Consider the following 48042-nt stretch of genomic DNA (forward strand, 5'->3'; position numbering starts at 1 on the left):
CAGTAGCGATTCCATTAACATATTATCATAACAACATTACAAGCACGTTAGTGCTATGTGAAGTAATGCAGAAACATAATGTTAAGAAAATGATCTTTAGTTCATCTGCAACTGTATATGGTATCCCGGAAACGTCACCGATTACGGAGGAATTTCCATTAAGTGCAACAAATCCATATGGTCAAACGAAATTAATGATTGAGCAAATTATGCGTGATGTAGCATTTGCAGATGCAGAATGGAGTATCGCATTACTTCGTTATTTCAATCCATTTGGTGCACACGAGAGTGGGCGTATCGGAGAAGATCCAAATGGAACCCCAAATAACTTAATGCCATACGTAACGCAAGTAGCAGTAGGTAAGTTAAAAGAATTAAGTGTATTCGGAAATGACTATCCAACGAAGGATGGAACGGGAGTCCGTGATTACATTCATGTTGTAGACTTAGCAAGTGGTCACGTAAAAGCGCTTGAGAAAGTATTGAGTACAACAGGAGTAGATGCTTATAACTTGGGCACAGGCATGGGCTATAGTGTGCTAGAGATGGTTGAAGCGTTTGAAAAAGTTTCGGGCAAGAAAGTTCCTTATAAAATTACAGAACGTCGCCCAGGTGATGTGGCAGTATGTTTTGCTGATGCATCGAAAGCAAAGCGTGAATTAGGCTGGGAGGCAACACGCGGATTAGAAGAGATGTGTGCAGATTCTTGGAAATGGCAATCAAATAATAAAAATGGATACATAGATAGTGAATTGTAAAAAACGTTGAGCCAAATGATTATGATTTAATCTATTAGAGTTAACGACTCTTAATTTACAAGGTTAGATGTATAGAAAGTAGGAAGAAAATGAACTCAATCCTAATCTGTGGCGGAGCTGGCTACATCGGTTCTCACGCTGTGAAAAAATTAGTAGACGAAGGTTTATCTGTAGTAGTAGTAGATAACTTGCAAACTGGTCATGAAGATGCAATTACGGAAGGCGCAAAGTTTTATAATGGCGACCTTCGTGATAAAGCCTTTTTAAGGGATGTTTTTAAACAAGAAAATATTGAGGCGGTTATGCACTTTGCAGCTGATTCTTTAGTTGGGGTTAGTATGGAGAAGCCCCTTCAATATTATAATAACAATGTGTATGGTGCACTTTGTTTATTAGAGGTAATGGATGAGTTTAAGGTAGATAAGTTCATTTTCTCTTCTACTGCGGCAACGTATGGTGAGGTAGATGTTGATCTTATTACTGAAGAAACGATGACAAATCCTACGAATACGTATGGAGAGACGAAGTTAGCAATCGAGAAGATGCTTCATTGGTATAGCCAAGCTTCTAATTTACGTTATAAGATCTTCAGATACTTTAACGTGGCTGGTGCGACTCCAAATGGTATTATTGGGGAAGATCATCGCCCAGAGACACATTTAATTCCTCTTGTGTTGCAAGTGGCTTTAGGTCAACGTGAGAAGATTATGATGTTTGGTGATGATTATAATACACCAGACGGTACTTGTATCCGTGATTATATTCATGTTGAAGATTTAGTGGCAGCTCATTTCTTAGGGCTTAAGGATTTACAAAACGGCGGAGAGAGTGATTTCTATAACTTAGGAAATGGTAATGGTTTCAGTGTAAAAGAAATTGTTGATGCAGTTCGCGAAGTTACAAATCATGAAATTCCTGCCGAGGTAGCACCGCGCCGTGCGGGCGATCCAGCACGTTTAGTTGCTTCTTCTCAGAAAGCGAAAGAGAAGTTAGGATGGGATCCTAAGTATGTAAATGTGAAAACAATTATTGAGCATGCTTGGAATTGGCATCAAAAGCAACCGAATGGATATGCTAAATAAATATAATAAGTGAAAGAGAGGGTATCGTCGACAAAATATGTTCGACAATACCCTCTCTTTTTTTATAGGATTTTTGCTATACTAAACTGTACTATAATACATGATGGAAGGAGGAGAGTAATGAAAATACTTGTGGTTGATGATGAATCGAGTATTCGTAATTTGATTCGGATGCAGTTGGAGATGGAAGGTTATGAAGTATTGGCAGCGGCTGATGGGAGAGAAGCTTTAGAGCGATGGAATGAAGGGCCGGATGTATTGATTTTGGATGTTATGCTTCCGGATACGGATGGGTATGAGTTGCTTCGTTTGTTCCGTGAGAGGGATAGGGATATTCCGGTGCTTATGTTAACAGCAAAGAGTCAGATGAATGATAAGTTGCTTGGCTTGCAGCTTGGTGCTGATGATTATGTGACGAAGCCGTTTAATTATGCGGAGCTTATTCTTCGGGTTAAGAATATGGCGCGGCGTGTAAAGAAGACGGAGACCGCTGTAAGTCATGAAGTAATTGAGGCTGGAGAGATAGTGATTTGTCCTAAGGAAAGAAAGGTACATGTGAGTGGACAAGAGATTCAGTTAACGTACCGAGAGTTTAATTTATGTCAGTTATTTGTTTCAAATCCGCAGCGTGTGTTTATGAGGGATGAGTTACTTGAGAAAGTATGGGGGTTTGAGTATATCGGAAATACGAGAGCAGTTGATATTATGGTGCAGAGACTTCGAAAGAAGCTTGGTACGAGCGGAGAATATATTAAGACAATTTATGGCGTTGGCTATAAACTGGATTGTTGAGTGGTGATGGTATGTCTTTAAAGCGAAATATGGTGTTTGGAATAGTTGGGCTGTTAATTCCGATTTTTGTTCTTTTATATGCAGTTGTTTATATTACGTTAGAAAAGAATATGTATCATAACGCAGCAGATTCTTTAGAAAAGTTAAGTGTAGAAGCACAAATTTATACGATGAATTATTTAGAGAAGGAAGCAGAAGTGGATACGCTTGGTCCTAATTCACTTTTAATTGCGTCGTATTTAGCGAAGCGTATGGATGTCCGTGTGCAGATGATCGGGAAGAATGGCGATGTTGTTGCAGATACACAAAAAGGAGCATTGCTTCACCGTAACATCGACATTGAGAGTTCCTTGAAGGGAAAGAAGTCTTACGTTTTTGAGGAGGCGGATCCAGCTCCTATTCTTTTGTTTTCAAGCCCGGTTTATTATGGAAACGATGTCATTGGAAGTATTCGTTTTATAAATGAGTTAACGGGTGAGAAGGAAGTTTTAACGAATGTGAGCTGGACGTTCTTAATGACATCTCTTTGCCTAGTAGCAACCGGTATTTTCTTTGCGATTCGTTTGGCGAAGTCTCTTCATAAACCAATTGATCAGTTGAGACAAATGGCACAGCGGCTTGCGAATGGTGATTATAAGAGTAAGATTGAGTTAAATGAGTACGTGGAAATCGCTCAGCTTTCAGCATCTTTTAACGCGATGGCTGATGGAATTGAGCTGCATATTAAGCAATTGCAGGAGGAGAAAGAGAAGCAGAAGGATTTCCTAGACCGCATTACGCATGAGCTAAAAACACCGCTAACGGCAATTATCGGTTATGTTGATTTAATTCCAAAGTTACAATCGAAAGAAGATGTACAGGAAAGTCTTCGTTATGTGGCGGTGGAAAGTGAGCGTTTATTATCACTTGTAGAGGAACTGCTTAAGTCTTCGAAATATGGGACGAGTACGTTTGAAGTGTCTCCTACAGTTGTAAACATAAAGGAATTGGCAGAAGAAGCAGTTTCAATTGTGAAACCTCGTCTAAATCAGTTTGAAATTGAAGTGATAAATGAGTTAACGGATGTACATGTTGTTGCGGATTTTGATAAGACGAAGCAAATTTTCTTAAATGTGCTTGATAATGCAATTAAGTATAGTGATGCTTCGCACATTCGTATGAATGTAATTATAAATGAGCATGAGGCGAAGGTTTTTGTTCATGATGATGGGATCGGTATAGATGAAGTGGTGCTTGCAGAGTGGAATGAGTCTCCGAAAGGAAAGGCACTTCCTTCTAGTTACGGGAATGGTTATGGTTTATATATTTGTCAGGAGATTATGAATAAGCAGGGCGGAAGCATGCGTATTGAGAGTAGTGAAGAAATAGGTACTACAATATTCATTACATTTTTGCTTCCGAGAAGGATGGAAGACATAAAAAACTTGAAAGCGGTTAAATGATACATTTATGAAACAATTATGCGGTATTTTCGAAACAACGTTTTTTTATCTTGGAGGTAGGCAGAAATGAAAAGGCTATCATTTCAAATTCTTATGTTTGTCATTTGTATGATTGTCTCTCTTGTTTTGTTTTATGTTATGGAGAAGCAAATCTATAATCGAATCAACATTGTAAATGATAAACAAGCCGTTTTACAAAGGGTGAATGAATCTCTTCCAATTGAAGTGAAAGTAAGACATGAAAAGTGGGGAGAAATTGTTGTAACGGATGAAGTTCGTTTGCATACGATTGTTTCATTCTTTGACCGAATTCGAATAGAACCTGAGGGCGTTAAGAGCCAAGAACAAGTATTTACTGGAGAAGTAACGTACTTGAATGGACATAAGCGTACTTTTGCAGTAGGTGACTTGTTCCAGTATGGGGAAAATGTATACGGAAAGAATGGCATGGATCCGATGATTTCAGCACTTCAAACGTATTTATTAAGCCTGTATTACACGCCAGAGCGTATTAGTGATTTCTTTGCTTCAGCAAAGGATGTCGTAGTACGTCAAGGTGATGTGGTACGTACTATCAATCTTACGCACATACTTGATTCTATTCGGTACGCAAAGCAAATTACAGATTACGGAGAAATTCAGAAGTTATTACAATCGCAGAATGAACCGATTGCTTATATTACAGCTTATAAAACAGGTAAGCGTGTAAAGAATGATCGTGAAGATATTCTTACGATTTCTGTGTATCCATCGTACTTTGTGGTGCAATATCTCGGTGATAATAACGGGAATGTCATGTATATGAAAGGCTCTCTAGCAGAGTTATTCGTAAAGGAGAATGCGTCATGAGAAAGATAGCCTTTTTCTTCTTTTTGCTAGTAATTGGAGGAGCGATGTCTAGTTGCTCTCGAGATACAACCTCTATTAAATATAGTAAAAATGGTCTCCCTATTTTGGATGACCGTCATATTGTTGCGTATGTAGCGGCTCGTGAGGAAGTTGGTGAAGCGTTACTTTCATCATTTTGTAAGCCACGCGGATGTACGTATGAGTTTATTCGTCTTTCAACAGAAGAACTTCTTCGTAGAGTGGAAGAAGAAGCTGGAAATCCGAAGGCGGATATTATTATTGGCGGTACAGTAGATGCGCATCAAATGATGAAGCAAAAAAATCTTTCTATTCCTGTGATAAGCCAACATGCAAATCGTATTTCAAAGACTGTTAAAGATAAAGATGGTTATTGGTACGGTTATGAAGTGGAGAAGCTAGCAATTGCGATTAATAAAGAGCGGTGGAACGAGGAAATAGCGCCGCTCGGTCTCTCGTATCCGTTAAGATGGAAAGATTTATTGAATCCAGTATATAAAGGAAAGATTGTCATGCCCGATCCAAATGTTTCAGGTACAGCATATACGTTTTTTCAATCACTTATTGATACGTTAGGTGAAGAGGAAGCGAAGGAATATGTGAAGAATCTGGCAGAACAAGTTGGAGAAGTAACAGTGAATGGTTATATCCCAGCAGAACTTGTTGCGAGCGGTGAATATATGATAGGCATCAACTTTATGGGAGATCAGAGAATGCTTCAAAAACAAGGCTTTCCTATTTTAAGTAACGAACCTGAGCAAACAGGGTTATCCGTTAATGCGATTTCTAAACTAAAACGTGCACCGAGTGGTATTATTGCGGATTTATTTATTGATTATTGTTTATCAGAAGAAGCGGGTCACATTTTAGAAAAAGTGTCGTTTGGCGTACCAACGATGTTTGCGAAGAATGAGAAAGAAATAGAAGGACAGCCGGTTAGAAGGACGAACCAAAATATATCAAATAGCGGGATAATCGAGATATGGAATAGACAGCGTCTCTCTCTGAAGTGAGAAAAGGAGACGAAAATATATGTTTAAATGGCTCAATCCAGCACCTGCAATTGAAAGATTGCCAGCGGATATGATCGACCGTGTATATCGATTACTACGTATTCGTGTGTTAATCGGGATTTCAGTTGGATATGCTGCTTATTATTTAGTTCGTAGTAACTTTACGTTATCAAGTACGTACTTAGTACAAGAATATGGTTTTAGTACAGCTGAAATTGGTCTACTAGGTTCAGTAATGGCAATCGTTTATGGATTTAGTAAGTTCTTTATGGGGAATTTATCAGATAAAGCTTTCGCCCAGCGCTTTATCGCAGTCGGTTTATTCTTATCAGGGCTTGTAAATATTTGTTTTGGCTTTGCATCATCATTTGGGATGATTGTTACATTACTTGTTGTTAACGGTATTGTACAAGGTATGGGAGCACCACCTTGTAGTATTGTTATGACGAAATGGTTCTCAAAGAAAGAACGTGGTACGAAAACAGGTCTTTGGAATATTTCACATAACGTTGGTGGAATGCTTGTGCCACCACTTGTCGGAATTGGTGTAGGTATTTTTGGTGAAAACCATTGGCAAGGCGGCGTGTTTATTTTCCCTGCAATTATCGCAATGGTAATTTCAGTTCTTGTTTGGATTAATGCGAAGGATACACCAGAATCTGAAGGTCTTCCTCCAATTGATGAGTATCGTAATGACTATGAAAATCTTGAAAAAGCAGATAATGCTAACAAGATGTCACCAAAAGAAATTTTAATGAAGTATGTAGTGAAAAATAAATTTGTATGGTTCTTATGTATTGCGAATGCTTTTGTTTATTTAATTCGTTTCGGTGTTATTAACTGGGTTCCGCTTTATTTAACGACAGTTAAAGGATTTTCAAAAGCAGAAGCGCATGCGGCATATGCAATCTTTGAAGGTATGGCAATTCCAAGTTCATTAATCGTTGGTTTTTTAAGTGATAAATTATTTAAAGGAAAACGTATGCCATTATGTATTATTAGTATGGTTGGCGTTGTTATTGGTACGTTTATATATTGGCAAGCAACTAGCGTACTTGTTGTAAGTATTGCAGTTTCTATTATCGGTTGTTTAATTTATGTACCACAGTTCTTAATCGGTTTAAGTGCGATGGAATTAGTACCGAAATTTGCAGTAGGTACGACAGTTGGTATGTGTGGTTTATTCGGTTATGTAGGCGGAAGTCTTGTAGCTAACGCAGCAATTGGTGTTATTGTTGATCGTTCTGGCTGGGATGGTTGTTTCATCTTACTATTAACAGGAGCGGTTTTATCAACAATCTTCTTATTTATTGTTCAACGTGGACATGAGAGAAAAGATCCTAAAGTAGCGTAATATTTTGTTTGAAAAGCTATCCAATTGTGTGTGATTGGATAGCTTTTATATTAGAAAAAACAAAAAGTATGTAAAATTGCAGTTTAATATATAAATGATTTTTGTTAATTAATATAATTTTTTTAGATTCCATAAACCAAATAGATACATGGTTATACCGAAAAATCCGCCAGCGCAACCCCAAAGCACAACATCAAATAAAGAAATAGAGATTTCTTCTGAACCTACATAGGGAAGGATATAATTCATAAAAACAAACATTTGAAAGCCCCAAAGCACACCTGCTTTTAAGCCAGCTTTTCTTAATTTTTTCTTGTGTTGTAAATATTCTTCTTTTGTTGCACATTCAGTATCACTTAAACCTTTTTTCTTGAATTTAAAGGCTAAGTAATTAGCGTAAATCATATTAGATAGAAAAATGAATATTGTCCCTATAGATATTGTGTGATTCATAGTATCAACAAGTAACATAATAAGCATTACCAACATATTTAACCACCACAAACCAATTCCAGCTACAGATAACTCTTTATTGATTTCTTGTTTTTGGTATTCATCTCTCTCACTTAGTGTTCCAACAAAACTATTATAAACTCTTTCTTTCCATTCAATTTTCATCATTTAATCTCCCTCCCAAAATAGACTATTTAAATCTGTTTTTAGTTCTTTTGCTAATTCGATACATAAGGCTAAAGAGGGATTATATTTGTTGTTTTCAATTAAATTTATTGTCTGTCTCGCCACGTTAACTTTTTTAGCTAACTCTAGTTGCGATAGCCCTTCAGATTTTCGATATTGTTTAACGTTATTCAAATATAACCCTCCCATTGATGGTTGTAGACCTCGTGTACCGAAATGTCATTTATATGTGACATTTTATAATTGAATAGATGAAATGTCAAATATATATGACAAAATAGCGCTGATGCAATTAGGAAAATGATTTTAATGATTCATTTTGGCAAGAAGTTTGTTAATAAAGAATGGCTTCTATTCAATTAAAATTGCTCTTTTTCCTTTCCTTAAATCTATCTTAAAAGATATAATGTCATATTTCTAATCATTGGAATTTTTGTTACAATATAAATGGATGTGTAAAACTTTGTAAAAATAATGTAATAATATGTAATCTGTTTTCAGAAAGTTTTATACAATTTTTATATTAAACTATTAAGTTATAAAAGGGAGCGAGAATATGTTACCAAATACGGTTCGTACTCCAAACAAGAAGAAGAAATGGATTATTATTGGGGTTATTGCACTAATTGTTATTGTAGCAGCAATTAATATTTTTGTTATGCAAGGTAAGAAGAAAGGAGCATCAACAAATGCTGATGCTGTAAGTTTTGAGAAGGTAACGGAGCGAAAGCTTAATAATACGAAGTTAATTTCTGGTCAGGTGAAGCCTGGTAATATTGAAAGCTTCTATGCAGATCCGGCCAAAGGGAAAGTGAAAGATATTGAGGTAAAAGAAGGGCAAGAGGTAGAGAAAGGCACGAAGTTATTCTCTTATGATAATGAAGAGATTAATCTTCAAATGAAGCAAGCTGAGCTTGATCAGAAGATGGCGGATATGCGTTATGATCAAGGGAAAAAGAAGATTGATTCATTGAAGAAAGAAATTAAGAAGGCGAAAGATAGCGGAGCTGGGAAAGAAGTAACAGATCAGATGGACGAGCAAATAAACGAGTTAGAGATAGGGCAAAAAACAATTGACCTTGAGAAAGAAAAAGGGAAGTTGCAGAAAGAAGAGTTAAGTAAAAAGCAGAAAGAGCTTACGATTTATAGTAATTTCGCTGGTGTTGTTCAAAAGTTAGATAAAGATGCGGCACAAAGTTCATCTCAAGCGTTAGGTGGTCAAGGAAAATCGTTTTTACAAGTAGCTTCTAAAGACCCATTCCAAGTTCAAGGTACGTTAACTGAGCTTCAGAAGTCACAAATTCAAAAGGATCAAACATTCACTGTAACAGCGAAAGCAAATAATAAGAAGAAGTGGACAGGTAAGATTACAGAGGTAAGTGAGTTCCCAACGAGTGCAGAGATGGCGCAAGCTGGCGGCATGGGTGAAGCAACTCAAAATATGTCTCAGTATACATATAAAGCAAGTCTTGATAATCAAGATGGTTTATCTCCAGGTTACCACGTTTCTCTGCAAGTAAACTTAGAGAATAAGACGATGATTGCTGTTCCAAGTAAAAGCATTGTAGAAAAAGGCGATGATGCATTTGTTTATGTTGAGGAAAAAGGGAAGCTTCGTAAACAAAATGTGAAAAAAGGTTCTACTGATGGAGACTGGACAGAGGTTGTAGAAGGCGTAACAGTGGGGCAAAAGGTGGTTAAAAATCCTTCCGACGATGTGTATGACGGAATGGAAGTGAAAGAGAAATGATTACGTTAAATAATATTGCTAAAACATATTATCAAGGAAAATTGGCGGTGCCGATTTTGCATGGTATTAGTTTAACGATTCAGAGCGGTGAGTTCGTTTCGATTATGGGACCGTCTGGTTCTGGTAAGTCAACGCTTATGAATATTATTGGTTGCTTAGATCGTCCAACAGAAGGCGAATATAAGCTGAATGACGTGAATATCTTAACAGCAGACGAGTCAAAGCTTGCTTTAATTCGTAATGAATATATTGGGTTTGTATTTCAGCACTTTAATTTACTGCCTCGTCTTTCCGCGGTGGAAAATGTTGAGCTTCCGCTCGTATATGGTGGTGTGAAGAAAGCGGAGCGTCGTAAGCGCGCTTTGGAGGCGTTAGGTAAAGTTGGATTGGCAGATCGCGTGCATCATTTACCGAATGAGTTATCAGGTGGACAGAAGCAGCGTGTAGCGATTGCAAGAGCGATTGCAAATAATCCAACGTTCATTATGGCCGATGAACCGACTGGTGCACTTGATACGAAGTCTGGTGAACAAGTTATGGATATTTTCACGAAGCTTAATGCAGAAGGCACAACAATTGTTATGGTTACGCATGAAGAGGAAGTAGCAGCGTATTCTTCCCGCCGCATTGTACTGCGGGACGGGAAAGTTACAGAAGATAGAAGGTGTGCGGTATGAGTTTACTAGATAGTATAAAAATTGCCCTCTCTTCTATTTTAGCTCATAAATTGCGTTCAGCTCTTACGATGCTCGGTATTATTATCGGGGTAGGTTCAATTATTACTGTCGTTGCGATTGGGCAAGGCGGGGAAGCTGCATTGAAATCGCAGTTTGTTGGGGCAGGTAATCAAACGGTTCCGATTCATTATAGTGCAGATATAAATGATCCTTTCGGTATGGGAATGGTAGAAGCACCGAAGATAACTGAAGAAGACATTTTTGAAATTAAAAAAATTCCAGAAATCGCACATGTGGTAACAACAAATTCCAGCATGGAACCACTTGATATTGAAGATAAAAAAGAAATGGTGAGTATTACTGGATTAGATAGCGAGTACTTTGCAGTAAATAAAGTAAAGTTGTTAAAGGGACGTTCTTTACAAGAATCAGATGTGGATCAAGGTAATAACGTTGTTATGATTAGTAAACAAATGGAAGAAAAGGTGTTTAAGGATGCCAATCCAGTCGGTAAAATTATTGAAATGAAAGGTCAACCGATGCAAATTATCGGTGTCTACAAATCAGATAATGAGTTTATGGGAATGGGACCATCAGAAGCACTAGTTCCAATTTCATTATGGCCGACACTGTATGGAAAAGATGAAATTCAAAACATTTCTGTTCAAGCAAAAAATGTAGATAATCTAGAAAAAGCAGGTAAAAAAGCTGCAGATGTCTTAAACAGTCGTAAACCGACTGATGCAACTGGTAAATATGAAGTTATGAATTTAAAAGAAATTCAAGAAGGTATTTCGAAGATGACCGGTATTATGACAATGATCATCGGTGGTATTGCTGGTATTTCATTAGTCGTTGGTGGAATTGGTGTTATGAACATCATGCTTGTATCTGTAACGGAGCGTACACGTGAAATTGGTGTACGTAAAGCACTCGGGGCAACACGTAGTAAAATTTTATTACAGTTTTTAATTGAAGCTGTTATGTTAACACTTCTAGGTGGTTTAATCGGAATTGGTCTTGGGTACGGCGGAGCATATATCGTTTCCACATTCGCAAAATGGCCACCGCTCGTTTCGTGGGAAGTTGTTGTTGGAGGCGTACTGTTCTCGATGACACTCGGTATTATTTTCGGATTAATTCCAGCAAATAAAGCTGCGAAATTAGATCCAATTGAAGCATTGCGTTATGAGTAATTAATAGTGTAGTAGAACTACACATTACCGTTCTAATGGGCGGTTCGTAGCCTCTTGCGTGAGGAAGTGAACCGCCCGTTAGAACGGGTTATATAAATAGAAGGAGGCGTTATAATGGAAGCAAATATTAATACGCAAGATGTAGGTGCGAAGAAGCCATCATTATTAGGAATGATTACTTCTCCAGGTGAGCAATTTGAGAGAATGAAGACGAAAAGTCCGGTTTGGGGGGCATTTTTCTTATTTGTTATATTAGGAACGATTATAGCAACAGCAGTGTCTTACTTAACATTAATTAGTACTCCAGAATTGGCAAAAGAATTAAATGGTGAAGCAGGGGCAATGGTAAAAGGATTTACCCTTGGTGGAGGCGCACTTGTTGGTCTATTAGGAACACCTATAGGTCTCTTTATTGCGGCAGGTTTTTATAAAATTATTATGATGTTTATGAGCAATGATACACCGTACATGAAAATATTGTCGATTTACTTATATGCTAATCTGGTTTATTATATCGGCGGATTGTTAAATGCAGGATTAGGCTTTATTTTTGATGGAAATGGCACTGATGTTTATACAAGTTTAGCTCCTTTATTTGAACAAGGGACAGTAGCACATGGAATTGCCTCTTCAATTGAAATTTTTAATATTTGGAGCCTCATTCTAACAGGACTAGGCTTACATATTGTAGCTGGTTTAAGTAAGAAACAAGCTACGATTTTAATTGTAATCTTCTTTATCCTAACAATTGCATTAGGCGTTGTAAGAGGTTTAGTAAGCGGCTTTGGTGCATAACATATTATTTAAAAAAGGTGACTCTTCAAAGGAGTCACCTTTTTTATTTTTACCCTTACTTCAAATACCACCAACAAAATTTCAAATACTCTCTAGTGTAATTTCAAATTCCGTCGGTAGTATTTGAAATTACTCACAGTGAAATCTTTTCTTTATTTTTATATTGTGAAGGTACCGCGGAATACTAGAAAGGTATACCTTTTAGAAACGGGTACTGTGTGAAGCCAGCGACTTTTAAAGAGGCAGTTGTTTTGTATGAAGGAATGATTGTAAATCAAATAAAGAAATTAGGTATTCGCCAAGATTATGAAGAGTATTATCAATGTGGTTTAATTGGTCTTTGGCATGCGTATGAAAGATTTGATGCAAAGAAAGGGTATTTCCCTGCATACGCACTTGTAACGGTGCGTGGTTATATATTAGAAAGATTGAAGAAAGAATCTACTGTACAAGAAAGATGTGTATGTGTAGGTGAGTATGAGGATATTTTTCATTTTGAAGATGTTGAAATAAGAGTGAAGGATTTTATGAGTGTGTTAGATGAGAAGGAGAAGTATATTATTTTTGAACGTTTTTTTGTAGGAAAGACGATGGGAGAAATCGCTTTAGAGACGGAAATGACATATTATCAAGTAAGATGGATGTATCGGCAAGCACTCGAGAAAATGCGAGATAGTGTAAGAGGATAAAAATAGCAAATAGAATGGAAGTTAAGGAAATACTACCTTCCATTCTATTTGCTATTAAGGTGATGAATCTTGCATGTTCATTTGGGATAATACATATCCAGCTTTCCATAATTGCTGACTTAGCTTATGGGAACTAATTTGTATCGTTACGGTAGCTCCGTTTGAAAAATGAATTTTAGCTTGTTTAGCTTTTTTGAAAAACTCTATTGTATGAACATGTTTGAAGAAAAGCCAAATACAATTTGGAGAAGCAGGAGATTCTGTTGGGAAAGCGCAAATATATTCTCTATGATTGATCGGAATTGGAACGTTTTGTTTAAATTTAAATTTTGTTTTTACGGCATTACGTCTCCCTTGATAGGTAGAATGAATATTTGTTAGACAAGATTTCTGTATAAGTTGGAGAGCAGTCTGACAGGAGTAAAGATGGTTTCCGCTACTGTCGATGATTTTTGTACGGTAATAAGGGTGTTTACATGGTTCAAGCATCATTGTAGAACTAGAAATAAAAATGTTGTTTTCATTATCCATAATTCTATATCCTCCCTTATAATTTTCATTCTGAATATAATTATATATAAATTAAGTAAATTGGTTGTTAATATTCTATTTCATATTGTAAATTTTGGCTATTCGTTTACAATCAATAGGTGATAGTCTTTCTAATTTGCATCGCTTGTACATATATATGAAAATAGAAAAGAGTAGGCGGTGATATAGTATGAAGAAAAAGTATATTATTATGGCTTTAGTTGTCATCCTCCTAGTATATTTAGCAAACAGTAATCCGAGTAAAGGAGAATATACAGAATGGGCAGCGAAGCAATTTATGAAGCGTAATGATGTGAGTAAGAAGCTAGATGAAGTTCAAAAAGAGAATGAAGAGGGTCTCCTTGGCGACTTGGCATCGGCCGGTAAAAAGTTAGCGAAAAAGTATGTTGAGCCACAAGTTGGGTTATTAATTGATCATTATACGAAGCGAAATGATTATATATTCTTCTCAACATATACGACTGAGTTTGATATAGGTGAAGAACATTATAAGTATGTATGCGTCGGTTTTTCAAAGATTTTTATTCCGATTGAAATGCCGAAGAAAAAAGACGAATCTGCAAAATGATGCAGATTCGTCTTTTTCATTTTATAGAGTAATTGGAATTTCAGATACATTTTTTTCTACAAGGCGAGCTCCCTTTTTTCTTGTATTTTCATCAATGGATGAAAATACAGATGAGGCAAGGATTGTATCCATTACTTGATTTACGACTTGTGCATCAATTGGTGTGATGGGCGTATCGATCGAAAAAACGACTGTTTTTCCATCTTCTTTCGCAAAAATTAACTCTAGTACTTGCATGTGTTATTCCCTCCTTTGTATTTATCCCGCTATTTACGGGATTCGGGTCTGCCGATTAAATTGCGGGCTAATAATCAGTAGGGATGAATAAAATCCCCACTGATCTGAAGTTTTACTTTATAGTTTAGAAAGATCTGATGTGCTTACAAGTTGCACAGAGTGAAGTGGTGATGCTTGTAAGGAAGCGAGAGTATGAGCTACGTTGTGTACTTGATCTAAGCTCGCATTTGTTTTAACACGTTTAAATTGTTTGCTCTTGAAAACTGTTTTGCCGTTCTTATCTAATCCGTTGTTTAAGACAAGACGTAAAGTTAAATCCATTACGATTGTTTCAATTGCCATGTGTATCACCTCCTTTCACTTTATAAATAGGGCGTAAATGTCATGTTTTGGCGTGAAATTTTTTCTTTTTTTTGGTACCCTTAAAAGATTAAGAGAGGAGAATTCTGGATAATGAATCGTAAATGGTTATTTTGGATTCCTGTATTACTATGGATGGGGCTGATTTTCTATTCTTCGGCACAACCATATAAAAAGCAGGATATGCGTTCAGATATTGAACAATATGTAAATGTTGAATTTGTAAAAGAGCATTTTTCATGGGTATCTATTGATTATGGTGGAGGAACCCCTGTTAGTATTGCGAATAAAGGTGTAGGCGGATTTATTGAGTTTTTCCTTCGTAAAGGTGCTCATTTTATGGTGTTCTTTATGCTAGGTTCATTGATTTATTACGCTTTTCATCGATCAGGTCATTCGAGGAAAAGATGTTTTATATATGCCATTCTTTTCGTTGCGGGTTATGCAACATTTGATGAAATTCACCAATGGTATACGGGGGACCGTACACCAATGTGGCAAGATTCATTGCTTGATACGTGCGGCGGATTAACGGGAATTATAATAAGTAATTGGTTTTGGAATAGAAAAAAGCGCTAATCTCATTTCGAGATTAGCGCTTTTTTGCAGGTAGTAAAACTTCCCGAAAAAGCCCGATTGGTGAGGGCTGATTCAAGTTTCACTTTATACACCAAGTAATTCTTTTAGTTCGTCTGTTGATAGTTCAGTCATCCAGCTATCACTTGTGATGACCGCATTGTTTAGAGATTGTTTTCTTTCTAGCATTTCATCGATTTTTTCTTCTAATGTTCCTGTTGTAATGAGTTTGTGAACATGAACAAATCTTTTTTGACCAATGCGATATGCGCGGTCTGTTGCTTGATTTTCCACAGCTGGATTCCACCAACGATCGTAGTGAATGACATGGTTGGCAGCAGTTAAGTTTAATCCTGTTCCGCCAGCTTTTAAGGATAAGATGAAAATGTCATACGTTCCGTTTTGGAACTCCTCAATCATCTTGTCACGATCTTTTTTCGGTACACTACCGTTTAAGAAGAGGACACGCTGGCCAAATTGTTCTTCTAGCACACGTTTTAGCATGTTTCCCATGCCGATGTACTGAGTGAAGATGAGGCAACTTTCATTTTGATCTTTTATATTTTCGATGAGCTCCATTAACGTTTTTGTTTTCATAGAGCGTTCAACGACATTTTGTGGTTCTTCTTCTTTTAAATAAAGAGCAGGATGATTACAAATTTGTTTTAGCTTGTTCAACATAAGTAAGATAAAGCCGCGTCTTTCAATTCCGCTTAATCCTTCTACATTTTGCAGTGTATCTTGAACAAGTTGTTCATATAAGGAAGCTTGTTCACCAGTAAGAGGACAGTAAGCTTTTTGTTCTTGTTTATCTGGTAAATTTAATGCGACTGTTTGATCTTTCTTCGTTCGGCGCAGTAAAAATGGTGAGATAAACCGTTGGACTTGCTGGATTTTTCCTTCATCACGATCTTTTTCAATCGGTGTGACGAAGCGGCGTTGGAATTGTCCTAAGCTTCCGAGATATCCATGATTAATAAAGTCGAAAATGGACCAAAGTTCAGCGAGGCGATTTTCCATTGGTGTACCAGTTAAAGCGATTTTGTGATTTGCCTGCAAGTTTCGTACTGCTTTCGACTGTTTCGTATGTGGGTTCTTAATATTTTGTGCTTCATCCAAAATAACAGCATCCCAGCATAATGAAGTCAGTTCTTCCTCATCGAGTTGAGCCAATGCATAAGATGTTAATACAACATCTGCTGATTGAAGGAAATCTTCAAATGAATTGCCCTTCTCTCTATTACTTCCGTAATGTAATTGGACACATAAATTCGGTGCGAAACGCTCAAATTCTTTTTGCCAATTTCCAAGAACAGATGTCGGCGCTACGATTAATGCAGGGCCTGTTTTGAGATTGTTTTCTTTTATATATAGTAAGTAAGAGATTGTTTGAATACTTTTCCCGAGTCCCATATCGTCAGCTAGCAATGCTCCAAATCCAAGCTTTCGTAAATATAATAACCATTCAATACCATGTTGTTGATACGGACGAAGTGTTGCGTTTAGTGAAGTAGGGACATCTACCTTTGGAATATCTCCAATATGAAGCAGCTTTTGGAATAGTTCCTCATAATATCCATCTAGTTCGATTTCAATATCAGTAAACGGACTATCATCTTCTACAATTTCTGTTTCAGCCGTATTTGATAAATGTTGCTGCAGGACATCTTTCATCTCTAGTCCGTATTTATCGGCACGGTTCATGAGTTTCCTTACTTCTTCGATAAAGGCTGGATCTAGTCGCATCCATTGACCATTTATATTAAATAGACGTTTGTTTTGTTCAACGAGCTCGAAAAATTCGCTTTCTGATAAATCAATGCCGTTCGTCGAAATGCGCCAGTCAAAATTAACGAGCGTATTCATACCGAAGAACGATTGTGTTTGTGCTGTATTTTGCTTCAACTGGACACGTAATTTCGGTTTTGTTGCTTTTAAATTTTGCCACCATGATGGTAGTAAAATTGTAATGCCGGCTGCAAGTAATTCGTTGCTTGCATCTGTTAAGAAGTTCCAAGCTTCTGTTTCAAAGAGCTCATTTCGGAATGTATCTCCTTCTTTTAACCACGGTATGAGCTTACTAAAACCTTCTTGTGTTTCTGTAATCCGTTCTTCGTAATCGTGCCATCTTTTCGGTAAGGAATCGATGTTTTCATATACATATATGCGATGAGCCCCGCGCTTTGGTGTCACAATTGTTTCAAGCTTCCACATTTCAAATTCTTCTTGTGGTTCTTGTAGTCTTAGTCCGATTGTAAACGGAAGATCATCTTCAATATAACCGATTTTTCGAAGCCAATCTTCTTCATGTAGTGCTGTTTCCAATTGTCTTTTCGTAAAGTCGTAATGTTCATATAGCCTTTTAGCATCTTCCCAGCCGTCATTTGAGCGATTATCTTGTAATATGCTTTCATTAACTGCTGCTGAGAAAAGAGATGCTAATGTGTCATCTTCAATTGGTGTATTTTGAACTTTCCAAGATGGCTGTTTAGGCCAATGATTCATATCTGGTACGAAGCTACCACTCGTAAAGGCGTCCCATAATTCATTTGCATCTTTCGTAAGTGCTGTAATAGGTCCGTTTATTTGCATATGTGCAAAGGAATTCATCGGTTTGTTTGCAATGTATTCAAAGGCTTGTGCATTTGTTAGGAGCACACCTTGTTTTCCTTCGAAGGTTGCTTCTTTTAGAGAAGTACCGTAGAAAGAAGTGGAGTGCCATGTGAATGCATTTCGTTTCCAACTTGTTACGGATAATGGAGTACCGCTGTCATCTTCTCCCCAAAGGAACCAACCTTGACTAACATGCTGGAGCCTAATTGTTACTTCAGTTTGATTGATCATCGATTAATTTTCCTTTCCGTAATTCCTCTTGTAGTGCACGCAGACGTGAATGGAGATTGGCGATGTGAATAATGAAAGCATCCCATTCATCGGTGCGTTTTAATCGTTTATACAATGTACGTAATTTCTTTAAGTAACGAACTGCGCGTTTATATGATTTACGATTTCGTTCTTCAATCGCCTCTACAGCAGCAAGATGGTAAAGAGGAAGTGCCACTTCTGGCGCTTCTTTTTCAATATCTTTCAGTGGCTCTTTCAACAGCTCAATTGCTTCAAATCCATATAGGAGATGAAGCTCTGCCCATGTACGATACTGTTTTTTCGCGAGTACGTACTGTTCATAGTTTGTGAAACTATACGGTAATAGTTCTTGTAAGATCATTTCGAAACCAGCTTGTTCATTTGTATGTGTTGCATATGTTTCATACATGATTACAAATAGCCGAACGACATCTTTTATGAAAATCGTATTTTCGTGATCTTGAATCGTTTTCTTTACTTGTTTATACGTAAAGGAAAGCCAGTTTTTTGCACGATCCCAATGCATGGCACTTAATAGTTCTTCTAACCAATAGAAGTATAGACTCACAACAGAAGCAGGCTGTTTTTTTAGTAAGTCCATCGCTAGTAGATCTTCGTCATTTAAAAAGAGAAGATGAGAAGACGCTAACGCTTTAGATAGTGGATTGATTTTCGTATCGATTCGTTTTTCTTCTTCTTGTATTTTCTCTTTATTGTTTAAAAGTTCACTCCATATGTGACGATAAATGAAAAATCGCTCTTGCGTATAAGCGTCGGTAGAGAAGAATACTTCATGAACGAGACGAGCTGTTTCTTGTAAAATTATTTCAGACTCTGAAGGAATCGCTTCTGATTGTAAGTCCCGAACGATGGATTCCACTTTGTCTACAAATAGGCGAATGACATTAACAGGTTGGTGATAAGAATATGTTTTGTTTGCTTCGAATGCCTGAATTTCTTCTAATAATTTTTGAAAGCAGTAAAGTGCTGCGTGTAACCTGAATAATTCATGTATCGCAATGATACGCGGAGCTTTCCGCTCAAGTTTCGTATAGAAATCTGTAAAGATACTCATAAGAAAATACATTTGTTTATAAGTAAGCCGAGCTTGTTCTTTTTTAAATGAATCATATTCTTTTTCAAAATATGATTCCCAACTTTTATAGTCAGTTTCTTCAAAAGCTGATGATTGCAATACTTGTCTTGCAGTTCGAATAGGGGGAAGGGAAGGTTTCGTATTATTTTTAAATAAAGTTAATACATCTCCTACTTGCCCGAAACTAGACGCTGCAGATAGTAATACAGCGAGCATATGCTCACATTGTGTTGGTGCGAAGCAATCACAATAGCTTTCAGCGACGTTACGAATCGGAATATGAACGCTATATACGTTGCCTTCCGCATCTACAGTTCCTGATAGTGTATAACCATCAAAGTCAACGTTATAGACAACACCACTACGATATAGGTGCCGAGCTGTAGCGACATGTTCCTGATCAGCTGTTTGCTGTGGATCTAGTCCTTGAACGAACTCATTCGCAATCATCATAATTTCATCTTTCGTAATTGAGTGTTGCAGCATAATATTCCTCCGTACACATATTTCTTTCCTTTACCATTATAAACAAAAAATGCTCAAAACAGAAAAAATGAAATTTGGATTACATAACTTGAAAATCATGGTAATATATAAAATGTTAATTTCGTATATTACTATATATTTATAGGAGGGGAAATTGTGTCAGATTTACAAGCGAAGTTTGGTAATGGTATGAACAAGTTGCAAGAGGGAATTGAGCAAGGAAAGATGAAGTTGCAAGTTGCACAAGAGGTTGCACAACTAAAGAAAATTACGCAGGAGAAGTTACAAGCGAAAACTGAAATTTTGTTGGAGCTTGGTCAAACTACATATATGCAACTGCGCAATGATGAAGTTCGAATAGAGGTATTGAAAGGAATTGTAGAACCGGTACAAGAGCTTGATATTGCTATTTATAACATGCGTAAGCAAATTGCTAATTTGCAGAATCAAGGTCAGAAAGGGCAGTGTAGCTGTGGTGGCTCATTATCATTAAATGATAAATTTTGTGGACAGTGCGGGAAAGAAAATGAGTTACTCCTTCAAACAAACAATGTTGAAAATGAATCATGTTCTTCATGTAGTGAACAAATCGCAACAGAAGCTATATTCTGTCCAGTTTGTGGTATGAAGCAAAGTAAGGAGTGAGGAACATGTATTGTAAAACTTGTGGTTTAGAACAGTCTGATGTATCAAATTATTGTACGCATGATGGGTCTAGTACAGGTGGTGTAGCAAGTCATATTATATTAGCGCCTAAAGACTCAAAATATTGCCGAACTTGTGGAGTGGAAAGTAAAGAAACTGCTACATATTGTGAGAAATGCGGCGATTCCTTACTAGTAGGTATTACGAAAAAAGAAATGAAAACGAAATTACCAGACCAGGGTGTACAACTAAATGTGGGTTCATCTGGAATTGCTTTGAAAAAAGGCTTACTTGGTGGTGGTCTGGCAATTATATGCATGTTTTTGGCTGGCTGGATTAGTAGTTTAATTATCGATGCAGCGATGAATGATTTAATGAGAACGATGGTTACAAATACGAACGGTATGCTGGATATGACTACCATTAATCAATCTTTCATTGGCATAGCGCCATTAATTTTAATGTATCATTTAGTGGGTCTTGAAGTCAGTGGAAGTGGTACATACATAATGTCATTTATTCTTCATGTCCCATTGTTCATTTTATTAACTATTCCAGCACTTATATTAGGTGGAATTGGCTTTTTTGTAGAGAAAAAACCCCCGTCTATTGTTTGGCGTGAGAAGCTAGTAACAGCATGTATTATCGGTATTGTATATGGAATTTTTTTATGTGTTATAAGTTTTGTAGCAAGTTCTTCTACGACGATTTCTCAATTCTATGAAACAATGACAATTAATGTTAGTTATTCTCATATTATTAGTTTGTTGTACGGTATTATATTTGGTTTATTATTTAGCTTTATTGGCATGAGTATTGCAGCGGGACCACATCGTATGCTTTCCGCAATTAGTCAAAGTGTTCCATATGCAGCATCTATTTATTATAGTGTAGTGACTGTTTTAAAAGGATTAATCATTACATTTGGTATTATACTTATTACGATTTTATTTAGTAGTTCAAAATCAATGGGACCAATTGATTTCCCTGAGAAAACATATAAAGCATTAATTTCATTAGAAGCAACACCGTATATGTGGAATATGGCTCACTTTGCTCCAACTGCAATTGAATGGGCGAACATGGAGAAAGAAATACAGAACTATCCAGGAGGAAAAGGGCCGTTACATTTATCATATACATCAGGCATATCATTAAATGGTACGTCTTTAAAAGATGTGGCAATTGCTAATGGTGCTTCTGCTAAAGAAATTAAATATATGGATGAGTTCAATTCCTACATGCATTGGTGGGGTTTATTAATTTTAATACCATGTATCTTACTATTTAGAGCTGGAATGAAATTAGCTCAATATCCAATTAAAAATATATATGTAACGATTGCGATGTTTAGTGCGGTTTATACTGTGATGATGCTTTGTGTAAATGGATTAGCAAAAATCCAAATCGAAGCTTCAGGTAGTAAGGAAATTATGAAGGAATTTACGGGGATTTCTGGTCCGCTATTATCGATTCAAAGTAGCACGATGTATTTAATAGTAGGTAGCTTTATTCTTTCTTACGTATTAGTGTTTGCTGGGATGAAGTTGGTAAAAAAATAAGGGGGAGAATCGCTTGAAGTTTTGTGGAATATGTAATGAAAAAGTTGCAGACCATTTAAATTTTTGTCCAGAGTGTGGAAGTAAGATAGAAGAAATAGCTGATCAAACAGCTTCTTCTCGTTCAGAAATACAACGGGAAACAAAGCCGGTGAAAAGTAAGAAGAACATATTTTTACTGCTAGGTTTTCTTGTTATTTTTGCTATATTGTTCGGAGCATATAAATTTGGTGCAAGCAAGTTTTCAAAGGAAAAACAAGTAAACGTTATGATTGAGGCGTTTCAAAAGAAAGATGCGAATGCAATTGATGAGTTTGTAAAGGTAGATGATCCGAGCTTAAAGATTAAGGCAGAGGATATTAAGGCATATATCCGTTATTTAAAAGACAACCCTTCATATAATAAAGAGCTGCTGTCTTATTTACAAAGAGAGACAGTGGATCAAAAACTAGCAAGTGATAAAGCATCGTTTAAAGATGGACAAATTATAGAAGACGGAAAAGAATGGTTTTTATATCCGAAGTATAAATTTAGCATGAAATCGTATTATATGAATGTAAGTACAACTGCGAAGAATGCAGAAATATATGTGAATGATAAGAAAGAAGTAGAATTGTCTAATGACAAAACTTCAAAAGAAATTGGTCCATATTTTCCGGGTTCTTACGTTGTAAAGGCAAAAGCAAAGTCAGAGTTAACTGAGTTAGAAACAGAAAAAGAAGTAGATTTAGCAGATGAAAAAAGTGCGAAGATAGATGTAAATTTATCATTAGAAGGCAATTATGTAACAATTTCCTCTGATGAAAATGATGCAAATGTAGTTGTGAATGGTAAGAAGCGTGGGAAGTTAAGCCGCGGAAGTTATAAACTTGGTCCTGTACCAACAGATGAAACGGTAGAAGTGCATTTAGAGAAAAATGCTGAGTTTGGCTTAATTAAATCAGAAAGCGTTAAAGTTGGAGACCAAAGCACCTATTACTTAAAATTCCCGAAAGAAACATCAAGTTCAGCAGTGGGCGAATTTGTAAAAAATCATATTTATGATAACGTACGTGCAATTTCATTAAATGATTTTAGTTTAATTGAAAATAATTATGATAAGAGCGGGAAATCGTATAAGGAAGACCGTGATTATATACAGTATTTACACAAAAAAGGAATTACAGAAGACTTATTAACGATGGAAGTTCGTAATGTAGAGCGTCAAAGTGATACGAAATATAAAGTAACGACATATGAAGAGTATCATATTCGTTACGGTGATGGATCTGTGAAGTTCAAAAGTTTTAACAACGAACATATTGTAACTGTGAATGGAAATGGAAAGATGTTGTATCATTCTCTTGGTGCAAATAATACGTTGAAATCAGAAGATGTATCTGGTCCAACTCGTTAATATGAGAGAGGCTGTTCAATATTTGAACAGCCTCTTTTTGTAGCTAAATCGATATTTCGTGTCAAACCGTTGATATATCGTAAGTTATGATAGATATAATTGAAAAATCGTTGATATATTGCGATTTATGATAGATATATTCGGAAAATCGTTGATATCTTTTTTTACAATTATGAGTGCGTTTCCTTTAATATCGCTTGTACATATGGATCATGTAATATTTGCTCTATAATTGGTAACATGTTTTGTTCAAATGGAATGTCGATAGGAAATGGCTTTTGAGAGCCTGGTTTTATTCCATATTGCACAATTTTGTAATGTGTATTTTTTTCTGACTTGAGCACAATTAGCTTATAGCGATTATCATCGCCAGCGAGTGAGAAATCAATAGAAGTAGCGTTATATGTTACTTCATCTTTATATATGTACGGTTTTGGCGTACCAATCCAGTCTATTTTTGCTTGTACATTCATAGGCATAGCCTCCTTATATGTATTATAAATAAATAAAAGCCAGCTCTCAATAAAGAGAACCGGCTTGTAATTTAGCAGTCATTGGTTATTTTAAAATTTTCACTTTAACAGTTTTGCGGCCCCATTTTTGAGCAGCACTATCTGATCCAAGTAAGATATCGATACGGTTACCTTTAATTGCACCACCAGTATCTCCAGCGATAGCTTCTCCGTAACCTTCTACCCATACTTTAGATCCTAATGGGATTACTTTCGGGTCAACAGCAATCATTTTCATGTTTGGATTCGCAGTTAAATCATGACCCATTGCAGTTAATACACGGCCGCCATATGTGCCACCGTTTTCGCTCGGATGAGCTGTATATGCTGTAGCTACAACTGTTAACTCACGACCACCAGATGGTTCGCTAGTTTCAGCAGCTTTCACAGCAGGCTTAGCAGCTGGTTTTGCTTGTGCTGCAGGTGTTTGATCCTTAGCTGGTGCTTCAACTTTAGCTTTAGCAGGAGCAGTTGTTTCTTGTTTCTCAATTACAGGTGCTGTACCTGTTAAGAAAGGAACATGAACATAAGCTGTTTTCCCGTTATATTCAAATTGTAACCACTCATTTTGTACTTGGTTCGTTGTTTCGATTACATCGTCTTTCTTCAACTTTCCAAGAATTTCTGAGTTTGTGTTCGCTTCAGCACGTACGTTTAATACGTTAGCTGTTACGTAGTAGATGCTTTTTGTGAACTCTGCACTTACGAATGCGTCTTTACCGTCTAAAGTAACTTTTGACCATCCGTTCTCTGTATTTTGAACATCTATTTTATTACCGTTTAGTAATTTACCGACAACTTTTGATTCAGTAGTAGGGTTTTCGCGTACGTTTAGTACGTCTGTTGTTACAACAGTTTCTGCATTAGCAGATGATGTGAAAATCCCAAGACCAAAAACTGCTGCTGTTGCTATTCCAATTAATTTTTTCATGATAGCCTCCATTGCGTTTGTTTTCGTGTCCTCATTATAGCAACAGATTTTTTCGGATTTGGGGAAAACACACAATTACAAACCATTCGTAATCAGTCGTTAACATCCTGTAATATAACAAAAAATATAGGAAAGCGTTTTTCATTCTATATGACTCATAGGTTGCTGGTTATATTCAAAATATTTAATACAACATATTTTTTTCGACGTAAATAAAAATATTACAAGAATGTTACATGATGTTTACTAAACGATTACATTCCTTGAGTATTTTACCGTTTTATGGGTAATATAGTTATATAAACATAAACATTTTGTTTGTGAAGCTATAAACACGTGCTATATACTAGCAAAAAAACCGCATAATTGTTACAAAACGAAAGGGTTGCAAGGAAGAAATTCGCCCTTTTTTACATATGTAACACATCCTTTTTTAGGAAAATACATTCCTATCCGCGTTTTTCTCACACAATTTGACAGCAGTATTTCTAACTTGTAGCTCTTGCAGAGTGAAAAGGTTATACGAAAGGTAAGGCTGTCTATAAGAATTCGAATTGGTGAAGGTGAAAGTAAGAAAATCACCGCAAAATTATAGTTTTCTATCCGATTTTACATATCGGAATTTATGTTATTTACAAAAGCGAAACCTACGAAGGGGGATTTGATGAGGAAACTGACAAAAACATTCATCGTTTCATTAACATTATGTATTGCATTTACAATTTGGGGGATTATTCCCGAATCTATTATTGGAAAAGGTAGCTTAGGAAATGTAACAACTGCAATTCAAACTGCATTAGTTAGTAAGTTTGGGTGGTTTTATATTATTTCCGTTTCTATTATTTTAGGTGTGTCTATCTTTTTAATTGTTTCGAAATACGGTTCTATTCGTTTAGGTAAAGATGATGACGAACCTGATTATAGTTATATGACATGGTTTGCTATGCTATTTAGTGCTGGTATGGGTATCGGCTTAGTTTTCTGGGGCGTTGCTGAACCATTAAACCATTTGTACGCACCTCCGTTTGGAGAAGGTGCAACTGAGGAAAGTGCGCGCCTTGCATTGCGTTTTTCATTTTTCCATTGGGGATTACATCCTTGGGGACTATATGCGTTTGTAGCGTTATGTATTGCTTATTTTACCTTTAGAAAAGGAAAAGCAAGTACGATTAGTGCGACGGTAGGTCCGTTATTTAAGGGTGGGGAACACGGACGTATTGCTCATTCATTTGATGTGTTAGCTGTTTTCGCAACTGTGTTTGGTGTTGCAACTTCATTAGGTCTCGGTGCAAAACAAATTGCAGGTGGTGTTAGCTATTTAACATCTATTCCGAATTCATTAACGACACAGTTAGTTATTATTGCAATCGTAACAGTTCTTTTCATGTTATCTGCACAAACAGGTCTTGATAAAGGAATTAAATATTTAAGTAATACGAACATTATTTTTGCATTTGCACTTATGATCATTGTATTATTTGCAGGTCCAACAAACTTTATTATGAATTACTTCACTTCAACAATAGGTTCTTATATTCAGGAATTGCCAAGTATGAGTTTCCGTTTAAGTCCATTGGATGAAGGCGGAAATCAATGGATTCAGTCATGGACAATTTTCTATTGGGCATGGTGGATTGCGTGGTCACCGTTCGTAGGTACGTTTATTGCTCGTGTTTCACGAGGTCGTACAATTCGTGAGTTTGTTATCGGTGTGTTACTTGTACCGACCGTAATCGGTGCGCTTTGGTTCTCCGTTTTCGGCGGGACTGGTATTCACATGGAGCTGTTTGGTGATGCACATATCTTTGAAAAAATTAAAGAGATGGGAACAGAAGTAGGATTGTTTGCTATGTTCGATCAGATGGGAAGCTTTGGATCAGCTTTATCTGTTTTAGCGATTCTTCTTATTTCTACATTCTTTATTACATCGGCAGACTCTGCAACATTTGTTTTAGGAATGTTAACGACACATGGTAGTTTAAACCCACCAAATCGTATTAAAATGATTTGGGGTATCGTTCTAGCCGCGATAGCTTCTACCTTATTATATATTGGCGGATTAGAAGCCTTACAAACGGCAGCTATCATTGCAGCATTCCCATTCGTCTTTGTTATTTTCTTTATGATGGCAGCATTATTTAAAGAGTTACAAAAAGAAGGACGTATGAAGCGTCATTAATAATAGAAGGAAAAGAGCTGATTTTATATCAGCTCTTTTTTTATCCCTCTATTTGCTGAGCAGTAAGAACCCCACCTCAAAATTCAGCAAAAGCAAATAAATCGAGCTGCTTGTAAAAGCCCGATTGGTGATGGCTAATGAAAGTTTCACTTTATATAGAAGGAATTTGAAATGCGGGTAGGGGAAATAAAATACTTTACTATATAAGTAGTATGCCCTTTATATGAAGAAAAAACGATAGGTTTCGACAATATTCGATACCTTACGAATTCTATTCGTATTTTTGTCAAAAATATGTCGGAAATGTGTTGTCACTTTTATGTATATGTGCTATATTATTTCCTGTAAGCGATTTCAAATAGTTTTAAAGCGCATTCAAGGGGGACATCTAGAATAATGAAACGTTACGAAAGAAAGTGGAAGCATATTTGTTTGAAACGTGTGGCACATCGTAGTGTCCAAGAAAGCACGGAACCTAAGACTGAAACGCGCAAAGAACAGCAAGAGAAGCAATTGGTTCTACAAAAATAGCAATCACTTTTTCGTATATAAATGAAGGTCGATCGTTCGTTGGGGGATGGACGTGAAATTACTTTCAGCTAAGGGGTATTGTCTGATATATAATTTATACGGCAATAAATAAGCACAGAGCATACGGCGCTCTGTGCTTATTTTTATTTATCTTTTTTAAATCGAACTGTCTTATCCCAGCCGATGACTTGTTTCTTGCTCTTTGCACGTAAATATAAGATTAAGCTGCGAATAAATAAGTACGTAAAGAGCTGTGCATACGTAAAGTACATAATAACGCTAATAAAAATATTAGTCGGTGTAAAGGTTCGTTCGACACTCTGGGCACTAAATAATTGTGAAACATATGTAATATATGCTACATACCACATAAATAGTAGCGGAATGCTATATTGAATTTGGAATATCCCGAGTAGCCCAATTACAAACCAAACGTTTGAAATGATTAGGAATAGCCAAAATACAACATACACTAGAACTTGTTGTAAGGAATGAACGAGCAGTTTTCCTTTAAAGAAACTTAATGACGAGAACATTTTTTCTAAAATGTATAAATTTCCTTGGAGCCAACGTGTACGTTGTTTAATAAGAATTTTTAAATGCTCTGGTTCTTGTTCCCAAGTAACTGATTCTGGGACGATTGGTAAGAGATAACCTTTTTGTGTAATTCGTAATGTTAATTCAGCATCTTCTGCAATTGCATAAGGGTCATAGCCACCAAGCTCTTCTAGTGCAGAGCGACGAAGAAGCATGTTTGTTCCTGTCAGTGAACCCGTTTGGAATAGTAACCAGCGTCCAGATTGCATAAGGAGCTGGAAGATTTGAAATTCTAGCGAAATCATTCGCGTCAGCCAGTTTCTTTTTTCATTTACAGTACGAACGTGTCCAACTGCTCCAACCGCATCTTCAGTTGTTTCAGCGTGCTCTACAAGCATTCGCAGTGCGTGTGGTTCAGGTTGGTTATCTGCATCGTAAACACAGAAGTATTCACCATCTGAAATACTAAGCCCATAGTTTAGTACACGTGATTTACCCTTCGGTTCACCGGAGGGAACACGAATGTGGCGAATATGAGCATAAGCTTTGTCGAAATCATCGCCGATTTCAGGTGTTTCATCTTGAGAGTTATCATTTAATAAATAAATAGTTAGCTTTCCTGGATATTCAATCTTCGCCATCGCCTCTAAAGTATCTTTAATAACGACCCCTTCATTATGGGCAGGTATGAAAATATCGACGCTAGGATAATGTTCTAGTGTACGATCTTTTCGTTTGCTATTTCGGTGAATTAAACCCGCGATTGTTAAGAAAGAGTAGTAAACGAGTAAGCCAGAGAATAGAAAGGCCGTAAAAATAAGTACATATTTAATTGAAAATGTGATACTGATCCAAAAAACGAGTACGCAAAACAGAAGAAATAAAAGAAGTATAACGAGAGTCATCATAACAATGTCTGTCCTTTGTTTCCAATTTGCTCGCGTGAAATTTTTATATCTTGGATTGCTTCAGCTGCAAGCCATTTTTCTAATTTTGGCTGTAGACGGTTCATTACTATATCTGCACCAGCCTCATTTGTGTTCTGTAATAAAATAACTAATGTACTCTCATCATATTCAGCAGCAAGGTCAAAATCATTCCTTACCGTTTCAACTAATAAGGAAGCTACACGATCCATAACACTTTCCTTCGTATATTTACTAAAGGAAGTGAAATCAAAGTAAACGATAACGCCTGTTTCATTACGACGATTCATTGCAGTCGTTAATAACGCTTGACGTCTCTCGAATTCTTGTCTAGTTAATAATTTTGATTCTCCAATATATTGTTCCAACGTTCTCACACGCTCAGTTAAAGTTTTATTTTCATGAATCACTTTTTTCAATAGGTGAGTTGTTATATATACAATGAAGAAGTTAGCTACCATCAGGAAGTGGGTAATCATATATTGCCATTGATCTGATGTACTCCATAAATGAAGCCATGCTTGATAAAATAAATAAAATACGGAAATAATGGTTCCTAGTATGAAGAAAATAAATGCTGTTTTATCAGCTAAAAATAAGAATAGTACATTTACGATTACGTATATTATTGTAAAAATGAGCGCATGCTCATAATTCGTCACATGTACAGTAGTAAAATAAAATACAATTTGTAGAATCCACATAGAGAGGATTTTATAGAACTTATCTTTCACAAAACTTTCCTCCTTAAAGCTATTTCATCCATAGATACTTGTAGTATGCGCAATTATTAAGAAATTGACTATGTCGTTAAATTCTTTTGAAGGGCAACAACAAGTAGTATCTCTATTTTCATAAGAAAAATAAAAAGACTTAAACATTATTGTATCATAATGTCCTCATATTTGGGGTAAGGTGATTGATAGATACATAAAAGGCGTTTGGAGTGCATGAAAAAAGTCTTCTCTTGGAGAAAGAGAAGACTCTATATAAGTTTATAGGAACATCATACCTGCAACTGCTGCATTTAAGAAGTTAGCTAATGTACCAGCGATAACTGCTTTAATCCCTAATTGTGCAATTTGTTTACGGCGAGTAGGAGCTAGCGTTCCTGTTACACCTAATTGAATTGCAATAGAAGAGAAGTTTGCGAATCCACAGATTGCGAATGTTAAAATTAGATTTGTTTTGTCAGAGAACTCTGCCATATGTGGTCCTAAGTTTGCGTATGCAACGAATTCGTTGATTGCAAGTTTTTGACCGATAAAGCTTGCTGCTTGTACAGCTTCACCTGGAGAAACCCCGATTAAGATTGCAAATGGTGATAATAAGTAACCGAAGATTAAATCAAGGCTAAGTTTAATATGGAATAAAGACCCAACTAATCCTAATAGACCATTTAATAAAGCGATTAATGCAATGAAAGCCATTAACATTGCTGCTACGTTAATAACAAGTTGCATACCTTCAGATGCACCACGTGCAGCTGCGTCGATAACGTTTGCGTCTTCACGTTCTGTAGAAAGTTCAACGTTATTATCTACTTTTTCTGTCTCTGGCATGATTAGTTTCGCAATTAATAAGCTTGATGGAGCTGCCATAATTGCAGCTGCTAATAAGTGCTCTAACGGAATACCCATTGCTGCATAGCCGACAAGAACTGATCCGGCAACAGCTGTCATACCGCTTACCATAATAGTGAAGAATTCACTATTTGTTAAGCGTGCTAAGTAAGGTTTAATTAAGATTGGAGCTTCAGTTTGTCCTAAAAATACAGTCGTTACTGAGTTTAAGCTTTCTGCTTTAGAAGTTCCAAGAAGTTTACTTAATGCACCACCAACGACGCTAACAAATTTCTGCATAATACCGAAATGATATAAGATTGCTACTAATGAACTAATAAATACGATTGGAAGTAGTGCTTGAATAAAGAATACAAATCCCCAAGGTCCTTTTGCGTTGACTAAATCCCCAGCAACGAACTTAATTCCCTCGTAAGAAAAATTAATTAATCCTTGAACACCGTCAGCAGCGTGTTTTAAACCTGCTTTACCAGCATCCCATCGTAATACGATAAATGAAAATGACATTTGTAATGCTAGCGCAATTAAAATTGTGCGCCAATTAATAGCTTTGCGGTTGGAAGATAGTAAGAAAGCAATTGCTAATACTCCAATCACGCCGCCAATTCCCCATAAAAGATTCATGCAGTTATGCTCCTTCCTCATAGTAAAAACAGTGTATAAACCAGTTGTCTATACATTTACGAATATAACATCTTAAGTAACTTATCATAATGGACATCGGAGGTCAAACGTCTAATGAAAAGTTTAAATAAAAAGAAAATTCTTCAAAAAAACACATATAAAATAAATAGACATGAAATAGGTTATGTTTTTTATGAAAATATATACATTATGATAACGTTATGCATTGTTTTTGCAGAATAAAGTGTATGAAATAGAAGAATGGATACATTATTTTTGTAGAGAGAAACTAGGGGAAAGGGAGTAATGTGTTGAACTCGTAACAAAAAAGCCTTCTAGTAAACTAGAAGGCTTTGAAACTATTAATTAAGGTGCTTTCGTGTATCCTAAGAAGTGGCTCTTCCAATAAGAGTTACTTAATGAAGCGATTGCTACACCTTTATCTCCAGCTTGGATAAATGATCCGCCCCCAAGGTAAATACCCATGTGAGAAGGACCAGATTTATAAGTGTTTTGGAAATAAATTAAGTCACCAGGTTGTGGACTTGAAGTTTTTGGTAGGCTACTCCAATATCCCGCAACACTTTGACGGCTAATGTTATGACCAGATTTCTTAAATACATGGTAGATGTAGCCACTGCAGTCTACGCCGTTAGCAGAAGTTCCGCCCCAAACGTATGGTACACCTTGCATTGATTTTGCATATGCAAGTACGGAAGAACTGTCGCCACTATTATTGCCTGTATTATTATTGTTGTTATTGTTTTGATTGTTATTTTGGTTATTGTTAGGCTTATTATCTACTGCGCCTCCAACTGGTGTTTTAGATAGGTAACGTGTTCCGATATAACCAGTTTGACCGTTGTAGTTAATTTTGCTCCATCCAGAGTTTTCAGAGATTACTTGAACCTTCTGTCCTTGTGGAAGTGCACCTATGATTCTATAATTTGTACCTTCGCCGCTACGTACATTTAGTGCAGAAGCATTAATGTAGTAGTCGCCAATTGCACCTTGGTTAGGTTTTTCAGGTTGTTTTGGTTGCTCAGGAGTAGTAGTACCACCTTTAACGAATTTTACAAATTCGCTACTAACAAAGCCTGTTTTTCCTTGGTAATTTACTTTAAACCAACCGTTTTCAGATCCAACTACGTTTAATGTTGTACCGTTTAAAACACCACCAATTACACTATGGTAAGCAGCAGGGCCTGTACGAACACGTAAAGATGTAGCGTTAACCACGTAAGAACCGCCAGTTTGAATAGTTCCATTATTATTGTTTTGCTCTTGTTTGTTGCCTTCTGTAACGTTTTCGTTAGAACCGCCTTTTGTTACGTAGTCTTTGCTTATATAAGCAGTTTGTCCTGCGTAATTGATTTTGAACCAATCTTGAACTTCGCCAACAACTTGTACTACTTGTCCTTTTGTAACAGAACCTACAGTTGTGTGAGAAGTACTAGGACCTGTACGAACACGAAGGGAAGATACATTTACTGTATAGTTTCCGCTTGCTGGTTTTACTTCTTGGTTGTTATTGTTATTATTCGTATTGTTGTTTGAAGAACCCGCATTAGAAGAAACGCCAGATACGAATTCGCCACTTACATAACCTACTTGACCATTATGGTTAATTTTCACCCAACCATTTTCTTGTCCAATTACGTTTAATGTTTGTCCTGCATATACACGTCCAGAAACAGAACTAGAAGTGTTAGGAGCTGTACGTACACGTAATACATCAGCAGTAACTTTATTGTTTCCGCCTGTGCTTACATTGTTGTTTGTTGCTCCACTTTTTGATACAAATTCGCCACTAACAAAGCCTGTTTTTCCGTTAATGTTAATTTTGAACCAACCATTTTCTTCGCCAATCACGTTTAGTGATTGACCGTTATAAACGCGTGAGATGATGTCGTGAGAAATGCTTGATCCCGCACGAACATGTAATACGCTCGCGTTTACCTTATAAGATGAGTCGTTTGATGCAGAAGCTTGGACAGTTGTAGCAGCTTTTTGTGTATTTTGTTCAGGTGCAGCTTGAACACTATCAAGTGTAGGTGCTGCTCCTCCTGCTACAGACACTGCCGCAAGACCGGCAAGATACTTTTTCATAATTTGTCGATTCCTTTCTGTCTGTAATGTAGTGAAGAAATATTTACCAACTGTTAAAAATTCTAAAGAGCATGTCGATTACTGTCAAGACTTATGTAGGAATCTGAATATGACAAAAAGATTACAAAAAAAAATCAAGGCATAAATTTACACCTTGATTTCCATTTAAATGTATATATTGAATATGAAAGGACAGAAATTATTCGTGTTTAAGAAGATGCCATATTGGATTGTAACAAGATTTGATTAAAAGATTTTTGCAGTTTTTTGGTGATAGGCCCAACTTGCCCATCTTGAATCGCGGTTCCATCAAGGTGGGTCATTGGTAAAATTTCAATCGTTGTGCCTGTAAAAAAGCATTCATCTGCTTGATAAACGTCACGAACGCTGAAAAGTTCTTCCTGTACAGGAATGTGAAGAGTATTCGCTAAAGAAAGGACATATTGACGAATAATGCCATTTAGAATAAGGTGATTGGCTGGATGTGTGTAAAGAGTTCTGTTTTTAATTAAAAAGAAGTTGGAATGGCTTCCTTCCGTTACGATACCATTCCTTATGAGAAGTGCCTCTTTACAGCCTTTACGTTCAGCTTTCGTAGCAGCTAGTACGTTTGGTAATAAATTTAATGATTTAATGTCACAGCGTAGCCATCGAGTATCAGGTTCTGATATAGCGCGTATACCATATTCAATCCATAATGCTGGTCTTTCTTTTTTTGTAATATAGGCATAAATTGTCGGAGGGGTGTCATATGAAAATACATGTGTGCGAGCTTGTACACCGCGAGATACTTGCAAATAAATTGTGCCATCTTCGTGGAAATGGTTTCGTTCAATTAATTTGTAAAGTAAAGTGATGAGTTCAGCTTTTGAGAAAGGGAGCGATAATTCTACTTCTTCCATGGATCGATATAATCTTGTTATGTGCGGATCTAATAAGTGAAAGTTCCCTTTATATAGGCGAATAACCTCGTAGACACCATCTCCGAATTGCAAACCTCTTTCTTCAAGTTCTATGTACGTTTGTTGTTTTGTTGTATCAATAACTTCATCATTCCAAAGTACAAATTTTTCGTATGCCAATTTCCGTCCCATCCTTTCGTAAGTACGTAAATAACGTGAAACTTTCATTCATGCGAGATAAAAATCACTATAGTAATTTTTATGTAAGCAATTCTCTATATATGACCGTATATGTATTTGTAAATCATAGAGAAGTAAGGACGATTTCCCCCGCATTAACGGGCTGATTAAAGTTTCACTTTACAGCATTTTGTATATACAAATTCGAAAATAAGAAATGAGAATCCTGCTTTTAAATAAAAAAAAGCAACATTCTTATGGAATGCTGCACAAGGAGGGTAGCTATCTTTCATAGGGACATTGTCTCGTTGAATGCTTTGTGTATGGAAACAAAACATGTTGAAAGACAATTATAAGAAAGTAGAAACAAGAGATTTACACATTTCTTTAAGGGATCTTACGAAAGATGAGAGGTAAGAAATATGTAGAACCTTGTTTACATATTTTATTATAGAGATTCTTCATTAACCCTATGTGAATATTTGGTAAAGGTTATGTAATTTTAAAGTTAATGAATATAAGCAGTTGTATGGAAGAAAATAAAAAAAGAGGCTGAGATTACTCAGCGCTCTTCTTTTCTTCTTTAATAGCTGTTTTTACTTCACCAGTTTTGATCTTATTACTTTCAGAGAAGCGAAGTAAGTCACCTTCAATGATTTTATCAGACATGTGCAATTCATTTTGGGCACGATCAATTAGTGGTTGAGATTCTTCTTTCGGTAATTGTACAACTTCGCCAGTAGCACGGTCGTAGAATGTACTGTTTGTGTACATGTATTTATCTGTAATGAAGCTACCGTCACGAAGAACAACAAATCCTTTATTATCAGGTGAGAATACATCATGACCGAATCGAACGTCATTTGTAGAATCTACACCAAGTAAGTTTAGAATAGTTGGTTTAATATCAATTTCACCAGTTGGTTTCGAAATTGTTTTACCTTCTTTTTGACCTGGAACGTGAATAAACATCGGTGTTTTTTGTAAGTTCATATGGTCAAATGCAGTGATTTCTTCTTTTCCTAAGAACTGTGCCATTGCACGGTTATGGTTTTCAGAAATACCGTAGTGATCACCGTAGAATACGATTACTGAGTTGTCGTAAATACCTTCTGCTTTTAGACGCTCAATAAAGTGTTTCATTGCTTCGTCTAAGTAACGAGCAGTTACCATGTAACGGTCAAATACTCCATCACCAGAATTATATTCGTCGATTAATTTTGTACTGTCATCGTAAGTGAATGGGTAATGATTCGTTAAAGTAAGGAAGCGAGTATAGAATGGTTGCTTCACTTCTTTCAACATATCAATAGATTGATCGAAGTATTCGATATCTTTTAATCCCCAGTTTAATTTTGTTTCCGGCGTAATCTTGTAATCAAGCTCGTTGTAGTAACGATCATAACCAAGTGCTGGATACATAATGTTACGGTTCCAGAATGTTGCGTTGTTTGCGTGGAATACCGACGTGTGATACCCTTGCTGACGTAAAATTTCTGGAGTTGCTGTATATTCATTGTTACCGTGTGTGAAGAATACAGCACCGCGGTCTAGTGGATATAAAGAAGTATCTACTAGGAATTCAGCATCAGATGTTTTACCTTGCCCAGTTTGATGGAAGAAGTTATCAAAGTAATAACTTTCTTTCGTAAATTGGTTTAAGAACGGTGTAACTTCTTGTCCGTTAACTGTTGCGCCAATTAAGAATGTTTGTAATGACTCAAGAGAGACAACAATTACGTTTTTCCCTTTTGCAGTACCGAACATATTTGGATCTGGTTTACTTTGTGTTGTTTTCACGTAGTTTTCTGTTTCTTGTAATTTACTACCGTCAGCGAATGCTTTTTGTGAACTTGATTTCGCTTGTAAGCCAAGATCGTATACTTGGTGTACATATAATCCTAAGTTTTTAACAAGCATAACGCGGTCGAATGAACGTGTTAATAGTTCTGGGCGTTCAGCTTCTGCAAGTCCTAAGTTTGCGAAGAAAATAGCAACTGTTGATACGAAGTATAGAGAACGCATCGGGCGTGCTACACGCTCTGTAGGTGCAAAGTTTTTCATTTTCTTCAATAGAACGAAGAATACGATAATGTCTGCGAATGCAAGAATAATTTTGTAGTTAAATAATTCTTTCACACTAGAACCTAAACTTCCGAAGTTAGATGTTTGTCCGAGTACTGGTAAAGTAACGAAGTCATTGTAGAATCCGTAGAACATTACGTTACCAACAAGAACGATTGTTAAGACAAAGTTAATTCCAAGTGCTATATAGTTACGTTTTTTCCCTTTTGCAAATAATGCAAGACCAACAAGCAGTAATGATGCTGCTAATGGGCTAAGGAATAAAATGAATTCTTGCATGAAAGATTCAAGTTTTAAATCAAAGCTTGTGCGTGTAATAATGTAAGTTTTCAGCCATAAGGCTAAAGCTACGAATACAGTGAAACGCACATTTTGAAATTGCGATTTCAAGGTTTCTTTCATTCATTTCCACCCTTTCTCTATCAGGCTTGGTCGATTTTGGAGCGAAAAATGCTAAAATAAAAAATACATAGTTTTCTTGGCCATAATTAAAGGTTCTATATTCACCCATATACGACTATAACTATGCATACCCTTTTGGTTTCTTTTGTTGCTCATAAGCATAACGTCATTTCTGTATTATACAACAAAATTCATTTCTGAGAAACACTATAACATTTTACATTTTTTGTATAAGATTTGTCACTACCAGAGAAAACTTTAACATTCGTTTATATGTCCGTCAACTAGAAAATATAACAAAGATAGAGCAGAATGTTAAGTGGAAGTGAAAATTTCTTTGTTGAGAAATAAGAAACGAAGGTGGATAAGGGTTATCTAGAAATCTATTATATGAAGGAAATTGTGTAAAAATTAACGAACACTTGTTCTTTTTTGGTTTATTTGTTACAATGAAAGTTCATTGATAGGTTTTGTGTAATTTCCATGAACTTTTACTGATAACATATTGTAGCTTATTTCTTTTTAAAAATAGGGAGGCTTTTACATGAAACAAAAATTTTCAGTTGAAGCGTTTTGGAAGAAAGTAAAACATGTTGCAAAGCAAGCAGGGCAGTCGGTCATTTATACAAGTTTATTACTGTTTTACGTTTTGCAAAGACCCGATGTTCCAAAACGAGTGAAAATTATTGTAATTGGAGCACTTGCTTATTTTATTGCACCGATTGATGCGATTCCAGATTTCATTGCTGGAATTGGCTATACGGATGATTTAGGGGCGTTAACGGCCGCACTAATACAGGTGTCGTTATACGTCAATGAAGATGTGAAAGATAAGGCACGAGTGAAGTTGGCAGAATGGTTTGGTTCGGATATAGACACAACATTTATCGATCAGAAATTAGGTCAATAGGTGAAATCTGTCATAAGGTGACAGGACGAACGTAAGCGAGGAAGTGCATTATGCCATCAGGAAGAACGCATACGAAAATAAACTTAATATCCCTTCCGGTTGTTTTGTTTTTGCTCTTTTCGTATGGATTAACAAATTTTGATTTTTTATTAACTTTTGCAATTGGTTTTTTAGTAGGTACTTCATTTTTAACACCAGATTTAGATACGTACAGTAATGCTTATAACAAATGGGGTTTCTTACGTATATTTTGGTATCCTTATAAGAAAGTAATGCCACATCGATCTTTCTTTACGCATACGATTATACTTGGTGATGTGATTCGTATTGCGTACATGTTAATCGTCTTTTCTCCATTTTTATTCCTATTAAATGTAATCGCACTGGATGGTAATTTAATAGAAATTGCGAAGAAACATGAGGTTGAAATTGTAACGTTCTTAATGGGAATTGTTGTGGCAAGTACGCTCCACATTATAGCGGATAAGGTGAATACGCGCCGAAAGAAAATGATGAGAAAAAAGAAGAAACGCAGAAGATAAAGTAACTAATCGGGAAAAGGACCCTTGCAATTTGCAAGGGTCCTTTTTTAAACAAACGTTTGTTTAAAATTAAGCTTTCAGTACTTTAATTCCTTTTACAATGTTCCAGATGAAGTAGTATAAGCTGATGATTCCGCAAATAGCTAAGACAATCATTGCTCCAATTCCAAGTGTTACATCTGGTTGGTCAGATCCTATGCCCATAATTCCTAAAATGGTTAAGCCGATAAATGTAGCGATACTTGGAATGATGTGTGTCCATAGAGCACGTTTTGCGTGTGGCTTTGTTTCAGCGTCTCCTACAATCCAAACGATAATAGGGAATAAGATAGGGGCAAATAGTACACTAAAGTATGATAACGCAGCTAATATTTTATTTCCGTTCATATATATCACCTCATGAATAATGTCTGTTGTTATACTATTATTATGCAATAATTTAGTTAAGCTTTCTATCGATGAACATTACAAGAACATGACGATTTTGTAAGATTTTTTTGTTAAATGATAAAATTTTCAAAAAAATATTTTTTAATGGAAATTGTTATGGTACAGTATAAATGGAAGTTGTTGAAAACGTTTTCTTAAACGTTTTTTATTTTTAGGCTTAAAGGTATGATGACCTGATAGTCTATTGATAAGATTGTATTTATTTAAAAGGGGATTCTTTAGGGGGAGAGGACAATGAACACATGGACACAAGTTTATGATCCGTTCGGTAATATTTGGATTTCAGCAGCAGTAGCACTTATTCCGATTATCTTTTTTTTCTTAGCTTTGGCGGTTTTTCGCATGAAGGGGTATGTGGCAGGATTTATTACAGTTGTACTTACAGTTTTAGTAGCATTATTCGCTTATAAAATGCCGTTCACGATGGCAATGGCAGCAACCGGGTACGGTTTTTTGTACGGGTTATGGCCAATTGCTTGGATTATCATTATGTCGGTATTTTTATATAAAATTTCTGTAAAAACAGGTCAATTCGATGTGATTCGTGCATCGGTATTATCGATTACGAACGATCATCGTTTACTCGTTATTTTAATTGGATTTTCATTCGGAGCATTTTTAGAAGGAGCGGCAGGGTTTGGAGCGCCAGTAGCGATTACAGCAGCGCTTCTTGCTGGTCTTGGGTTAAATCCTTTATACGCAGCAGGTCTTTGTTTAATTGCAAATACTGCACCAGTGGCGTTCGGAGCGATGGGAATTCCGATTACAGTTGCTGGACAAGTAACAGGTATTGATCCACATAAAATTGGACAAATGGCTGGGCATCAATTACCGTTCCTATCATTATTTGTTCCATTCTTTATCGTATTTTTAATGGATGGATTTAAAGGGGTAAGACAAACGTGGCCTGCGTTACTTGTAGCAGGTAGTTCATTTGCGATTACGCAGTTCATTACAGCGACGTTCTTAGGACCGGAACTTCCGGATATTACGTCAGCACTTGTAAGTTTAGTGAGTTTAGCACTGTTCTTAAAAGTTTGGCAGCCGAAAGAAATTTATCAATCCGGGCAAGCAAATAATGAGGTAGCAGCAACAACGACAGCAGCATCGATGCCGAAATTAACGTTTGGAAAAGTAGTGAAGGCATGGTCCCCATTTATCGTATTAACGGTTATGGTAGTCATTTGGAGCCAAAATTTCTTTAAGGCATTATTTGCTCCAGGAGGGGCTTTAGAAAGTCTTGTATTTAAGTTTGAAATTCCAGGTCTGCATAATCTAGTAATGAAAGCAGAGCCAATTGTAAATAAACCAACGCCTTACGAGGCAATTCTAAAGTTTGATGTATTATCGGCAACTGGAACAGCGATTTTAATTGCTTGTATCATTTCCATGTTTATTTTGAAAATGAATGTAAAAGATGCAGTAGTGACATTTAAAGAAACGTTAAACGAATTAAAAATGCCAATTCTATCTATCGGATTTGTACTAGGGTTTGCATTTATCGCAAACTATTCTGGCCTATCTTCTACGTTAGCGTTAGCATTAGCTGGAACAGGCGGACTATTCCCGTTCTTCTCACCATTCTTAGGCTGGATTGGCGTATTCCTAACAGGGTCTGATACGTCTGCGAATGCACTGTTCTCAAATTTACAAGCCATTACAGCGCAGCAAGTCGGCGTATCTGAAGTGCTTCTCGTTGCAGCAAATACAACAGGCGGTGTAACAGGTAAAATGATTTCCCCGCAGTCGATTGCCATCGCTTGTGCAGCAGTTGGTCTTGCTGGAAAAGAATCGGATTTGTTCCGTTTTACAGTGAAGCATAGTTTATTCTTCGTAATTATTGTTGGTATTATGACGTATGTACAGGCATATTATTTAACGTGGATGATTCCATAAAAAACAAAAGAAATAAACTTTGAATTTTTCAGATTATAGTGTATGATGGGAAAGTATTGAAAATTAAATCAGTGATAAACTAGGGGTGCCTAACGTATGCGTAGGCTGAGAGAGAAGCGCGTGAACTTCTTAACCCTTTGGACCTGATCTGGCTCGTACCAGCGTAGGGAAGTTAACGGCTTTACATAATGATGTCTTTATGAGCCAGGTCCTTATTTTTTTATGGACCTGGCTCTTTTTATTTTGGCATGCGCTGGCCATATCTTGTCCTTGTCACGAACAGGGGGGCAACAAAATTTATGAAACAATCTGTTTCAGCTGAGCAAATTGAATTGAAATCGAGTTTACCAGGGAGTAAGAAAGTATATGTGGATGGACCACGAGAAGGTATGAAAGTGCCGATGCGTGAGATTGAACAAAGCGAAACGAATGGCGTCCCAAATCCACCAATCCGTGTGTATGATACGAGCGGTCCTTATACAGATCCTGCGTATAAGGTCGAGCTGGAAAAAGGCATTCCAACGCCGCGCCACTCCTGGATTATGGGGCGTGGTGATGTAGAAGCATACGAAGGGCGTGAAGTAAAACCAGAGGATGACGGTGTGAAAGTGGCTTCGAAACATACACCTGTTTTCCCGCAAATGGATCGTAAGCCGCTTAGAGCAAAGCAAGGTGCAAATGTTACGCAAATGCACTATGCGCGTAATGGCATTATTACGTCTGAGATGGAATACGTTGCGATTCGTGAAGGGGTAGAGCCGGAGTTTGTTCGTAAGGAAATCGCAGAAGGCCGTGCTATTTTACCAGCGAATATTAATCATCCAGAAGCTGAACCGATGATTATCGGGCGTAACTTCCATGTGAAGGTCAATGCAAATATCGGAAACTCTGCTGTATCTTCTTCTATTGCAGAAGAAGTAGAGAAGATGACGTGGGCTACTCGCTGGGGTGCAGATACGATTATGGATTTATCTACAGGTAAAAATATTCATACGACGCGTGAGTGGATTATTCGTAACGCGCCTGTACCAGTTGGAACTGTACCAATCTATCAAGCGCTGGAAAAAGTAAACGGAATTGCAGAAGATTTAACGTGGGAAGTATATCGTGATACGTTAATTGAGCAGGCGGAGCAAGGCGTTGATTACTTTACGATTCACGCTGGTGTATTGCTTCGTTACATTCCAATCACGGCAAAGCGTACGACAGGTATCGTTTCACGCGGTGGTTCGATTATGGCGCAGTGGTGTTTATTCCATCATAAAGAAAACTTCCTATATACTCATTTTGAAGAGATTTGTGAAATTATGAAACAGTACGATGTTTCGTTCTCTCTTGGAGATGGATTACGTCCAGGGTCTATTGCAGATGCAAATGATGAAGCACAGTTTTCTGAGCTTGAAACACTTGGTGAATTAACCAAAATTGCTTGGAAACATGATGTGCAAGTTATGATCGAAGGACCTGGACACGTACCGATGCACTTAATTAAAGAAAATATGGAGAAAGAGCTTGATATTTGTCAGGGCGCGCCGTTTTACACACTTGGGCCACTAACGACAGATATTGCACCAGGTTATGACCATATTACATCGGCGATTGGAGCTGCGATGATCGGTTGGTTTGGAACGGCGATGCTTTGTTATGTAACGCCGAAAGAACATTTAGGTTTACCGAATAAAGATGATGTACGCACGGGTGTTATTACGTACAAAATTGCAGCGCATGCGGCTGATCTTGCGAAAGGACATAAAACGGCTCATCAGCGTGATGATGCACTTTCAAAAGCACGCTTCGAATTCCGTTGGCGCGATCAATTTAATCTATCTTTAGATCCTGAACGTGCGATGGAATATCACGATGAAACGTTGCCTGCAGAAGGGGCAAAGACAGCTCACTTCTGTTCAATGTGTGGACCGAAGTTTTGTAGTATGAGAATTTCACATGATATTCGTGAATATGCAAAAGAAAATGATTTAGAAACGACAGAAGCAATTGAAAAAGGAATGAAAGAGAAAGCAGAAGAATTTAAAGAAGCTGGTAGTCATTTATATCAATAACACGTTACACCTCTTTACTTGATTGATCACACTGTAGTACCTAACTTTATTATAGAAGAATCCCCATTTGCTAAGACGGTAGCAAATGGGGATTCTGTTGTTTATCCCGCTATTTGTGGGCAGTAAGACCCCCACCTCAAAATTCAGCGGAAGCAAAGAAGTTAGGTCGGGGTCGGGCTGCCCGTAAAAGCCCGATTGGTTAGGGCTAATAATCAGTGGGGGATGAACAAAACCCCCACTGATTAAAGTTTCACTTTATAAGGCAAAGAAGAGGTGTACCCAGTAGAATAAGAGGAATAGTGTGACGACTGTTGTGAGCGGGATAACGATAAGGGATACACTTAAATAGTCTTTCCATTTTACTTTAATTTTGTTTTGTTTCAGAATATACATCCAAATGAGTGAAGCTAGCGTACCAATTGGTAGTAATAGTGAACCGATGTCACTACCAATGATGTTTGCGAGATAGATTGTTTTTAATGTGACTGGATCTAGTCCCATTTCTGTTAATGTGATCGTACCAATCATAAGGGCAGGATGGTTATTGAAGACGTTAGAGAGGATGGATACAAGTCCGCCCATCGCAAAGCTAGCATAGAGTAGATGCTGATTCACAACTGGCTCGAGCCATTGTACAAGTGCAGCTGTTAATCCTGCGTTGTGGAGTCCGTAAATAATGACGTACATAGAGAAGGCGAAAATTAAAATGTGCCACGGTGTCTTTTTCAAAATGTCGACAGGATTTGTTCGTAAGTAGTACCATCTCCAAATGAGAAGAACGAGTGAACCGAGTACCGCAACGATTTCAATTGGTATGGATAAGAAGGATGCAACGAATAGAAGACAGCGCATAAGGAAGACAAAACCTAATACTTTTAACATGAATCTTGTCCGTTTTTGTTTCGTATCAACAGAATTATTTCCTTTTAGTGGATGGAAGTTTTTCGTGAAAAAAATTTCTTCAATATCATATGAAGAAACAGGTAATTTTTTCGGAAGTTTTTTCTTCAAAACTGTATACATGAGCCATGACATAAATAATAAGCCTAATGTTGCAGGTACAAACATCATAGCAGTATGCATATAAAGAGTCATATTAACGATATTTAATGCAATTAAGTTTACGATATTACTTACACCAATTGGTGCACTAGACGCAGTAGCGATTAAAGCGCCACTTAATAAATAAGGAATTTGTTGATGTGGTTTTAATTGAAGGTTTTTTAGAAGAAGAATTAAAATTGGAGTTGTAATTAAAATACTGCCGTCGTTATTAAATAAAAGAGTCATAAGAAAACATAGTAATTGAATATACCAGTATAAACGGTGACCGGACCCTTTTGCTAAATTTGCTAGTTTCGCTGCGGACCAATGGAAGAAGCCGAAGCTTTCTAATATAACTGCCATAACAATAGTCGCTAATATTGTTATGGAGGCTCCTCCTATTTTACTAACAATATCTATGACGTCTGGTTTTGACACAAGTCCAGTAATTAGGATAATGCCAGCACCGATTGCTGCTGGCCACGCCTCATTTAAACCTCGAGGCCGCCAAAAGATAACAATCATTGTTAAGAAGAATACAATAATAGTAATCCATATTTCAATGCTCATATTTTGCCTACCTTTCTATTTTCCCTTAAACAGATGTAGCTTGTCTCAAGTTTATATTGGTAGTATATTCAGCAAAAAATAAGAAGAACTAGACGTATAACGAGATGAAGCGAATATGTGTTTTTCATGCTAAAGGACAAGTGTCACTAGTAGTGAAATAACTATTGTGATAGGAGTCTATAAATCGATTGGGCAGTAAGGTAGGAAATGAGATTTATATCAGAAATTTTTAAAATATATCGACTTAACGACAAAATATAACAAGAGGAGTCTATCCCAAAATACCTTTTGGAACAGACTCCAAGGCTATATTATTTTTCCTTCAAAAAAGTACGATCCTTCAAGAATAAATTCCAGAAGAAAATAAATCCTGGTAATAAAATTGCAATCCCAATTGCGTATAGAATGAGCAGTGCATAGAACGTTTCTTTCGTTGTAAAGCTTGTAAATACAGTTACGTCAGGGTAAATAATATACGGTAAATGCGCGACCCCGTAAGCATAGCTTGCAAATGCATATTGAGCGACGACAGCTAAAACAGCAATGCGAGGGAATCCTAGTGTGTTATACTTCTTGTTTGTCCACCAAAGGGACGAGTATCCGATAACGAATAGAACAATAGAAACTGTAAACCATGGGAATTGCTTTATTAATCCTTGCATAAGCCAATGTGTTTCTGGATCCATTACAACGAGAGCGATAATCGCCGTAACAAGTGTTGCAGGGCCAAGTATGATGGCATTCCTTCTATAAAGTTTGTATGCATCTTCTGAACCTTGCTCTCTCGCAAAATCAGCAAGAAAGAGAGAGGAGAGAAATAGTTCAGACGTTAGTCCGAAGAGCATATAACAATAGATAACCGGGCTAGAAAGAAGTTTTCCATACAGGAGTACTTCTCTTCCTTCAGACATTGTAATATACGCTCCCTCTGTAACGGGTAAAACGGTAATTAATAGTGCTGGAATTAAGAGACCAGTAATACCTGAAATAACCCGAAGAAGGTACTGATATTTTGGCAAGGAGTAAGCAAATACCATAAATGTACTACGTACTGCAACGAGTACTAAAATTAACATAACTGGTACGAACATAACGGTTGCAAGAGTAAAGGCCGCTTTCGGAAAGAAGCCGAGAAATGCGACAACGACGAAAACGAGAAACGTATTTGTTACTTCCCAAGTTGGTGATAAGTACCGATTGGCAAGTTTGGCAGCGAGCGTTGGATGTTTTGCGTATACCATGCCCCAAAAACCAGCTCCAAAATCGATGGACCCTAATATACTGTATACGAAAATAAGGGCCCATAAGATGATGATTGCAATACTTTCCTCATGCACGAGAATCGCCTCCTTGGTGTTGTAAATCATTCTTTAATGGATGTCTTCTAAAGAATGTCCGTAGAACAAAGACTGTTAAAATAGCGAGTCCAATATATAAAATGATGAATAAAACAAATAAAGGACCGACGAAATCAGCGCGAGTAGAAGCATCGACTGTACGTTGCATACCATAAATTGTCCATGGCTGACGACCGCTACAACTGAAAATCCATCCGAATTCAATACCGAGCATCATAATTGGTCCGCATGCGGCAGCCCCCCAAAGTAGCCACTTCGGTAGTTCTGTCCCCTTTTTTCGGTAAACAAAGTACCAATATAAGAGAGCAATTGCTGCAACTGCAAAGGTAAACGCAGCAGTGCCGACCATTAAGTTGAACAGTGTATGTGTATAAAATGGTGGCCATGTTTCTTGTGGGAATTCATTTAGACCTTTTACGACAGTGCTAGGGTCTAGTCCCACTAATAAGCTAAGCATGTTTGGAATTTCAAGTGCATAGTTTAGTTCAAGCGTATTAGGATCCACAATCCCGCCAATGGATAGCGGTGCGTGTGATGTCGTTTCAAATAAAGCTTCAGCAGATGCAAGTTTTTCAGGTGAGTGTTTATGTAGGGCGATTGCCGATTCGTGCCCTGAAAGCCACATCGTAGCGCCTGTAATAAATGTCACGACAAGCCCTAATAGTAGCCCCTTTTTATGATAAGCAATTTCACGTGTACTTAAATTTTTCTTCAATAATTTAAATCCAGCGATAGAAGCAATGACAGCCGCACCAGTTGCATAAGCCGTAATAACGACATGGAATGCACTTGTGCCAAAACTCGGATTAAAGAAAGCTTTCCAAGGATCAACGTTAAAAACAGATCCATCTGGATTCATTGAAAATCCTGCTGGTGTATTCATCCATGTATTTGCTGATGTAATAAGAACGGCGGATGCCGTGGCACCAAGCATGACGAAAAATAGCGAGATTAATCTCATAAATGGAGGAAGTTTATCGGCTGCATATACGTAAATCGACATGAATAAAGCCTCCAAAAAGAAGGCAAAAATCTCAATTTGGAAGGGAACAGAAATAACTTGCCCAACAATTTTGGCAAAACCAGGCCAAAGAAGTGAGATTTGCACACCGACAATTGTTCCAGTTGGAATTGCTACACCGAGAAGAATAGCAAACGCCTTTGTCCATCTTTTCGCCATAATGGCATAGTCGGAGTCTTTCTTCCAGTGATAGAGTATTTCGCTTATAAAAATCATCAATGAAAGTCCAACGCCAAGTGTTGCAAAGATAATGTGGAATGCTAATGAAGAACCAAAAAATGCTCTTGCTAATGTTACCGTATCCATATGTAAACTCCTCTTCTTTTTTGCCATTATTTTCTGATTGAATTGGAAGATTTATTCAAAAAAACTACCAAAAATATATATGTATTTAAAAAGTGAATATAATAATATAATGTTGTAATATTTTGAATAGAAAGAAATAAGTAGTTGCTTATATTTTGTTTGTTTTTTGCGCAGGAATCTTTTATAATCTTTTATGCGAACATAAGTTCTGTTTTTCGAAAAAGAAGTTTATGTGAAATGGAGAGGGTGTTTTATGTATCCTGAAGTCATTAAAAAGATGGCATTTTCAAAAGAGCATAGAGATTTATTATTGAAGCTATATAATAAAGAAATTACACGTCGTGAATATGATCGACTTGTACAATCGCTATATAAACCTTCTAAAGAGGTTTGTGGGGGATAGAAATGGGGGAGACAATCTAATAGATTGTCTTTTTTAAATTTATGTATGTTCTGATAAAATTAAGGTTAGCCTTACTAGGGAGGTGAAAAGATTGCGGAAACGTTTATATATAGGGATTGGAGTTATCTTCTTAATCGCTTTAGGTGGAATTGTATTTTGGTCAGCTTTACAAGGAAACCGTACAGAAAATTTTATTTTAAGACATATGGTGAATGAAAATGGAACGCTTGCCACGTATCGTTTAGTAGATACTAAGGCAGGTACGGGTGAAGCGAAGGGACGTGAAGCTTTATCAGAATCGGCGGGATTATGGTTACAATATACACTTGATAAAGATGACCAGGCGTTATTTGATGAGCAAGTAAAGGTTATTCAAGATAATTTCGTATATAAGAATCATATCGTTTTATGGAAACTCTCTGAAAAGGGAGAGAGGCAGTCAGCTACAAATGCACTTATAGATGATCTTCGTATTATAGAACAATTATATCGTGCTTATGAAATGTATAAGGAAGAGCGTTATAAAAACCTTGCCGATCAATTAAGTGATGCTGTACTTCGTTATAATAAAAAAGATAATTATTATG

42 protein-coding genes, 1 pseudogene and 1 riboswitch are annotated in these 48042 nt (G+C 36.8%); of the genes and pseudogenes, 24 read left to right on the forward strand and 19 right to left on the reverse strand.

What is annotated here, in order from left to right:
* The 7 genes from galE (MR160_RS16310) to pgtP all read left to right on the forward strand — a co-directional run.
* The coding region (galE, locus tag MR160_RS16310; RefSeq protein ID WP_242297725.1) for a UDP-glucose 4-epimerase GalE at positions 1-758 on the forward strand (758 nt) is incomplete at its 5' end.
* A gap of 89 nt (positions 759-847) precedes the next feature.
* Positions 848-1840 (forward strand): UDP-glucose 4-epimerase GalE, encoded by a 993-nt coding sequence (gene galE / locus MR160_RS16315; RefSeq protein ID WP_098082136.1) that lies wholly within the window; start codon positions 848-850, stop codon positions 1838-1840.
* Between the two features lie 120 nt (positions 1841-1960).
* Complete coding sequence (locus MR160_RS16320) at positions 1961-2632, forward strand: response regulator transcription factor (RefSeq protein WP_000699556.1); 672 nt, start codon at positions 1961-1963, stop codon at positions 2630-2632.
* Positions 2633-2643: 11 nt separating this feature from the next.
* Positions 2644-4074: a HAMP domain-containing sensor histidine kinase gene (locus MR160_RS16325; RefSeq protein ID WP_242297727.1), complete on the forward strand. Its 1431-nt coding sequence runs from the start codon at positions 2644-2646 to the stop codon at positions 4072-4074.
* A gap of 66 nt (positions 4075-4140) precedes the next feature.
* Positions 4141-4923, forward strand: coding sequence for a DUF3919 family protein (locus MR160_RS16330; protein ID WP_000826618.1), 783 nt, complete (start codon positions 4141-4143; stop codon positions 4921-4923).
* Complete coding sequence (locus tag MR160_RS16335; RefSeq protein ID WP_001225641.1) at positions 4920-5954, forward strand: ABC transporter substrate-binding protein; 1035 nt, start codon at positions 4920-4922, stop codon at positions 5952-5954. Before MR160_RS16330 ends, MR160_RS16335 begins: the two co-directional genes overlap by 4 nt.
* A 19-nt stretch (positions 5955-5973) precedes the next feature.
* Complete coding sequence (pgtP, locus tag MR160_RS16340; RefSeq protein WP_242297729.1) at positions 5974-7308, forward strand: MFS transporter; 1335 nt, start codon at positions 5974-5976, stop codon at positions 7306-7308.
* A 108-nt stretch (positions 7309-7416) separates the two neighbouring features.
* Here pgtP and MR160_RS16345 read toward each other — a convergent pair whose 3' ends face one another.
* Positions 7417-7929 (reverse strand): DUF3278 domain-containing protein, encoded by a 513-nt coding sequence (locus MR160_RS16345; RefSeq protein ID WP_086389717.1) that lies wholly within the window; start codon positions 7927-7929, stop codon positions 7417-7419.
* Complete coding sequence (locus MR160_RS16350) at positions 7930-8121, reverse strand: helix-turn-helix transcriptional regulator (protein WP_086389718.1); 192 nt, start codon at positions 8119-8121, stop codon at positions 7930-7932.
* A 382-nt stretch (positions 8122-8503) separates the two neighbouring features.
* Here MR160_RS16350 and MR160_RS16355 point away from each other — a divergent pair, with 382 nt between their 5' ends.
* The 5 genes from MR160_RS16355 to MR160_RS16375 all read left to right on the forward strand — a co-directional run bounded on the left by MR160_RS16355 (position 8504) and on the right by MR160_RS16375 (position 13054).
* The gene (locus MR160_RS16355) at positions 8504-9697 is read left to right on the forward strand and encodes an efflux RND transporter periplasmic adaptor subunit (RefSeq protein WP_086389719.1); all 1194 of its coding nucleotides are present in this window, start codon (positions 8504-8506) and stop codon (positions 9695-9697) included.
* Positions 9694-10374: an ABC transporter ATP-binding protein gene (locus MR160_RS16360; protein ID WP_000631619.1), complete on the forward strand. Its 681-nt coding sequence runs from the start codon at positions 9694-9696 to the stop codon at positions 10372-10374. The genes MR160_RS16355 and MR160_RS16360 overlap by 4 nt, the downstream gene beginning before the upstream one ends.
* Positions 10371-11570 carry an ABC transporter permease gene (locus MR160_RS16365; RefSeq protein WP_000054346.1) on the forward strand — a complete coding sequence of 400 codons (1200 nt, stop codon included), beginning with the start codon at positions 10371-10373 and terminating at the stop codon, positions 11568-11570. The genes MR160_RS16360 and MR160_RS16365 overlap by 4 nt, the downstream gene beginning before the upstream one ends.
* Positions 11571-11684: 114 nt before the next feature.
* Complete coding sequence (gene yknW, locus MR160_RS16370; RefSeq protein WP_016078178.1) at positions 11685-12365, forward strand: YknW family membrane protein; 681 nt, start codon at positions 11685-11687, stop codon at positions 12363-12365.
* Positions 12366-12583: 218 nt separating this feature from the next.
* Complete coding sequence (locus MR160_RS16375) at positions 12584-13054, forward strand: sigma-70 family RNA polymerase sigma factor (protein ID WP_097891562.1); 471 nt, start codon at positions 12584-12586, stop codon at positions 13052-13054.
* 54 nt (positions 13055-13108) lie between these two features.
* On the opposite strand, the gene MR160_RS16380 is transcribed toward MR160_RS16375, so the two are convergent.
* Positions 13109-13585, reverse strand: a complete 477-nt coding sequence (locus MR160_RS16380) for a competence protein ComK (RefSeq protein ID WP_000368310.1) — start codon at positions 13583-13585, stop codon at positions 13109-13111.
* Between the two features lie 190 nt (positions 13586-13775).
* Here MR160_RS16380 and MR160_RS16385 point away from each other — a divergent pair, with 190 nt between their 5' ends.
* Complete coding sequence (locus MR160_RS16385) at positions 13776-14174, forward strand: DUF4359 domain-containing protein (protein ID WP_000731400.1); 399 nt, start codon at positions 13776-13778, stop codon at positions 14172-14174.
* A 21-nt stretch (positions 14175-14195) separates the two neighbouring features.
* On the opposite strand, the gene MR160_RS16390 is transcribed toward MR160_RS16385, so the two are convergent.
* Both MR160_RS16390 and MR160_RS16395 read right to left on the reverse strand, forming a co-directional pair.
* A complete protein-coding gene (locus MR160_RS16390) occupies positions 14196-14411 on the reverse strand; it encodes a DUF2922 domain-containing protein (protein WP_001197592.1) in 216 nt (71 codons plus the stop codon).
* 117 nt (positions 14412-14528) lie between these two features.
* Positions 14529-14753, reverse strand: a complete 225-nt coding sequence (locus tag MR160_RS16395) for a DUF1659 domain-containing protein (protein ID WP_017763770.1) — start codon at positions 14751-14753, stop codon at positions 14529-14531.
* 111 nt (positions 14754-14864) lie between these two features.
* Here MR160_RS16395 and MR160_RS16400 point away from each other — a divergent pair, with 111 nt between their 5' ends.
* Positions 14865-15350, forward strand: coding sequence for a VanZ family protein (locus MR160_RS16400; RefSeq protein WP_001080704.1), 486 nt, complete (start codon positions 14865-14867; stop codon positions 15348-15350).
* 84 nt (positions 15351-15434) lie between these two features.
* Here the strand turns inward: MR160_RS16400 and MR160_RS16405 are convergent, their stop codons facing one another.
* Positions 15435-18191, reverse strand: a complete 2757-nt coding sequence (locus MR160_RS16405) for a DEAD/DEAH box helicase (RefSeq protein WP_081143943.1) — start codon at positions 18189-18191, stop codon at positions 15435-15437.
* Positions 18175-19794: an SWIM zinc finger family protein gene (locus MR160_RS16410; RefSeq protein WP_000939128.1), complete on the reverse strand. Its 1620-nt coding sequence runs from the start codon at positions 19792-19794 to the stop codon at positions 18175-18177. Before MR160_RS16410 ends, MR160_RS16405 begins: the two co-directional genes overlap by 17 nt.
* Positions 19795-19950: 156 nt before the next feature.
* Between MR160_RS16410 and MR160_RS16415 the strand changes: the two genes are divergently transcribed.
* Genes MR160_RS16415 through MR160_RS16425 form a run of 3 tightly spaced genes read left to right on the forward strand, consistent with a single transcriptional unit; the run spans position 19951 to position 23394 of the window.
* Positions 19951-20439 (forward strand): zinc ribbon domain-containing protein, encoded by a 489-nt coding sequence (locus MR160_RS16415; RefSeq protein WP_001281736.1) that lies wholly within the window; start codon positions 19951-19953, stop codon positions 20437-20439.
* Positions 20440-20444: 5 nt separating this feature from the next.
* Positions 20445-22001: a hypothetical protein gene (locus MR160_RS16420; protein WP_242297731.1), complete on the forward strand. Its 1557-nt coding sequence runs from the start codon at positions 20445-20447 to the stop codon at positions 21999-22001.
* Between the two features lie 13 nt (positions 22002-22014).
* Positions 22015-23394 carry a zinc ribbon domain-containing protein gene (locus tag MR160_RS16425; RefSeq protein ID WP_150158327.1) on the forward strand — a complete coding sequence of 460 codons (1380 nt, stop codon included), beginning with the start codon at positions 22015-22017 and terminating at the stop codon, positions 23392-23394.
* A 170-nt stretch (positions 23395-23564) separates the two neighbouring features.
* Here the strand turns inward: MR160_RS16425 and MR160_RS16430 are convergent, their stop codons facing one another.
* Together MR160_RS16430 and MR160_RS16435 are read right to left on the reverse strand one after the other, a co-directional pair.
* Positions 23565-23867 carry a DUF3910 family protein gene (locus MR160_RS16430; RefSeq protein ID WP_001102514.1) on the reverse strand — a complete coding sequence of 101 codons (303 nt, stop codon included), beginning with the start codon at positions 23865-23867 and terminating at the stop codon, positions 23565-23567.
* 85 nt (positions 23868-23952) lie between these two features.
* Complete coding sequence (locus MR160_RS16435; protein ID WP_086389724.1) at positions 23953-24837, reverse strand: cell wall-binding protein EntA; 885 nt, start codon at positions 24835-24837, stop codon at positions 23953-23955.
* A 664-nt stretch (positions 24838-25501) separates the two neighbouring features.
* On the opposite strand from MR160_RS16435, the gene opuD reads away from it, so the two are divergent.
* A complete protein-coding gene (gene opuD / locus MR160_RS16440) occupies positions 25502-27016 on the forward strand; it encodes a glycine betaine transporter OpuD (protein WP_001230116.1) in 1515 nt (504 codons plus the stop codon).
* A gap of 674 nt (positions 27017-27690) precedes the next feature.
* Here the strand turns inward: opuD and MR160_RS16445 are convergent.
* The 6 genes from MR160_RS16445 to MR160_RS16470 form a co-directional block, all read right to left on the reverse strand.
* On the reverse strand, positions 27691-28992 hold the full coding sequence (locus MR160_RS16445; protein ID WP_000988755.1) for a glycosyltransferase family 2 protein: 1302 nt from the start codon (positions 28990-28992) through the stop codon (positions 27691-27693).
* Positions 28989-29744: a nucleotidyl cyclase domain-containing protein gene (locus MR160_RS16450; RefSeq protein ID WP_000653230.1), complete on the reverse strand. Its 756-nt coding sequence runs from the start codon at positions 29742-29744 to the stop codon at positions 28989-28991. Before MR160_RS16450 ends, MR160_RS16445 begins: the two co-directional genes overlap by 4 nt.
* Positions 29745-30005: 261 nt before the next feature.
* Positions 30006-31217 (reverse strand): NupC/NupG family nucleoside CNT transporter, encoded by a 1212-nt coding sequence (locus tag MR160_RS16455; RefSeq protein ID WP_001051018.1) that lies wholly within the window; start codon positions 31215-31217, stop codon positions 30006-30008.
* A gap of 366 nt (positions 31218-31583) precedes the next feature.
* Positions 31584-33326, reverse strand: a complete 1743-nt coding sequence (locus MR160_RS16460; protein WP_150158329.1) for a C40 family peptidase — start codon at positions 33324-33326, stop codon at positions 31584-31586.
* A gap of 209 nt (positions 33327-33535) precedes the next feature.
* A complete protein-coding gene (locus MR160_RS16465) occupies positions 33536-34420 on the reverse strand; it encodes a D-amino-acid transaminase (protein ID WP_079997269.1) in 885 nt (294 codons plus the stop codon).
* Between the two features lie 546 nt (positions 34421-34966).
* On the reverse strand, positions 34967-36895 hold the full coding sequence (locus MR160_RS16470) for an LTA synthase family protein (protein ID WP_000665344.1): 1929 nt from the start codon (positions 36893-36895) through the stop codon (positions 34967-34969).
* A 544-nt stretch (positions 36896-37439) separates the two neighbouring features.
* On the opposite strand from MR160_RS16470, the gene MR160_RS16475 reads away from it, so the two are divergent.
* Together MR160_RS16475 and MR160_RS16480 are read left to right on the forward strand one after the other, a co-directional pair.
* Positions 37440-37805, forward strand: coding sequence for a YkvA family protein (locus tag MR160_RS16475; protein WP_000810378.1), 366 nt, complete (start codon positions 37440-37442; stop codon positions 37803-37805).
* A 50-nt stretch (positions 37806-37855) separates the two neighbouring features.
* Positions 37856-38347, forward strand: coding sequence for a metal-binding protein (locus MR160_RS16480; RefSeq protein WP_001139059.1), 492 nt, complete (start codon positions 37856-37858; stop codon positions 38345-38347).
* A gap of 69 nt (positions 38348-38416) precedes the next feature.
* On the opposite strand, the gene MR160_RS16485 is transcribed toward MR160_RS16480, so the two are convergent.
* On the reverse strand, positions 38417-38734 hold the full coding sequence (locus MR160_RS16485; RefSeq protein ID WP_001014091.1) for a magnetosome magnetite crystal formation protein family: 318 nt from the start codon (positions 38732-38734) through the stop codon (positions 38417-38419).
* A gap of 297 nt (positions 38735-39031) precedes the next feature.
* Here MR160_RS16485 and lldP point away from each other — a divergent pair, with 297 nt between their 5' ends.
* Together lldP and thiC are read left to right on the forward strand one after the other, a co-directional pair.
* Positions 39032-40693: an L-lactate permease gene (gene lldP / locus MR160_RS16490; RefSeq protein ID WP_001099345.1), complete on the forward strand. Its 1662-nt coding sequence runs from the start codon at positions 39032-39034 to the stop codon at positions 40691-40693.
* 71 nt (positions 40694-40764) lie between these two features.
* A riboswitch (TPP riboswitch) is annotated at positions 40765-40880 on the forward strand.
* A gap of 112 nt (positions 40881-40992) precedes the next feature.
* Entirely contained in the window at positions 40993-42753 is a 1761-nt protein-coding gene (thiC, locus tag MR160_RS16495) for a phosphomethylpyrimidine synthase ThiC (protein WP_000814477.1), read from the forward strand.
* A gap of 255 nt (positions 42754-43008) precedes the next feature.
* Here thiC and MR160_RS16500 read toward each other — a convergent pair whose 3' ends face one another.
* The 3 genes from MR160_RS16500 to cydA all read right to left on the reverse strand — a co-directional run bounded on the left by MR160_RS16500 (position 43009) and on the right by cydA (position 47052).
* Positions 43009-44367: an arsenic transporter gene (locus tag MR160_RS16500; protein WP_000021125.1), complete on the reverse strand. Its 1359-nt coding sequence runs from the start codon at positions 44365-44367 to the stop codon at positions 43009-43011.
* A gap of 311 nt (positions 44368-44678) precedes the next feature.
* Positions 44679-45704 (reverse strand): cytochrome d ubiquinol oxidase subunit II, encoded by a 1026-nt coding sequence (locus tag MR160_RS16505; protein ID WP_000544189.1) that lies wholly within the window; start codon positions 45702-45704, stop codon positions 44679-44681.
* Positions 45697-47052: a cytochrome ubiquinol oxidase subunit I gene (cydA, locus tag MR160_RS16510; protein ID WP_000381974.1), complete on the reverse strand. Its 1356-nt coding sequence runs from the start codon at positions 47050-47052 to the stop codon at positions 45697-45699. Before cydA ends, MR160_RS16505 begins: the two co-directional genes overlap by 8 nt.
* A gap of 253 nt (positions 47053-47305) precedes the next feature.
* Between cydA and MR160_RS16515 the strand changes: the two genes are divergently transcribed.
* Entirely contained in the window at positions 47306-47455 is a 150-nt protein-coding gene (locus MR160_RS16515; protein ID WP_000283180.1) for a hypothetical protein, read from the forward strand.
* Between the two features lie 91 nt (positions 47456-47546).
* Positions 47547-48042, forward strand: a pseudogene (locus MR160_RS16520) (glycosyl hydrolase family 8); the annotation flags it as partial.

Source organism: Bacillus cereus group sp. BfR-BA-01382 (assembly GCF_022663475.1).
GTDB lineage: Bacteria > Bacillota > Bacilli > Bacillales > Bacillaceae_G > Bacillus_A > Bacillus_A thuringiensis_S.

Excerpts from the sequence above, each read along its gene's own strand:
- MR160_RS16320 (WP_000699556.1), top strand. The coding sequence starts at position 1,961 with ATGAAAATACTTGTGGTTGATGATGAATCGAGTATTCGTAATTTGATT.
- lldP (WP_001099345.1), top strand. The coding sequence starts at position 39,032 with ATGAACACATGGACACAAGTTTATGATCCGTTCGGTAATATTTGGATT.
- MR160_RS16460 (WP_150158329.1), bottom strand. The coding sequence starts at position 33,326 with ATGAAAAAGTATCTTGCCGGTCTTGCGGCAGTGTCTGTAGCAGGAGGA.
- MR160_RS16335 (WP_001225641.1), top strand. The coding sequence starts at position 4,920 with ATGAGAAAGATAGCCTTTTTCTTCTTTTTGCTAGTAATTGGAGGAGCG.
- MR160_RS16480 (WP_001139059.1), top strand. The coding sequence starts at position 37,856 with ATGCCATCAGGAAGAACGCATACGAAAATAAACTTAATATCCCTTCCG.
- MR160_RS16355 (WP_086389719.1), top strand. The coding sequence starts at position 8,504 with ATGTTACCAAATACGGTTCGTACTCCAAACAAGAAGAAGAAATGGATT.
- MR160_RS16365 (WP_000054346.1), top strand. The coding sequence starts at position 10,371 with ATGAGTTTACTAGATAGTATAAAAATTGCCCTCTCTTCTATTTTAGCT.
- MR160_RS16475 (WP_000810378.1), top strand. The coding sequence starts at position 37,440 with ATGAAACAAAAATTTTCAGTTGAAGCGTTTTGGAAGAAAGTAAAACAT.
- yknW (WP_016078178.1), top strand. The coding sequence starts at position 11,685 with ATGGAAGCAAATATTAATACGCAAGATGTAGGTGCGAAGAAGCCATCA.
- pgtP (WP_242297729.1), top strand. The coding sequence starts at position 5,974 with ATGTTTAAATGGCTCAATCCAGCACCTGCAATTGAAAGATTGCCAGCG.
- cydA (WP_000381974.1), bottom strand. The coding sequence starts at position 47,052 with ATGGATACGGTAACATTAGCAAGAGCATTTTTTGGTTCTTCATTAGCA.
- MR160_RS16445 (WP_000988755.1), bottom strand. The coding sequence starts at position 28,992 with ATGATGACTCTCGTTATACTTCTTTTATTTCTTCTGTTTTGCGTACTC.
- MR160_RS16380 (WP_000368310.1), bottom strand. The coding sequence starts at position 13,585 with ATGGATAATGAAAACAACATTTTTATTTCTAGTTCTACAATGATGCTT.
- opuD (WP_001230116.1), top strand. The coding sequence starts at position 25,502 with ATGAGGAAACTGACAAAAACATTCATCGTTTCATTAACATTATGTATT.
- MR160_RS16410 (WP_000939128.1), bottom strand. The coding sequence starts at position 19,794 with ATGCTGCAACACTCAATTACGAAAGATGAAATTATGATGATTGCGAAT.
- MR160_RS16420 (WP_242297731.1), top strand. The coding sequence starts at position 20,445 with ATGTATTGTAAAACTTGTGGTTTAGAACAGTCTGATGTATCAAATTAT.
- MR160_RS16390 (WP_001197592.1), bottom strand. The coding sequence starts at position 14,411 with ATGCAAGTACTAGAGTTAATTTTTGCGAAAGAAGATGGAAAAACAGTC.
- MR160_RS16345 (WP_086389717.1), bottom strand. The coding sequence starts at position 7,929 with ATGATGAAAATTGAATGGAAAGAAAGAGTTTATAATAGTTTTGTTGGA.
- MR160_RS16385 (WP_000731400.1), top strand. The coding sequence starts at position 13,776 with ATGAAGAAAAAGTATATTATTATGGCTTTAGTTGTCATCCTCCTAGTA.
- MR160_RS16430 (WP_001102514.1), bottom strand. The coding sequence starts at position 23,867 with ATGAATGTACAAGCAAAAATAGACTGGATTGGTACGCCAAAACCGTAC.
- thiC (WP_000814477.1), top strand. The coding sequence starts at position 40,993 with ATGAAACAATCTGTTTCAGCTGAGCAAATTGAATTGAAATCGAGTTTA.
- MR160_RS16485 (WP_001014091.1), bottom strand. The coding sequence starts at position 38,734 with ATGAACGGAAATAAAATATTAGCTGCGTTATCATACTTTAGTGTACTA.
- MR160_RS16455 (WP_001051018.1), bottom strand. The coding sequence starts at position 31,217 with ATGAATCTTTTATGGGGAATTGGCGGCGTGATTGGAGTATTAGCAATT.
- MR160_RS16435 (WP_086389724.1), bottom strand. The coding sequence starts at position 24,837 with ATGAAAAAATTAATTGGAATAGCAACAGCAGCAGTTTTTGGTCTTGGG.
- MR160_RS16360 (WP_000631619.1), top strand. The coding sequence starts at position 9,694 with ATGATTACGTTAAATAATATTGCTAAAACATATTATCAAGGAAAATTG.
- galE (WP_098082136.1), top strand. The coding sequence starts at position 848 with ATGAACTCAATCCTAATCTGTGGCGGAGCTGGCTACATCGGTTCTCAC.
- MR160_RS16395 (WP_017763770.1), bottom strand. The coding sequence starts at position 14,753 with ATGGCAATTGAAACAATCGTAATGGATTTAACTTTACGTCTTGTCTTA.
- MR160_RS16515 (WP_000283180.1), top strand. The coding sequence starts at position 47,306 with ATGTATCCTGAAGTCATTAAAAAGATGGCATTTTCAAAAGAGCATAGA.
- MR160_RS16325 (WP_242297727.1), top strand. The coding sequence starts at position 2,644 with ATGTCTTTAAAGCGAAATATGGTGTTTGGAATAGTTGGGCTGTTAATT.
- MR160_RS16405 (WP_081143943.1), bottom strand. The coding sequence starts at position 18,191 with ATGATCAATCAAACTGAAGTAACAATTAGGCTCCAGCATGTTAGTCAA.
- MR160_RS16400 (WP_001080704.1), top strand. The coding sequence starts at position 14,865 with ATGAATCGTAAATGGTTATTTTGGATTCCTGTATTACTATGGATGGGG.
- MR160_RS16470 (WP_000665344.1), bottom strand. The coding sequence starts at position 36,895 with ATGAAAGAAACCTTGAAATCGCAATTTCAAAATGTGCGTTTCACTGTA.
- MR160_RS16465 (WP_079997269.1), bottom strand. The coding sequence starts at position 34,420 with ATGGGACGGAAATTGGCATACGAAAAATTTGTACTTTGGAATGATGAA.
- MR160_RS16330 (WP_000826618.1), top strand. The coding sequence starts at position 4,141 with ATGAAAAGGCTATCATTTCAAATTCTTATGTTTGTCATTTGTATGATT.
- MR160_RS16500 (WP_000021125.1), bottom strand. The coding sequence starts at position 44,367 with ATGAGCATTGAAATATGGATTACTATTATTGTATTCTTCTTAACAATG.